The organism is Ruegeria sp. YTSA135 (assembly GCF_059610165.1).
The window spans coordinates 56,555-114,020 of record NZ_JBXWNC010000010.1 but is presented as its reverse complement, the minus strand read 5'-3'; the positions used below and the strand labels follow the sequence as shown (position 1 = coordinate 114,020).

Sequence of the window (57,466 nt, the reverse complement as noted above, 5' to 3'; positions counted from 1 at the left end):
CGGCATTTCTGCCAGCATTTCGGTGGTCATCATCTGTCCTGGTGTGCCCCCCATCATGCCTTGACCCGATCCCATCATACCCTGGCCGCCGCCCATCATGGTCTGACCGGTCCCCATCATGCCGCCGGGCATGTCTTCGGGACCGGCAAGGCCATTGTCTGCAGCCAGCTTCATGCCCTCTGCACTGGTGCGCAGGGCTTCAGCCAGAGAATCAAATTCTTCCCAATCCTCCCAGATCGCGTCGAGCGCCTCCGACGGGGCTCCATTTGACCCTTCCGGGAACAGCTCGGTCATCTGGGACCCCGCGTGACGGATCATTGTGTCAGCCGCGTTGCGCACGACGTCTGGGTCATATGCGGTTTGGCCACGCATCATGGGCGTGAGACGCTTCATGGCGTCGCCCATTTCGCCCATTGCATCCATCCGCTCCTTCATCACACCGGTCGCGCCCGAATGAGCAAAAGCGGCGAGGCCAAGTGTTGTTAGCGAAAACGCAGCCACTACAAGTCTAAGGCGCATCGGTTTCTCCTTGTTTCAAAAGGTTTTCTGGCTCCAACCTTGAATTATGTTTCTTCCCAACACGGATGGCTTCCGGCCCCCGGTCCAGGTGCGGCGTTTGGACCTCCGCCGCGGTGCCCAAAGTCACCTGAGTACTCCGCGCATTGCGAGCCATATCCATAGTGCGGCCCCCGGTCATGAGTGGGCCCGTATTGATGGTGTGGGCCTCGCCCCATCGGCGTGCACCCTGCGGCTACAAAAGCGACGACAGATGTTGTCAGCAGGAGTGATACGGAAGCCCAACTCATTCAATTGATCCCGTTCGCTCTCTGCAATTCGCGGACGTAGGCCACGATCATCTTCACATCGCCATCGGTCACGCCTTCGACAGGCGGCATGTTTCCAAAGCGCCAATGGTGCGCGCGGACGCCATTCTTGGCCGCAAGCAGAAAAGCCACGTCGCCGTGGTGGCTCGGTTCATAAATCTTGTGAACAAGGGGAGGTGCGACGCCATCCTGTCCGGCCGCATTCGCGCCATGACAGGCCGCGCATTTCGCCTCGAAAGCCATTCTGCCGATTTCTGCATTCGCCGAAAGCATCTCCGGCACTGCGACATCGACCATTGCCAGACCAGTTCTTTCCGTGTCAGCGGCAACATCCGGCACATCGCCTTGTCCCGACCACCAAAAGCCCAAGCCAAGCAATCCTGCCAGAGCAACTGCAATGAGAGTGTACCGTCCCATCAGATCAGTTTGACCTGCGTGCCGACCGGGACGCGATCGAACACCTCTTCGATGTGTTCATTGTAAAGACCGATGCAGCCATTCGATGAACGCCGACCGATCTTCCGCGTGTCTTGCGTGCCGTGAATCCGGTAAAACTGCCATGAAAGATAAAGGGCGCGCGTGCCAAGCGGATTGGCTGGGTCGCCGCCTGGAATGCGCAGTGGCCATTCAGGGTTGCGTTCGCGCATGGATGGCGTCGGAGCCCAACTCGGGTTCTCTCGCTTCTCGACAACTTCTGTGTAGCCGCGACGTGTCAATTCGTCCGAGATCGGAACGGACGTCGGGTAAAGACGCATCTCTCCCTCAGCGGTCCAATGCTGGATGACCATCGATGTCGTATCGGAGATGATCAACCCAACCCCGAGGGTGTCGAAGTGATCTTCCCAAGCGTGGGTACGAAAGGACGAGACGTTCCGTCGAACTGGCTCAGCGATCTCAGCGGTTACAACAGACGGCGCAAATAGGAGTGTTGTACCCAAACTGCCCGCGAACGCGCGTCTGGACATCAGGAATCGGTTTCTTGATTGCATGGTTCTGCCTCATTCCATGTCGATTGCCTTGTTTTCTATCGGATATGGAAGATTTCAGGAACGTTTGGCGCTTTGGTTTTTTGTAATGATATGTATCAACACCGCAGCTGGTAAGCTGGTCAGGTCCCGTGTCCTGGCACCTGCAGTGGGTCGTCAAATCCCCGATCCAAGCGTTCCCCGACGTCGGACGTGCCGGTCAGAGGCAGCACAACGCGAGCGCGCAACCCACCTTCATCGCGGTTAGACAAGTCTATGGTACCGCCATGCTCCAGGACGATACTTCGCGCGATAGAGAGCCCCAGTCCGTGGCCGCCTGTATCTAGCGATCGGGATTGTTCGATCCGCTGATAGGGCTGGAACACGTCTCTAATGCGGTTGTCAGGGATCCCAGGCCCGAAATCGTCGACCTGTATTTCGACGCCCGCATCAGACACATCCCAGGACAGAACAGGGTTGCGCCCGTAACGTTGGGCGTTGTCGATCAGATTGCGCAGCGCGCGCCGCATCGCCAAAGGCTTGATCTGGACCACCGCCTCGGGTCCCATTTGAAGATCGAGCTCGCCCTGAGTGGACTTGTGGATTCCAGACAGGTATGCCGCCACGTCGACACGCTGTAACTCTTCGCCCTGCCCCACGCCGCGTGCATAGGCGAGCGTGGCTTCGACCATCTCTTGCATCTCCTCGAGCGATGTCGCGATGCCATCTTTCGTCTCGGGATCGTCCACCATTTCGGCCCGGACCCGCAGCGCTGTCAGGGGTGTCCGCAGGTCATGTGCAAGTGCCGCAAGCATTTGGGTGCGGTCCGTGACGAAACGCGCAAGGCGCGCCTGCATGTCGTTGAAGGCAATCGTCAGATCCCGAACTTCTGTCGGCCCGACAGGCGCAATCGGCCCCTTCCCTCCCCCTCGACCGAATTCCTCCGCAGACGCCGCGAGTTCGTTCAGAGGGCGCGTCAAGCGAGTCAGAACAAACCAGAATACGGCCAAGAGCAGCACCACCGAAGTCAGCACAAATGACAGCGTGGACGCCCAGGACCACTGGATCGGTGGACGCTCGAACCTTGTTGCGACGTTCAACCAGCGGCCTCCCGAGATCGCGATCGATACCTCCATTTCGATCGCCGCCAAACGTCCTCGCATCATTTCAGCGTGCATCTCGGCCATTTCTGGCGACAGGTTCGGCAACGGGAGAAGACCCTGTTCGATTTCATGGACTTCAACGCGGATGTCCCGACTGTAACCATCGTTCAAAAGCGCGCGAATTCGGGCCTCCACAGCTCCGTTCTCGTCATGATGCGTATGCGTGACCGACGGTTCATCACCAAGTTCGAAGCGCACCAGCGGCGAGGTCGCCGCCGCAACGATTTCATCGCGCAAATCGGGTGGCGCGGTTTCGATGAGGCGGGCAACATTGGCCGCGCGCCCCGCCGCCTCGCTCCCGATGGCCGCCTGTACTGCCAGAGACCTTTCATCCACGAATAGCCAAAACCCGACGACTTGGGCGACGAACAGAACCGACACAACGAGGATGGCGATCTGCGTGCGAAACCCCATGCGCATCAGCTCTCCAGATCCACGTCGCAATTCAGACAATAGCCGCCATTGCGCACTGTCGTGATGATCCGCGGCCGCAAGACATCCGGTTCGATCTTCCTGCGCAGTCTGGAGACCTGATTGTCGATCGTCCGATCAAATGGGCCAGCGATCCGCCCGGCGCTCAACTCGAGCAGCTCATCCCGACTGATGACGGCGCGTGGACGTTCCAGAAAGACCGACAGCAGCTTCGCTTCTGCAGTTGTCAGCGTGTTTGCCGTGCCGTCCTGTTTGGTCACCTGGCCGGCGTCATGGTCAAACGTGATACCGGCAAATCTCGCGCGTTTTCCTGCAAGCGCGCCGCCGTGTGGCGAAGATGCTTCGCCCGCACGGCGCAGGATGGCATTGATCCTGGCCAGAAGCTCGCGGGGATTGAAAGGTTTTGCGAGATAGTCATCGGCCCCCGTATCGAGCCCACTGATGCGATCGTCATCTTCGCCGAGAGCGGTGAGCATGAGTATAGGGGTCATCCGATGCTCGCGGCGCAACCTCGCACAGGCAGCCAGCCCGTCTTCTCCGGGCATCATGATATCCAGAACGATCAGATCGATAGTTTCCTTGCCCAGATGATCATCCATTTCGGACGTGTTGCCCGCGCCGGTGGCCAGCATCCCGTTTTTCTGGAGATAGCGCGTAACCGATTGCCGGATCTCGGCATGGTCATCGACCACCAGGATATGTGGCGGGGCGGACATAATCAGTCGATCTCCGGCAGTCTGATCCGGCGCATGGCAATGAGGTCGCCGGTCCCGTCAGGTTGTGTCCAAGCGATGAAGATGTCGCGGCTCAGCCGAGCCATGGTTGGGAAGTTCACGGACGCACCAGCTGAATTCGTCGCCAGCACCTCCTGTGCAACACATCCGGTTTCCTTTTCCGCACGGCACAACATGAGCGCTTCATTCCCGTCGGTCCATTCGACCCAGGACACCAACGCGGTCCCGTCCTCGAGCAACTCGACATCGACCCGGCCGACTGGATTGCCGAGATCGACCCGGACAGGCGCGCCAAAGCTGCGGCCCGCGTCGTCAGAGAAGGCCACTTTGACAGCCGCGAGGTCGTTCGCGCCTGTAAACCATGCGACGGCCGCGTCATGGCCATCGGCAGCAATTGCCGGACCATTGACCGGGCATCCCGCCAACTCCCACCCATCATGGTGAACCGTCACGGGCCTTTGCCATCCATCAACCGTCAGCCGAGCGACAGAGATATCGCGGATCTCTTCATCCGTCCGGTCCCGATAGGCGGCGAGTATCGTGCCGTTCCCGGTGGCGGCGAGGCTTGTTTGGCAGCAGGAGCAAGTTTGCAGATCGACGGCAACGTCGTGGCCGAGAGAGCCGTCGCTTGTCAGCGTCGTTGCCCGCAACTGCATGGCGTCAGGCACTGTGGATGCTTCGTCGCGCCCGGCGCCGTAAGCCCGTCCATCGAGCCAGATGACAGCCAGAGTTTCCGCACCCGCAGGCAGAATCGATACGAACCCATGCTGCGCGAAAGACCTGTCCTCATGGGGGATCAGTGGTTTGCTCCAGGACGCGCCACCGTCGCGCGAAAGCGCGATCTCGACCTGATAGTCAAAACTCGACGGACCGATTTCACGAAGCCAGTGAACCGCGATCGTGCCATCGTCGAAGAGCGCGATGCCTGGAAAGTCGGCCCAGTTCACGAAAAGATCGGGCCCTTGATGCACAAGGCGCGGTTCGGACCAGCCTTGAGCGGAGCGGAGGCCCATAATGACTTTGGTTTGGTCCCCTTCGTGCTCGATCCAGCTCATGTAGAGTACGCCATTGTGGCTCGTAAGAGACGGCTCATGTGCTCCTGGCGGCGACGGCAGAACAATATCCTCTACTTGACTAACAAGCGTAGCACGCGTCTGAGCCGTAACAGGTTGCGGCAGCACGAAGCCAATCGCCGTGATCACCAAACCAAGGAGCCAGCACAAAACCTTCGCGCGTTGCAGGCTCTGCGAGCGTCTATGATCTAGGGTTTTCGTTCGGGGTGTCATAACCAGCAGAATAGATTGATCTTTCCCAAATGACCCGAACTTCCTTTGTCGCAAAATGTATCAACGTGATGTTGGCCCTTGACCTTACAGCGACTGGAAGCCCTATGTCACGCCTCATGATAGGCGCGAGACAACAAAACTCTGAACAGGACGTCAGGCAGCCGTGGGGTTGGCCATGATGTTTCGTCTTGCCCTTCTGCTCCTTCTGGTGCTCGCGATCTCCGTTCTAGCATTGCCGGATGTTCTGGGCTTCGACATCAGTCTTCCCGAGCGTGAGGACCTTGACCGCTGGATCGATGCCGCGGGACGTCTAGGTCCTGTTCTGGTGGTCGCGCTCATGACGGCGGCAATCGTGGCAAGCCCCTTGCCTTCTGCGCCGATCGCGCTTGCCGCCGGGGCCGCTTATGGCCACACGTTCGGGACGCTACTTGTCGTCCTCGGTGCGGAACTCGGGGCACTCGCCGCCTTTCTCCTCGCCCGTTGGCTCGGCCGACCCTTCGTCGAACGCCACTTCGGCCAAAAGACAGGCCCGCACTTTCTCGGGTCGCAGAACACCCTGACTTTTCTGGTTTTCGGAAGCCGGCTGTTGCCGTTTCTGTCCTTCGACATGATCAGCTACTCGGCCGGGCTGAGTAAACTGCATCTGTGGCGCTTCGCGCTTGCGACTCTGGCCGGAATCATTCCGGCGGGTTTTCTTCTCGCGCATCTCGGCAGCGAGGCCATGAACGGGGATGCCCGCACCGCCACGTGGACGGCAGTCGCGCTTGGCGGGTTTACCGCATTGTCCCTGCTTGTCGCGATTTGGCGCGAACGCCGCCCTACAAGGAAAGTAAGCTAACATGGCATCCCATTCTCACACCGGACACATGCCCACGTCAGGCAAGGCGCTGGTCATCTCCGCATGGCTGACGGGAATCTATTTCGTCATCGAACTGATGGTTGGCCTATGGACGGGTTCAATTGCTGTTCTGTCCGATGCCTTTCACACGCTTTCAGCGGTCGGCGGAGTTATCGTGGCGATTGTCGCGCAGCGTATCGCCCGCCGGCCTGCCGATCCGGAACGCAGTTTCGGCTGGTATCGCGCCGAGATCATCGGTGCGCTCGTCAATGGCGGCTTTCTGTTGGGCATGGCCCTTCTCGTGATCTGGATGGGCGTCATGCGGCTCGGCAATCCGATCCATCTGCCGACGGGTCCAATGCTCTGGGTGGCCTTCGGTGGATTGGTCACCGAGATCATCTCGCTCGGCCTTATGTGGCAATCAAGTAGAGACGATCTGAATGCCCGTGGCGCGCTCTGGCATATCATCCAGACCTTCGTCGGCAGCCTTCTGATCATCGTGACCGCCCTGGTCATCAAGTTCACCGGTTATTTAGCAATCGACCCGATCCTCGGTGCTGCGTTCGGCGTCGTGCTCCTCTGGGCCTCAATCGGCGTGATCCGCGAAGCGGTTCACATCCTCATGGAAGGTACGCCGGAAGACACGGACCTTCGGGCGGTCACTGCAGGTCTTCGCGAACAGGAGCACGTCCTCGACGTCCACCACGTACATGCCTGGACGCTGACAAGTGGCAAACACGCGTTTTCCGCCCACCTGCGCCATGCCGATCCCGCAGATGCTTCCGGTATCCTTGAAAACGCCTACAACCGTCTGACTTACAAACATGGCTTTCACATGGTCACCCTGCAACTGGAGACCAATTGTCTCGACGAGGCGCATGCCCAAGATCTCGACATATCCAATGCACACAAGGCACGCGAAGAAGAGGCAACGACGTCATCATCAAACCCGCATGCGAGCCACAATACCGGGTTGAAATCGCGGGAGGCTGGAAAGTGATCGAAACCATCCTTGTTGCGGAACCCGAAATTCGCCTGACGGCCTTTCTGGGCTTTTTGGCTGGCATGGCACTCTGGGAAATTGCGGCTCCGCGCCGGCGCCGGGACTTCCCGCGTGTGATCCGTTGGACCAATAATCTGGCGCTGGTCATCGTCGACACGGTGATCCTGCGTCTGACTTTTCCCATCCTTGCCGTTGGACTGGCTGTGATGGCCGAAGATCGCGGCTGGGGGTTGTTTAACAACCTCGACATCCCCGTCTGGGGAGCAGCACTCGTCTCGATGCTGCTGCTTGATCTCGCCATCTATCTGCAGCACGTAATGTTTCACGCTGTCCCTACCCTCTGGCGGCTGCACCGCATGCACCATGCCGACCTTGATTTTGATGCGACAACTGGGCTGCGCTTTCACCCGGTCGAGATCGTGGTCTCAATGGCGATCAAGCTTGCGGTCGTCGCGGCACTCGGCCCACCAGCGTTCGCGGTTCTGCTCTTCGAAGTGACCCTGAACGCCACTGCCCTCTTCAATCACGGCAACATCAATCTGCCAGTCTCGATCGACCGCTGGCTCAGATGGGCCGTGGTCACTCCGGATATGCATCGCGTGCACCACTCGATGGATCCTAGGGAGACCAATTCAAACTACGGCTTCAATCTGCCCTCGTGGGATCGATTGCTCGGCACCTATGTCGCTCAGCCAGCCAAGGGCCATACCGGAATGGAGATTGGCATCGAGCAATTTCGCACAAAGCGAGATCTATGGATCGACAGAATGCTGGTTCAGCCAATTCGGGGGCCAGCAAGCGGGCACGCACTCGACATACCCAAGCAAACGATGACGCATGAAGAGAACACTCTCGACGACAAGTCCGAAGAGGCTAATGTTTAGATCAACACTGAGAAGGATTGACGCATGAACAGACGAGCTTTTTTGATGTCTGGTGCCGCCGTGGTACTGGGCCGCCCCGTATTCGCTGATGCGGCCTCCATCATCAGGGTTTTGAAGACCCCGACATGTGGGTGCTGCACAGCCTGGGTTGAACATGTTCGCCAGGCAGGGTTCGCCGTCGAAGCGCAGGATGTCGATCAGGATGCGCTTTATGCGTTCAAAGACCGTCTGCAAATCGTACCGGAACTCGCTGGATGTCACACCGCGGTGGTAGGCGATTACTTCATTGAGGGCCACGTGCCCGCCTCGGACATCAAGCGGCTTCTGGCAGAACAACCGGTGGCGCGCGGTTTGACTGTCCCCGGCATGCCGATGAGTTCGCCCGGCATGGGCGGTCCCGGGGCCGGTGACGCTTTTGATACCTTGCTTGTGGGGTCCGACGGCGCGACCTCCGTCTTTGCCAGCCACAGCTGATCGGCTCAATGGCGCAGGTGATAGATCCCGCGGGACGGGTTTGCGACCCGCCCGTCCTGCACGAGCTTTCGCAAGCCTCTGTAGGTCGCTTCATGGCTCAGCTGTAACCGGGCGGCGAACTCGACCACGGAGCCTTCGAGCAGGCCCGCGACCAACCCCGCCATCACCCGGTCTTCTGCGCGCCGAATGCCGACGATCTCCAGCATCTGTCGCTGCGCCTGTATCTGTTGAGCTGCCTGGCGGCCATAGGTGCGTGCAAACTCCGGGTCCGCAAAGGCGGCCAAGACAGCGGCCTTGTCGATCCGGACCAACGCCCCGGCCTCTACGAAGACCGCATCACAATGATAGACATCTGAAAACACGGAAGCTTCGGCAAAGCTTGTTCCGGCTTGGGCACGGTGAATGATGAACCGCTCGCCATCTGGGCCGACCCGCTCGAGATGGACGCGCCCGGCTTGCACGACATAGAGACCGTGGGTGGGGCCGCCTTGGTGAAACACGATATCGCCAACCGCGCCGGAAAAAGGGCGCAGGGCTGAGCTCGGGATACGATCATAGGGTTCTGGCAACATATGATTGAAATCATATTGCGATGCGCACGCTCCTGCTAGCGTAAACATGACAGCACCCCACCGAAGGATCCGTCCATGCGTCTCATTCCCGTCCTCCTTGCCATACTGATGGCGGCACCCGTGGCCGCCCAGCACGCGCATTCCGCGACCGGTCAGGATACGGGAGGGCCCCAGGAAACCGGGCAATCGGCCTTTGCCGCCCTGGCGGAAATCGTTGCGATCTTGCAGACCGATCCCGAGACGGATTGGGAGCGGGTCGATATTGCCGGATTACGCCGCCACCTAGTCGATATGGATCTTCTGACCACGGACGCCGTTGTCACCCGCATGCTGCGCCCTGAAGGCGCGCGGTTCGAGATCCGGGGGACCCCACGTGTTCTAGAGGCCATCCGCGACATGGTGCCCGCCCATGCGCCCTTTCTCGCGGCCGAGACCGGCTGGGATGTTGAGACAGAGGACTTGGACGATGGAGTAGCGCTCATTGTCGATGGCAATGCCGCGCAGATACAGGGGCTTGGCTTTTTCGGTATGATGGCGATTGGTGCGCATCATCAGGAACATCATCTGATGTTGGCCAGGGGTGCGGCACCTCATCGCTAGTCGGACGAGATCGCTCGCCTGCGCGTCCACGAAAGCGGGTCTCGATTACGAAACATTACACGTGTGTCGTTGACCCTCCTGCGCAGTTGCCTTGTAGAATACGTGGCATGAGCATCACGTACGAGGACACAGCACGCCGGGATTTTCTTTACTACGCCACAGCAGGAGCGGGTATCGTGGCTGCTGGCGCCGCGGTCTGGCCGCTCGTGGACCAAATGAACCCCTCCGCTGATGTCCGTGCGCTCGCAACGATCTCCGTCGATATCTCCGACCTTCCTCCCGGGACACAACTGACCGTCAATTGGCGTGGGAAACCAGTATTCATCCGGCATCGGACAGAAGAGGAAGTTGCTCAGGCACGCTCAGAAACTGTGTCTGCACTTCCGGACACCGACGCTCGAAACCGCAATCTTCCGGCTGATACAACAGCGAATGACGATAACAGATCGATCCCCGGCCACGAAGCCTTCCTGGTCATGATTGGCGTCTGCACGCATCTGGGATGTGTGCCTCTGGGAGATGGTGCCGGGGACTTCGGCGGTTGGTTCTGTCCGTGCCATGGGTCGCATTACGACACCGCGGGAAGGATCCGCAAAGGTCCGGCACCCGAAAATCTCCACATTCCGCCGCTGTCGCTCTCAGGGGACATGGTGCTGACCCTCGGATAGTGGGCGCAGCGCGTTCCCGAAAACACTGCCGAACGAAGGTCATTTCAATGAAGCGAACTGCTCGTGGCGTAGCGCATCAAAGCCCGATCGAAACGGGACCACAGATCGCATCTGAATCACTACACATAAATCACTGTAATTGCGATAAAGTCTTGCAATCCATCCCGGGAAGGCATGACTTTCGGTGAGCACCTCGAATTGCTGTACTACCAATTTTTTCATACGACACATAAGCGCGCTTATGCGTGTTGGATCACCTTTGGCACCCTTTAAGTCGCTGCCCGCCACATCCGAAAACGCCCCTGCCTCGTAACTTCACGGATGAGGCCTCGCGCTTCCATCCACGCGAGGTTGCGCTGAACGGCCGCTCGGCTGGCACCCGTCAGAGTTTGGGCCATCGGAGCGGAAACCAAAGGCCATTCGGTTAGGGCTGCAAGCAAAGCGGGCGGGGTTTTACCCGAGAGTGGGGACATCTCGACTTCCGCCCGTGTTGACCATGCTTCGATATCGTCGAGGTGCCGCATTGCGGTCAGGCAGCCTGTTTCCATCCCATCCAGCCAGCGGGCCAATCGTTCGGCCAGCAGGCCGGAGGCACGTAAGCCCCCTGCCCCGCCCATGGCCAGCGGCGCAAAAATGGCACCATTCCCGTCGCTGATTGCGATCCTGCTGGCGGTGACAGTCGCCTCGATTCGGTCGCCATGTTGGCCGAGACCCGCGAGGCTCCAAAGATGAAACCCCATGCAAGCCCGAGTGATTGGGTGTAGATCGACTGCTGTTTTCATCACGTCCAGCCATCCGCCCGCTCGATCCTTAAGCCGTTCGGTGGCATCTTCGATGTTCTCGGGATCACGCCGATCCAGGAAGGCCGCCAAATCGACCATTGGATCCGGACCGCCTGTCAGACGTCGCACGGCCCATCCGACCCGGGCCAGCGCTTCCGGGTCATCCTGCACGCCTGACAAACGCATAGACATCCAAAGCGCCAACCGATCGGGGCTCACCCGATCGCCCGAGAACCAGCTGAGGTCTGCTGCTTCGATTAAAGCCAGCCGGTGCCGCCAGCCTTCAGGGCCGCGCAGCAGCCGGTCATCCAGAGCGCCCAAGCGTGCGGCCACTCTTGCCAGAAGCGCAGCGTGAGCCCCCTCTGCCTTCGCCCAATCGTCGATGACAGCAGTGTCGGGCGGTTCCGCCCGTGGCCCGGGAGGCAAATCATCCGGTTCTTCTTCGAGTGGCCCAGGTAGAAACCAGAGATCGTCTTCGTGAGCCTCTTCATCCCCCTCTGTAGTGATGAGGGGATCATCGAAATCAATTTTAAAAGTAGATGCTTGCGGCTTCATGTGTGCAAAATACTAATATTATGCATATTACCCAAGCGATTTTGTGACCATTGCCCATGCTCTTTATATATTATGCGCGGGCGACTGCCGGCGGAACCTCTCAGATCGCGTTCAGGGCAAGGAAACCAAGGGGTTCTGCACCAGCACGACGAGAGAGCACTCTCTTGCATCCGTTTATAAACGGTCGTTTAGTGGCGGTATCTGAAACTGCAAAAGGCCTGTTTTGATGCCATTGATAGGCTACGCGCGCGTTTCAACCGAGGATCAAACCCCCCTGCCCCAGTCGCAGGCCCTGAAATCCGCGGGTTGCGCCGAGATCCATGAAGAACAGGCCTCGGGCGGAAATCGTGCGCGGCCGGTCCTTGCGCGCGTGTTGGAGCGCGTGGCCAAGGGCGACACGCTGGTTGTCGTGCGCATTGATCGTCTGGCGCGGTCGCTGTCGCATCTGCTGGAGGTGATCGAGCGGCTGGAGGCCAAGGGTGCGTTCTTTCGTTCCATTCAGGACCCGATCGACACCGGATCCCCGCAAGGCAAGTTCACGCTGCAGGTCTTGGGCGCTGCGGCCGAGTTCGAGCGCGCCCTGATCCGGGAACGCACCAAGGCCGGCCTCGCCAGCGCGCGCACAAAGGGCCGCGTGGGCGGGAACCCTGGGCTGCGTGTCAAAGACCCTGCTGCTCTTCGCAAAGTGCGGCTGGCGCGACAGGACGGCTACATGGAGCGTTTGAACGAGACGGCACAAGATTGGGTGCCCCACGTGCGCCGGTTGCGACCCGACTTGGCTTGGGAGGACGTGCTGCGCATCATCAACGGCCCCTTGCCCGAGGCGCGTCGCTGGACCCAAAGCCGCCTGCTGCGCGCTGTGAAGGCCTATGTCCGCGACGGCTTCCTGCCTGCCGAGGTGCTGGCCCGCGCCGGGCGCCGCGAAACGGACGATCGCCTGCCCGCCATTATTGCTGGCATCAAGGGCGCAGATCCTGACATCACGCTTCAAGCGATCTGTGAACGGCTGGAATCTATGCGCGAACGCACGCCTCGTGGCCGAACAAGATGGCAGCCGTCTTCGGTGAAAATGCTGTTGGAGCGGGCGGAACGACTTGGCCTCATGCCGTACGAATCGAGCCAAAATCAGATGTAGCTTCTGACCCGAATCCAAAAAATTTCACCGGGAGAAAACTCCGCAGGAGGCAGAAAGTGCCATTAGTTGCTTGGGGTTAGCTGCTAATGTGCCAACTCAACAGAGTGGCGGCTCGATTTGGTTAGATCTGCATTTAATATACATATATCAATGACTTGCTGAGTTTTTTACACGACAACACCTATAGGTGTTGTGGATAACTTTCACACTACATTTAGATTCTTCTTGCCGGACTCACTGGATCGTGGCATTCCCATTCTGACGGCAAAACGCGTCAGACACGCTGTACACCGTCAGAATGACTAAGAGCCTCAACAGAGGCCGAGAGTGGGCGGCAGGACATGGATGATCGTAACATTGGATACACGCAAGGCATAGGCTCTTCCGATATTGGAGCATTTGCCGACAATCTGGCTGAGTCTTTGGATCGCCAGATGAAGATCGCTTTCGAACCCGAAGAACGAAAGTCCCTACGCCGCTTCAGTTCCACCGAAGTCGCCGGCCTCCTGCGCGTAAGCACATCTAACCTGCGCAACCGGCACAAGGACGGCAGCTTCCCGGAAGTGCATACAGACAACCGCGGACACCGGTTCTACACAGCCCAAGAGATTGATGAGTTGCGCGATGTTCTTGGACGCACTGGAAAGAACGCAGAAAGCTACCGCCCAGGTCGACGTGATGGCGATCGTCTCCAGGTGATATCCGTCGTCAATTTCAAAGGCGGTTCATCAAAGACTACTGCAACGATTCATCTTGCGCAAAGGTATGCCTTGCGCGGTTACCGCGTGCTGGTCCTAGACCTCGATCCGCAAGCAAGTTTGACCACGTTTTTCGGCTTTCGGCCCGAGCTTGAGTTCGCCGATGGCGGCACAATCTATGATGCTTTGAGATATGAGGACCAAGTTCCTCTCTCGAACGTCATCCAAAAGACCTATTTCCATAAGCTCGACATGGTGCCCGCCGGTTTGATGCTCTCTGAGTACGAAACCGAGACCGCAAACGCTCTCGCCCGTCGCGTACAGCCCATCTTTGCAGAGCGCCTCGCCTTGGCGCTTGAAGAGGTTGAGGCAAACTACGACATCGTCCTAATCGACTGCCCGCCTCAGCTTGGGTTTCTAACCCTGACTGCGCTGGCAGCCTCGACGGGGCTTTTGGTTACCGTGGTACCTGGCATGCTTGACATCGCATCCATGAGCCAATTCCTGAAGCTTGCTTCAGAAACGGTCAAGGCCGTGGAGGAAGCCATCGGTCGGCGTGTCACATGGGATTTTGTCAAGTTCCTGATTACCAGATATGAACCGTCGGACGGTCCGCAGACCCAAATGGCAGGCTACCTGAGATCAATTCTGGCAGGTCAGGTCATGACAGAGCCGATGCTGAAGTCTACGGCGATCTCCGACGCGGGGATGACCCAGCAGACCGTCTACGAAGTCGATCCAAGCCAATTCATCAGAAAGACAATTGATCGCGCCCTGACCAGCGTGAATGGCGTTGGCGATGAGCTAGAGCAGACGATCCAAATGGCATGGGGGCGTCGCTGATGGCCCGAAACATCTTCAACCAGCCTCCAAGGAATGAGACGGAGAGCGGAGCCCCCTCCCCTACCCCGCCAAAAGCGGCAAAGCTGCCGGGATCTGTTGGAGGATTGCGCGACTCTTTGCGCGAGATCACAGCAAACTCGATTCGCGATATTGAACCCGATCAGATTGACATGGATGGGCTGCGCGATCGGTTGGTGCTGGAAGATTCCAGTATCGATGAGTTGGCCGAGAGCATTCGCAAGCATGGCCAACAAGTGCCCATCATGGTCCGTCCATCAGCCCAACCGGACAGATACCGCATCATCTACGGCCGCCGCAGGCTTGCGGCGATCCGTAAGGTCGGTGGAACGGTCAAGGCAATTGTTCGAACCTTGGACGATGACGCATCTCTGATCGCTCAAGGCCAGGAGAACAACCTCAGGCTTGATCCGTCTTTTATAGAAAAGTCTCTTTTTATCAAAGAGATGCAAGAATCCGGGTACAAACCCGGTGTCATTCAAGATGCTCTAGGTCTGACCCGGCAAGGCGTATCCAACCACAGGGTCGTCATAGAACAACTGCCAGACGGTCTTGTTCAACTTATCGGGCCAGCACATGGGATCGGACGACGGCAGTGGGGTGATCTAGCTGCCTTGTCGGTGAAGGTAGATTTGGTGGACATCGCCAAAGAGGCGCTCGCCGCCCTGCCCGACGACACTCCTAGTTCCGAAAAGTTCCAAGCGGTCTATTCGGCTTGCTCGAGCAAAGCACGTAGCGACAAGAAGCCGCCCAATCGTGGGCTGACTTCGGTCATCAATGATGAGAACGGCAGGTCATTGGGCACGCTGACAATCGATGAGAAGGCGATCGCGCTCAAGGTCACCAAGAAGGACAATCCAGAATTCGGCCAATGGCTCGAAGAGCACGCGGAAGCTACGCTTTTGCAACTCTTCGTACAGTGGCGGAATGAGAGAGGCTCTGGGTCCTAACCCAGGCCACACAGAGCAACACGAGCAGAGGAGAAAAGCGAAGACCCGAAAGAAAAGAGCCCCCCAAAGTTTCCCCTGGAGAGCCCTCATCATCTGATTAGCATCTTTGATGTAGCAACCTCCAGCATACCGGTCAAGAGTCACCGATTCGGTGGACTGATATTTTTTGCCTTTTTCCGCGAAAATTCGAGGAAAGAGACGGGGAAGTTGCGGGCCGAACGGTCGTCGTGAACAAGCCATGGCATTTACAAAACTCTCGATCGAAGCCGCAGGTGCTGATGCAACCCGCGGCTCATTTCCCCCATCTGAAACCGACGTCTGGACCATCTTCAGAGCCCTGAGAGATGCACGCAGCGTGTTTGGTCTACGTCCTGGCCACATACAGACACTTCAAGCAATGCTCAGTTTTCTGAAACCTGGCCATGGCGAAACGGTTTTTGCGTCTAACAATTCACTTTGCCAGCGCGTTGGCGGAATCGACGAACGGACACTCCGGAGGCACATCAACCGCTTCGTTGAACTCGGATTCATCAAGCGCAATGACAGCTCGAACCGAAAGCGCTACCGCGTTCGCTCATCCGGCGGGGAGTGCATCAGTTATGGATTGTCTCTCACCCCCCTGCTCAAACGTGCGAGCGAGCTTATAGCCATCGCGCAAGAGATGGAGAATAACCGGCGAGATCGGATATTTGTCCGCAAACAGATCCTTACAAAGCTCGCCCATTTGGAAGAGCACGATCCTAGCAACGCATTCATCAACCACGCACGGAAAGCTCTACGCAGGAAGCTGAGCCTCCCCGAATACCACGCTCTGCTCGCCAATACAGATGCAGAATGCCAGAGTTTGTCTACCCCAGATGACCCGCCTGAAACTATGGAATTGCCCGCCAATGACGGACAAACTGTCCGGCATCAATCTAAGTCTGAAGAAGAAAAAAAAGATTTAGATAGCAACCTAGGCCTTGAGACCCTGAAACCAGACTTGCTGACCTCAGTCTGCGATCAGGCGACATCCTTCTCCACAGAAAGACTTAGAAACTGGTTGGACATTGAAAACCATGCTCGAACACTTGCACCCATGATGGGCATTCACCCAGAGACTTTCGAGAAAGCCAAGAATGCTGTAGGAGCTCAGAAAGCGTCATGCGCGATCTTCATCATGCTACAGCTTGGAAAACGCATCAGGGATTTTGGAGCGTATTTTCACAGTATCACCCTGGGTCAAAGGCAAAACCAATTTGAACCATTAGCTTTGCTCAAGCGACTGTCCGAAAACAATGAGCGAACTGTCTAATGTCCACCGCGGTGGACTTCGAACGAGAAGCGGCGCTTGTGGCAACCAAAACTGTCCAAACGCACCTAGCGGCGCGTGGTGGTTCTTCAGTTTATCTCAGACCAGCAGATGTCCACCGCGGTGGACAAGTGACACACGAGCAAGCCTTGATGAAAATCTGGCCGCCCATGGAAGAAATCGGCGGCCAGGCATTACACCCTAAATGCCTAAAGTTATTGTGGGAGGTCACCGTCTCCAAAGAGGTTTGGAAAGAGCCGCTCTCGATAATCCAACGGAAACGCCAACCGAACTGGCGTCTTCGGCGAGACGGAAGTCAGGTATCCGGCGGCGGTCAGTTTACTCAGCGTGTTGCGAGCAGTACGCTCGGACGTCTTGAGCACAATCTGCGCATCGCCTCGTTCCAGTGCCCCATGCCGAAGAACCGCCGAGATTAGTTCCGGCGCTCGCTTGTCATCGATGGTATCTGCAACAAGACGACGATACCGTTGGTCCAGTCCGCCGAGATCGAACAATCTTGCTGAGAAGGTGATCTGGTCGAGCGTCACCTTTAGGAACCATTCACTAAAAGTCTTCAGTGCCGCTTCTGACAGGTTCCCCCGTCCGTCGCGGTCTCCGCGACGTGGACTGTCGGCCAGATCCATCATCCGTTTGTACTCGCCCCGATCGGTTAGCCCGCGGGCCAGCCCACGTGATACGGACCAGAGCCCTTGGCCACCAATCCCTGCTGTGAGGGCCATGGCATGAGACATCAGTCTGCTGACACGGCCGTTACCATCCGGGAAAGGGTGGATGTAGTTGAGCCGGTGATGTGCAGAGGCGATCGCGATGATCCGTCCACTCGAAGACCGCGCCGCAATCTGAAATCGTTTGTCGAAATGGTCCATGAATGCCGCGACCCGCGACGATGAAGGAGGTAGGTGGCGCCCGACCGCAACTTCCCGATCGTCATCCTGGCGCATGCGTCCCGGAACGATGGGCTCTTGTGTGCCGTCGGGATGTTCGATGACCCGAAACTCATCCGGCATCTCGTCGTAAAAGCTCTTATGGACCCACGTCAGGAATTCGGCGGATGTGGGGCGGGGCAGGGTGCCTATGCGATGCATCTCATCGATGGCCCGTTGAACGATGACGTGCGCTCGGGCCTCAAGGGCGAGAGGACGGGCTTCTTCCTCAAGCTCGGCACCAGCCAGCGCCTTTTCAATATCGCGGGGGCGCGTGTTGTGTCCTTCGATCAGGTTGGAGTAATAGCAGTTCATCACACGGACGAGATCGGCAAGCTCAGCTGCGCTGTCAGGATGCAGCCCTTGTCCCAGCCCGGTGGCTTCCCTCTGGATGTCGACCGAAAGGTCTGCCAATTCTGTAGGAATATGCTCCTCGAAGAAGCAGGGTTCGATTCTGGCGGGTGTTTCCAGCATTTTTGCCGATCTTCTATGTTTGCAAAGTAATTGAAAAACATACACATTTCGGAGCCGCAGGCAAGGTTTTGCCGATATACGTTGCCGATCTTGGGTGCCGATCCGGAATTGCTGCATGAAATCAATGGCTTCGGCAGATGTGACGGGCTTTTCGGTTTTGTTGTGTGCCCAAAGGGGCCGGAAAAAGAGAAAGTGTCCTTCGGGTTTTGTGACTGACGGATTAGGGCCTCTGGGGTCCCTCAGATGGGTCCGGGCCGGGTTCCGGTCTGCCGTTCCTGATGAAGGGCATTCCCATGCAAACAGGTGTCTTGCGCGTGCTCCGCGCAACCGCAGCCTCTTGGTGGCGGCATAGAGAGCTGCGCCGAACTGGCCAGACGGCGCTGGCACATCGGCTCGAACGCCAGACCGTCCTGCGTGATCTCGGCTATCTGAAGCAGGCGGCGTCATTGCCAAACGCGCATGTGATCTGCGGAGAGGGCGGGACATTCATCCATCTTGGTTGGACTACCGTTTCGACTCTCGCGCCGATCGAGCGCTTTCCATTGGCCACTCTTGCGGTCGCACGAGGGACCCCGTTCATCGATATCCGACCCGTCACCGATGTGATTGCCTTCGCGAACCTGCCGCGGGTGACGTGGGACGGATCGGACGCCTCTGAACCCTGGGGCCCTGGAAGTTCCGTCTTGCTGACCACCTACATCGACATCGTCGAAGGGCTCGGCGCGAGGATCACCAACGATCCACGCCCCCGTCAGTCAACCTGATTGCCATTCCCTCTCACCACCACACGAAAGGAGGCCAGCCATGGCCCGATCGCGCACGCCCAAATTCGATGCCTCCGAGGTCATCACAAACGAAATCATCCGCATCATCGAGCGCGGCGTCCTGCCCTGGCGCAAGCCCTGGACCGCAGGCGGCAGCGCGCGCCCCCTGCGCGTGTGCGGAGAACCCTACCAGGGAGTGAACAACTTCCTGCTCACCATGCGCACTGTGATGGCGGGCCACAGTTCGCCTTTCTGGATGACCATTCCCCAGGCCAATGCTTTGGATGCAAAGGTCCGCAAGGGCGAAAAATCCTCTGTCGTTGTCTACTACGGTAAAAGCCGGAAAGACGCCGGCGATGAGGATGAGCACAGGGAGAACGATGATCGCTCTGAGGAGGCCCGCGTCTTTCGATTCCAGAAATCCTACCGCGTCTTCAACGCCTGCCAGATCGAGGGCTTGCCCGAGAGCTTCTTCCCCGATCCGGAGCCGGCACCCGAACATCCGCCGTCCGAGCCCATCCCGCATATGCAGGCGTTTTTTGATGCCATCGACATCACGACCGTTTTCACGGGGACGGAAGCATACTACCTGCCGCCCGTGGACAAGGTGTTCATGCCGTCGATCGCGCGTTTCGAGAACCCGCGGAAATTCTACGGGGTCTGGGCGCATGAGCTCGCCCATGCCACCAAGGCGCGCCATCGGCTGAACCGCGACTACGGTCTGTCACGCTTCGGCAACACGGCCTATGCCCGCGAAGAGATCGTCGCCGAGCTGACCTCGGTGTTCCTTGGCCAGACGCTCGGATTTACAGCCCATACGCTCGAAATGAACGCGGCGTATCTCTACAATTGGCTGCGCGTGCTGCGCTCGGACAAGAACGCGATCTTCAAGCACGCGGCCGATGCGCAGCGCGCCTGCGACTATCTGATCGCCAGATCGGAGGTGGGCAGGGCAGGGCGCAGTGCCGAGGCCGCCTGACCACACAGAGAACGGAGACTCGCATGTCACGCAAGGAACCCAAGACGCTGCGGGTGGCCTGCTTTGAAGATGGCCGCCGCAAGATCATCACCTTCAAACGCGGTGCCTATTGGTGGAGCCCATCCGAGGGCGCCTATCCACTCTCGGCAGCGCTCGAGACCATCAAGGAACGGGGTGGCTGGGTCGAGACCATCCCCAACCCGAATTACAGATCCAAGGGGCTGTTCGGGTAGGGCACCTTCTCCTTCGGTCCTGCCGCCAGGCGGAAAAGAAAAAGCAGGCTTTGAGATGGGTGTTTCAACTTCACAGAGGAATGCCCCATGACCATCACCGCACAACCCCAGACAGACCGCCCTGATCCGAGTGTGATCGCAGCGCAGAACGACGCGTTTCGCAAGCTCGCATGCCTCGGAGTGCCGCCCGCGCAGCCCCTCCAGGGCCGGATGCATGTCACCCGCTCGCTTATGGAGGCTGGTGACGGCTTAATGGCCGAGGCGGTGAAGGCCACGGGCATGTTCGAGACCTTCGAGCCCGAGAACGATCCCGAAGGATGGCATGATTTCGGGGCGGTCGAGATCCGAGGCGAGACCGTGTTCTGGAAACTGGATTTGTACGAAGCCGATTCCGACTTCCGCTACGGGGCTGAGGCGCCGGACAACCCCGCCACCACCGTGCGCGTTTTGACCATCATGATGGCGTGCGACTGGTAGGGGAGGGGACACCCCCTTCTGACACCCCAAGAAATTATGGCCCGCTGACCCTGCAAAGGGAGAGTGGGCCTTTTGTCGTTGTGATCCCCGCCCTTGGGGATTGACCGCGCATCTGAATGCGCGGGCCGCATCTAATCCATCGAGAAGGATATCCCATGACCGCAAGTTTCAATCCCGCTTCCGTCGCCATCGGCGATCTGACAGCTCACCCCGCCAATGTGCGCAGCAACTCCCCCGAAACCTATGACCCCGAGAACATCGCCCATCTGAAGGCCAGTATCGCTATTCTGGGCCTGCTCCAGCCTCTCCTGGTCCAGAAGCTCGACGGCAAATACGCTGTCCTCGCCGGTGGCCGGCGCCATGCCGCGCTGAAGGAGCTGATCGCCGACAAGGCCGCCAAGGGGTTCACCGCGAAAACCAAGGTCGACTGCCGCCTTGTCCCTGAGGAGAGCGACGTCACCACGGCGCTGTCGCTCGCCGAGAACATCACCCAGGCGCCCATGAACGCGATTGACGAATTCGAGGCTTTCGCCCGGATGATGGAAGTCGACGGCCAGACGCCCGAGATGATCGCCAAGACATTCGGCACCACGGTTGCCGCCGTCAAAGGCCGGTTGCGCTATGGCCTGATCCACCCCGACATCCGCGCGGCGGCCCGGGCCAAGACGATCACGCTCGATACGATGAAGGCCTTTGCCGAGCATCCCAGCCAGGAGGTTCAGCGCGAGGTTTATGAGGCGCTGACCAAGGAAGACAGCTACCTGCAGGCCTACACCGTCCGTCAGGCGCTCAAATCCCGCGGTGTGCAGGTCAGCGATGATATCGGGGCCTTTGTGCGCGAGGACTACGAAGCGCGGGGTGGGGCCATCGCGGCCGATCTCCTGGAAGAGCATTCCGTGCTGGAAGATGCGGCGCTGGTCGAGACCATCCTGCTCGAGAAACTCGGGGCTGCCGCTGAGCAAGCCCGCGCAAAACTGGGCTTTGCCTGGGCCGATGCGATGGTCCGCTATGATTATGCGACCATGGCTGACTACGGCCGCGTCTATCCCGGCCCGATCGAGCCCAATGAGGCCGCCCAGAAGCGCGTCGACGAGATCACCGCCGAGCTCGAGCAACTCCAGCTCGAGATGGAAGATGAGGGGCTCGAAGACGATGCCTACAATGGGCTCTACGACCGCGTGGACGCTCTGGAAGAAGAAGCCCGCGACCTGCAGGAAGCCTACAGCGCCGAGGACCTGGCCCGTGCAGGCGTGGTCGCGTCCTGGTCGAGTGGTAAGGTGACGCTCCATGTGGGCCTCGTGCGCCCCGAGGACACCGCCAAAGAGGAGGGCGCGCGCGGCTCCTCGGCCAACCCGACGGGGGAGGAGGCCCCGGACGCAGGCGAAATCAGCTACCCGGCCTCACTGGCCGAAGACCTCAAGACCGAGCGCGCCATGGCGCTCGGGGCCGCGATGGCGCTGCATCCGGAAGCCACGCTCGATCTCACGCTCTTCAAGCTGGTCAGTGACGTTCTGGCCAGCGGCATGAGCGTCACGCAGGCCATCAAGATCGATGCCCGCAAGGAATACCGCAACCACGCCAAAATGGACGAGATCGACGAGACCTCCCTCGAGCAGGTGGCCGCGGCGCATGATGTGCTGGACCTCTCGTGGCTCGATGATACCCGCCCGCCCGCCGATCAGTTCGCGGCGTTTCGCGCGCTCGATGCAGGGGAGAAGGCCAAGCTCTTGGCCTATGCGACGGCCAGCACCACGCAGTCCTGCTTCGCGCGGGATCCTCGGCGCGATAGCCTGATGCATGCGTTCGAGATCGAGATCATGCCCGACGTCCGCGCCCACTGGACGCCGAACGCGGCGCTCTTCAACCGCTTCAAGAAGGCCTGGCTCCTGAAAATCCTCGGCGAGGATCTCGGCCTCGCCCAGGAGGCGGTCACGCTGGCCTCGTCGAGCAAGAAGGAGATCGTCGCCTTCTGCGACAAGCTCTTCGCCGAGCCCTTCGCCACGCTCACGGACGTGCAGCGCGCTGCCGTGGCCGCCTGGTGCCCGCCCATGATGCAGACCGCCGGTGTCGCCTTTGATGAGGCGGAGCCCGCTGCGGAAACCCCGGAGCCTGACAACGAGATCGCGCAAGCGGCCTGAGCCGTCACGTGACCCGCGCAAGCCCTTCTGCCTGCGCGGGTCGCCCCTCCCACACCCAACGGAAAGACATCCCCATGGCTATTCTCAAGTTCTCTGCGTCCGCTGTTGCGGCACAGATCGCCCATGCGCGCGCCTGCAAAACCTTCCTGCCCAACTGGAACGGGCCCGTGGACAGGCCCGCCCTGATCCTGATCGTCGGCAATGGTGTGCATCTGCGCTCAAACGGCATCGATGGCACGACCACCCGAATCGTCACCACCGAACAGGCCGATCCCTCTTTCGCCTTCGCCGACGGCATGAACCCGTTTCGGGACACCGACTGGATGGCGCAGCGCCGCATGGCGTTTCGCGATCTGACCGGCCAGTTCTACACCGACATCCTGGATGACATGCAGGTGCTCATCGACCGGGGGCGAGGGGCCATCCGGCTCGCCACCGATGGCCACAGCATCCGCGTCTTCGTGCGCCGGGCCTCGGATTATCTCATCGGCGGGACCTACGAAGTGCCCTCGGGCCTCGGCGGCACCTTCCGGGTCATCCTCAAGGATGCCTGCGACACTTTCGCGATCGTGCAGAACTGCGGCAATTGCGAGGATTTCGACGCCATGCAGCCCTACCGCGTGCCGCTCGATGCGCTGATGGAAATCGATGACCGGAGGGCGGCGTAACGCGCCCTTTCTCAAACACGCATCGCCAATACCCTGCCGGGCCTGCGGCCCTCTCGGGACATTGGCGACAACAATTTTCCCCAACGAGAGAAAGGACTCTGAGATGGGATGGCTTTTCTACACCGACGGCCGCGTCCAGAACTACGCGGATGAGAAAGCGGAAATCGCCCGGCTCTGCACTTTCGAGGGCGACACGCGCAAAACCGAACTGGTCAAAGCCTGCAAGGTGGGTTCGACTTGGTACGCGGCGGCAAGGGTCACCAATCGCGACGGCACCGCTGTCGAGGACACGACCTACGCCACAGATGCGGACGGCTCGATCACCTTCGGGGCTGTCTTCCTCACCCGATACGATGACGGGTGCTGGGGCTACAAGGACATGGAGGAAAGCGCTGGCCCGAACGAGTCTCGTGCGCCGCTTGGGCTAATCGAGCTCCTCTCCGACCTGAAAGACCCGGACAGCTACGCCCAGGACTGGCGTCAGCGCTGCCGGGATTGGGCTGCGATCCCGGACTACGAGGAGGGCGACAAAATCAGGCTCGCCACCCCTGTGACGCTCACCGATGGCAGCACCTGCCAGATCGTCACTGCGACCCACTACAGGCGGGGGCGGCAAAACCGCCGCTGCTACCGGATCGAGGAAACCGGCGGGCTCGTGCGCCTGTCTCGAGCCTCGCTTGCGGGCTCGGAGCTGCTCAGCTCCGCGAAGGGGGCGGCCAGCCCGGTGCTGGCGGAGTTCTTGGCGGGGCAGGATGGCTGAGTTGCCCGCTGAGACAACACCACGGGACCACGCGCGCGCATGCTGCCGACTTGAAATTGTATCTCAAATGAGATACATCATTCCCATCAATTGGAGGACCATCCATGCCTGCCCAAACATCCATGCTTCATGTCCGTGTTGACGATCAGCTGAAAGCACAGGCTTCGGACGCACTTGCGGGCGTCGGTCTGACGCTCTCCGACGCGGTGCGTATTCTTCTGACCCGCGTGGCCGCAGAAGGCGGCTTGCCTGCCGGATTGACCGCTGATCCGGATGCCTATGACGCCTGGTTCAGGGCGAAGGTACAAGAAGCGCTGGACGATCCAAGGCCCACAACGCCCCATGCCAAGGCTATGCAAGACGCCCAGGCATTGATTGACGGGAAGCGCCTTGCCAAATCTTGATGGGCCAAATCTTGAATGGAAAGCCACGGCCATCGCCGACTTGATGGCAATCATTGACTACATCTCTGACGACAACCCGGATGCCGCCCAAGTTCTCAAAGACGAGATTGAACACAAGACGTCCCTCCTTCCAGAACGCCCTCAGATGTACCGCGCGGGCCGTGTGAACGGGACTAGGGAGATGGTTGTTCGGCCGAACTACATCGTGGTTTATGCTGAAAGCCCTGAGATGGTGACTATTTTGCGCGTTCTTCATGCTGCGCAGCAGTGGCCATGATCGGGGTGCAGGCCCCCCGCTAAGAAATTGCCCGCTCTACGCCTTCAAAGTGTAGAGCGGGCTTTTTTCCTTTGGAACTCAGACCCTGATCCAAAGGAATTCCCCATGACCAAGCCCAAACCGGCTCTCTCAGCCTCCCAAGCTGACCTCGCCTCTGCCCTCGCGCAGATCGGCGCGGAGATCGACCGTCAACCCCTGCGCAGCTCAGCGCTTGCGCGCATCATGCGCGAGACGTTCCAAGGCAGCGATGCCATGGGCGCCTGGGACTGGCGCATGGCCTATGACCTGATGCAGGCAGCCGCCATCCAGGTGCTGCTGCGTTGGGACGCCGCGGCTGGTGACATCGCCGCTGCAAAGCTGCTTGCCTCACGGCTCCTGACGGAAACGCGCCGGTCAGAGCAGCAGATCCGGCTGCAGCAGTTTTCCACGCCGCTGCCATTCGCGGCGCTGGTCTTGCGGGCCGCGGCGATCCGCAAGGGCGAGACCGTGCTGGAGCCGTCGGCGGGCACCGGTGCCCTGGCTGCTTTTGCCGCCCGGGCCGGTGGCACGCTTTTGCTCAACGAGATCGACCCCTTTCGCCAGCGTCTCCTGCGCGCGGTTTTCGGCGACGAGGTCACAGGCCATGACGGCGAACATATCGATGATCTACTGCAGACGCCGGTTCTACCCGACGTCGTGGTGATGAACCCGCCCTTCGCCTCCTCGGTCGATCGCTCCCGAGACAAGCACATCGCCGCCAAGCATCTCATCGCGGCTGCAAAGCGCCTGGCACCCGGCGGGCGGCTTGTGGCGATCATGCCGCCGGGATTCACGCCCGAACGCGATGCCGCGCATTGGTCCCGCGCCTGCGGTCTCCTCACGCCGCGCTTGGCACTCACGATGCCGGGGCAAGTCTACCGCAAGCTTGGCACCTCTGTCGAAACCCAGCTGATGGTCTTCGACAAGGTGCAGGAGGACGGCGAGATGATCCGCGTCCCTGTGCGGGATCTGGATGAAGCCTTGGCATATGTCGATGCCGTGGCCGCAACCCGGACCGAGATGCGCCCCGCCCAACGGGTTGAACCGATCCCTCATGCTCGACCGACCGTTGCATCCTCTGCCCCGCGCAAGACCGCCGCTGCGCCTGTCGCCCCCTCCAAATCCCGGGCCAATGCCGTTGTCCCGCTAGTTTTCACGAGACTTGAGACCCCGCGCGACAACACGCCCATCTCGGACATCTATGCGCGCTACCGTCCGCAGCGGATCGAGATCGCGGGTGCGCAGGAACATCCCACCCCGCTCGTCGAAAGCATCGCCATGGCCTCGGTCGCGCCACCCGTACCTTCAGGCGCGGCCAGTTCGGAATTACGCCTGCCCGCGCGATTGATTGAAGAGGGACATCTCTCCGAGGCGCAGCTCGAGACCATCATCATGGCCCATGATGCCCATGGGCGCGACCTGCCCGGTCGGTTTACCATCGATGACGACCAGACCAAGCTGACGCGCGCCGATGATGACCCTAATGCACGGGCCTATCGCCTCGGCTATTTCCTCGGCGACGGCACCGGTTGCGGCAAAGGCCGCGAATGCGCGGGGCTCATCCTTGTCAACTGGCTGGCCGGGCGCCGCAAGGCGATCTGGGTCTCCAAGTCCGCCACGCTTATCGAGGACGCGATCCGCGACTGGGCCGATCTGGGCGGCTCGCCCGCCGACATCCAGCCGCTCTCCAAATGGAAACCGGACCAGCCCATCCCGATGGGCGATGGTATCCTCTTCGTCACCTACGCCACGCTGCGGTCCGCGGGCAAATGCGGCACCACGCGGCTGAGCCAGATATTTGAGTGGATGGGCGGAGATTTCGACGGCGTCCTCGCTTTTGATGAAGCCCATGCCATGCAGAACGCGGCAGGGTCCGAGCAGGGCAGGGGGGTCAAACCCTCCCAGCAAGGCCTTGCTGGCCTGCGTCTGCAACTGGCAGCACCCCGCGCCCGCGTCTTCTACATCTCGGCCACGGGTGCCACGAGCGTGCACAACCTCGCGTATGCCGCGCGGCTGGGGCTCTGGGGGCAGGGCCCCGAATATCCCTTCCCGAGCCGCGAGAGCTTTGTGTCGGCGATGGAAGCCGGCGGCGTTGCCGCCATGGAGGTGGTCGCCCGCGATCTCAAGACGCTCGGCCTCTACACGGCCCGCGCCCTCAGCTTCGACGGCGTGGAGTATGACGTGCTCGAACACGCGCTCACCCTGGCCCAGATCGAGATTTACGACGCCTATGCGGGTGCGTTTCGCACCATCCACCACAATCTCGAAGCCGCGCTGACGGCGACCGGCGTCAACGACGCCTCGGGCGAGACCAATGCCTCGGCCGCTCGCGCCTCGGCCAAGTCCCGCTTCGAGAGCACGAAACAGCGCTTCTTCAACCATCTCCTGATGGGCATGAAGGCTCAAAGCATCATCCGCGCAATCAAGGACGATCTGGCGGCGAGCAAGGCTTGCGTCATCCAGGTGGTCTCGACGGGCGAGAGTCTGCTGAAACGCCGGCTTGAGACGATGGACCCCGAGGATGAACTTGTCGAGGGTGCCTTGACGCCGCGCGATTACGTACTGGCCTACCTCGAACAGGCTTTCCCGATCCATGCGCAAAAGCTGGTCGAGGTCGACGGCAATATGGTGGCGGAACCCATGCGGGATGAGACCGGCGCGCTCGTCGTCTCGCGCGAGGCGCTCACCCTGCGTGATGCGGCCATGATGGAGTTGATGACGCTGGCCCCGATCCCCTCGGCGCTCGATCAGATCCTCTGGGCTTTTGGCGACGAGGCCGTCGCAGAGGTCACGGGTCGGTCCATCCGCCCTTTGAAGGCCGAGGATGGTCATCTCTTCATCGAGAAGCGCGCCGCCAGCAGCAATTCGTCCGAAACCCAGGCCTTCATGGACGGCGAAAAGGATATCCTGATTTTCTCGGATGCGGGCGGCACGGGCCGCTCCTATCACGCAGCGCAAACGGCGAAGAACCAGAAGCGGCGGCGGCACTATCTCTTGGAGCCCGGCTGGCGCGCCGATGCGGCTATCCAGGGGCTCGGGCGCACCCATCGCTCGGCGCAGGTCAGCGCGCCGTTCTTCCGGGTCTGCACCTCTGATGTGCATGGCGAGAAACGCTTCACGTCGACTATAGCCAAACGCCTCGACCAGCTGGGGGCCCTGACCAAGGGTCAGCGCGAGACCGGCTCGCAAGGCATGTTCCGTGAGGGAGACAATCTGGAAAGCCCGCTCGCGCGCGCTGCGCTGCGTGGGTATTTCGCCGATCTTGCCGCCGGGCGGGCCGAGGCGATGAGTTATGAGAGCTTCGCCGACTGGACGGCCCTGCGGCTGATCGACAAGGACGGGGTCTTGCTCGAAGAGCTGCCCCCGATCCAGCGGTTTCTGAACCGGGTGCTTGCCCTTCCCATCCACATGCAGAACGCACTCTTTGCCGAGTTCATGCGCCGGATCGCTGATCAGTCTGAGCGGGCGCGCGCGGCGGGCACGCTCGATTTCGGCGTCGAAACCCTGCGTGGCCAAAAGATCGAACAGGTCTCCACAGAGGATCTCTGGACCTGCCCGAAATCTGGTGCTGTCACACGGATCATCGGGCTCGAGGTGACCGACCCGGTCCACGTCCTTGAGGCCGAAGAGGCCATGCCGCGCAATCCCGACAAGCTACCCATGGTCAACCGCGCCTCTGGCCGCGCGGCGCTCATCTCGGCGCGGCCCATGCAGATGTATGACGAGGACATCGTGACGCTGATGCGTAAGGCGGTGCGGCCCAACGGGTCGAGCTATCTCGAAGAGGCGCGGTTCGAGTCCTCCGCCTGGGAAGAGATCGACAGGCCCGAGTTCACCCGCCTTTGGGATGCCGAGGCTGCGTCCCTGCCCAAGACCACCACGACCAAGCTCTACCTGCTGACCGGGCTGCTGCTGCCGATTTGGAAGGACATTCCGACCACGAATGAACGCATCTACAGGGTCACGCCGGATGGGGCGACCGCGATGATCGGGCGCACGCTGAGCGACGAAGGTGCGGCCGCGCTGCGCGCCCGCTTCCTCGTCTCCAACCCGCAAACGCCGCAAGAAATGCTGACCGCTTCGCTCGGCACCACCGCGCCGGTCGACCTGGGCCGGGGTCTGACCCTGACCCGTCGCCGTGTCGCAGGTGAGATGCGCCTCGAGCTGTCCGGTGCGGATCGGGGCATGATCGATGGCCTCAAGGCAATGGGATGTTTCACAGAGATCATCGCCTTCCAGTTGCGGGTATTTCTGCCGCACGGGGACGGGATCGACACGGTGGATATTTTGGCCCGGATCGTGGGGCAGGCACCAGATGCCGCTTCAATGGCAGCAGAATAGGCAAGGTGGGGGGGGATCATGACACTCGATGAAATCAAGGCCGCCGTCGATGCCGGCCAGACCGTGCACTGGGCCAATACCGGCTACGTTGTCCACAAGGACCGGCTCGGTCAGTACCTCATCACCTATTTGCCGAATGGTAGCTGTATCGGTCTGACCGACCGGGGCGGGCACCGGTTGAACGGAAGAGAGGCGGAGTTCTTCGTCGCGCAATCGAAGGACGCCGCACAAAATCCGGGCAGCCAATCAAGACCAGACGGGCAGAGGAGGGGCGTAGCACCCGGAGGCGCGGGGGCATTCCCACTCGAACGGCAGCTCTGACCCGTGGGTGGGGCTGAAAGGAAAGCAGGCTTTCTGATTTGTGATCCCTCAAGGGGTCGAGAAAGCAATCTCGGATGCGCTGGCAAGGACGTCAGACACCGGCCAATCCAAAAGGAACCATTCCATGTTCGCAGGAACCCTCACCCGCAATGTCGAGACCGCAGCCGCTCAGTACACCGGCATGATCCACTCGACGCGTTTTGACATCGCCATCCAGCTTGAAACCCGCCCGAAGATGTCCGCGCGCAGCCCGGATTTTGACGTGACGGCAGTCAACAAGTCAGGCCGCAAGGTGCGCATCGGCACGGCCTGGAACGAGACCGGCAATACCAGCGGCAACCCCTACATCTCGATGCAGATCGATGTCGGCCTCGGCCCGTTCCGGGTCAACGCGGTGCAGACGAAAGAGGCGCGTGCGGCCCAAAGCGGCGCGTTCGAGATCATCCCACTGGTCTCGAACGGCCTGATGAGATCCGGCTCGATCTCGGGCGAGCTCACCGCCATGGACGCCGACAACGCCTTCACCGGCTACATCGCCAACATGATGTTCGATCTGGAGTTCATGCTGATCGAGAACAGCTACAAATCCGAGGAGACCCACCCCGATTACCGGATCGAGGTCAGCTCGCCCCGGGGCACACCGATCCGCGTCGGCTCGGCCTGGATGGCCAAAAGCAGCCGCACGGGCAATGACTACCTGTCGTTGCTGATCAACACGCCTGATGGCGACCTGCGCGTCAACGCCGTGCAGAACGAAGAACAGCGTGGCGGGCAGACCTTCTCGATCATCCCGTTCATCGACAGTGGCGAGCATCCGCGGGACGCAGGCGCGGGGCTGTCGCTGGTCGCGTGATCAGCGTTTGAGACTGAACAAGCTGAACCGAAAGGGGAGTCGTGGTGACACGGTTCCCCTTTTTCTGTGCTGGTATGCTTGAAGGAACCCAGCGTGCATTGGAGACGTTCGTTTCCTCCGCAGCGAATGCAACCGAAGAGCCCTTTGTGACCGATGCTGCGGCATGCACATTTCGACAGTAAGGGCGGACTCCGGACCTTCTCTGCAAGCGCGAACCAAATAGCCGTGATGTCAGGAGCAGACGTTGAGAAGACCGCGGAACCCTGATTTCTGAGGCACCACGGCCCCGTCTTTCTTGACGAGAATGGTCAGCAGTTACAGACTCTGGGCGCACACCGCGGCATCACGCCCGCAAGGCTGACCGGCGCCGCCGTTCGCCCCAAGACGAGCTTTCGGTCCGCCGGATCGGGCCGACCCAGCCAAGATTCAGCCCAGCTGGGGCCTTGGGCATCGCCACCACAATCCCGAGCCCAGCGCCTCGGTCAGGACACGCCTAACGATCATCATGGCTTATTCTCCAAGTTGAAGGCTTTGATCACCGCCGGCCCTTTCTTCCTGACCAGCAGCAGATGCCCCCGCCGAAAAACCCCACCCGGCGAATGATACTGGAATGGATGTCGCCGGTACGGTTTCAAGAACCAGGGCCGCCAATTCCCGGTTTCAGAGCTTCGTCGTCACCCGTTTCGTCCGACCGCAGGGCGGGTCCAGAACCCCGCGCGAACCGCTGGACTGACACATGATCGATTGCCAATCAGCGTTTGGTCCAACGGCCGCCTCCAAAAAAACAACGCCGGGGCCATTGCCCCGGCGATATCCAGTTTTCGGCTGTCGGCTTCGTCTTACTTGACCTCGACAACCTCGCCCGGCCGCCATTCGCCATCGTACCAGGCCTGTTCGGGGCCATAGATCCGCCACAGCATGTTCCAGCCCTTGCCGGGAATGGTCTGAACCCAGTTGTCCGCGCCCTCCGGTCGTTCCGGACCGAAGTACACATCCCAGGTCCCGTCGTCGTTCTGCACAACGGATTCGTCGATGCTTGTGACGGCCGGGTACGGGTCGTCGACCTGAAGCATAGACCGGGTCATGTTGTCATAGACCGTGATATCCCAGAACCGGCGGGCCGGGACATTGGCGGGCACATGCACGTGATAAGTCTTGGCCCCGTCCAGCGCATTGCCTTCCGAATCGCGCAGGCCAATCACGTATTGCGACCCGGCGCCGACCGGAGGTTTCACCATCGCCGGTGTGATGCCGGTTGCATAGAAGTGGAACCGAGCGCGCGAGTTGATCAGGCTGACGCTGTCATTCAGGAATTCGTAGCTGCCTCCGGCAAAGCCCTTTTCCCAGCTCTTGCTATCGGGCCAGATGATGCGGTTTTCGTCGCGGTTGGCCCAGATGATCGAGCGTTGCGCCGCGGTGCCGACCGCGGCTGCCTCGGCAAGAATTTTCTGCATCCGTTCATCCGGGGCAAAGGGTTTGCCTTTTTCGATGCCAATCGACCGCAGCAGGCCCAGCATCTCCGCGTCCTGCGCCGCATTCGGCTCTTCCTGAACAATCTCATTGACCTCTTCAAAGAAGGTCGCGTCCTGCGCGTGCAGGGTATTGAGTTCTTTCAGGGCCACATCGACCCAGTTCACCTCTTTGGGTTCCTCCCCCATGGGGTACAGGCGGAAATGGGATTTCATGTTGTCGACCACCGGGTCGGCTTCGAAATTCGTCATGAACCCCCGGATAGCAAGCCAGTGACCGTACGTGTCGGAGTGACGCACGATATACCCTTCGGGGAGGTCTCCCTGGTATCCTGGAGGCACCAGCAAGTACTTGCCGCCCTTTCCCTTGTCCGGGCCGGCGTTGCCGAAATCGGTCACATAGTGGAACCAGGCGTTGTCGATGATGCCGAGAACGTTGGGCGGCGTTTCCATGATCATTGGCCCGTCTTTCAGGTCGATCCACATGAATCCGTAGACCACGGTGGTGTTGCCGGTCAGCAGCAACCCCTTGGAGTCCAGTCGGCCATGCCAGTACATCATGGTTTCATTGTCAGGGCCGAATTCGCGGATGCCCCTGCGGAACCCGGCCAGAGATGCGGCGGGCGTGGTCATGATCATCGCCTCAACCGCGCGGCTGAAATCAAGGTGATCCCACAGCGCCTGCGACGTTTCCGGGGTTGGAACGCCGTCGACGAATTCCAGCGTCCCGATCCGGGTTTCGGATCTGTCAGGCGTGACGACATTGGCCGGAATATCGGTGGTGTTCGCATACGTAGGCGACTCTGCCAATGCGGATGTCGCCAGAAGGCCCAAGCCCGCTGTGGCCGACAGTAAAATTTTCATTTCAGTTCTCCTATGAGATGGCTTTTTTGGTATGTTCCCGGACCCACACGAGGCTTTTGCGCCCGGGAACTATGCGTTTTGCAGGCGTTGAGACTGCCGCACTGTGTTGAATGTCTGGGTTCGAGGTCACTCGACCGGCTCAATTCAGCTCCGTCACCAGACGTCGCAGTTTCTGACGGTTTCATTACCTTGATGGGTCGCCTTGCCATCACGATCTCCCCGGACATCCGATTTCGCACAGACCCGGATCGAATTGCTCTGTGCTTGGTTTGATCCTAGATTCGTCGTCGCGCGCAATTTGGTCCGATCGCGCCACTGCGGAACGCGGCGATGCGGATCAAAGTGGGAAACTCAGGGTAAACATCACGCCACCGCCTTCGACCCTGTTTTCGACACCGAATTCCTTGTAGCCGCGCAGGTTTGCGAATACCTCGGTTCCATTGGCCTCGAACCCCCAGCTGATTTGCGGCCCGATGCCATAGGTCTGCCCCTTGAAGTCATCCAAAATCGCGGGCTGACCGCGATCCGCTGTCAATTGGCGGTAGGCGAACCCAACCAACCCAACCGACACGGTGTCAGAGACGAATTTGGACACCCCAAAATCAAGATGCGCGTCGATGCCGTTCTGATAGCCTGTATCGGAGTTCTCGAAATTGTAAGTCAGCCCGGCGGTAACAGAGAATTCCCAACCGGTTTCCGGGTTGAAGTAGGTGTAAGCCCCCCCGACATCGATGGCCGCGTGGCCAAGCCCCAGATTGGAGAGGCGCGTCGGATCGTAGTTGCCAACCGGAATGTTGCCGGTGACATAGGCCATGTAGTTATGGACCCCTTGGTTCCAGAAAAGTTGTGCCGTCGGGTAAAGGTCGCTTATGCTGGTGACGTCATCTGACGCAGAAGTTGATATGCCTCCGACTGACACGTCTGCGGACACGCTATTGCGCGCCGGAATGAACGCGATCGAAAAACTTGGACGGCCGCCAAGAATTGTCGTGTCGGGTGTATAGGCGGGGACGAAAAACTGGCCGAAATAGTCGGCATCGACGCCAAGCTTCACATCGCCGCCGAATTCCAGAGGCTGATTGGCATTCGCCTGTGCGGAATACCAGTACGAAACCAAAGCCAGAGACATACCCGGGTCCGGTGCCACGGCGGCAAAGCTGCCGTATTGTCCGGGAAGCCAGAAACTTGTTCCACCCTCATCAGCCCGGGTCGGCGCTCCAACTGTTGTAGCGAGCAACAATGCTGCAGCTACGACGTTGCGGCCGGTAGACGATAGAAAAGTAAACTTAAAATCGGATTTCTTTCGGAGCATTTGCTTGGTGCCTGGGCTTGGAGTGGGTGTTGTGAAGCTGCAAGACACCTTTGTTGTGACCGATTTCGTCACTTGCGTTTGGTCCTATCGCGCCACGGTCTCAGCATTCAGGGTTCGCAGTGGGACCGCGCTCAACCTGATCTGAGGGGCCACGGGTCCAAATACGGAGCCGCGGCTCCGCCCCACTTCCTGTACCCTCTTCTGTGGGAAACCAATTGTTCAGTCGCTTGTGATTTCTCTGACTGCGTCCTCGTCAATCTCGGTCAGAACCCTGACACGCATACCCGGCCTGAGAATATGTTGGGGGTTGTCGAATTCAGCCCACAGTGTGACCGTTCCCTTATCTTCGTTCAGAATGCTGCTGGCATGGGTCGGCTTGGACGGGATCGGATAGATCAGAGTGTCCGTCAGCATCAGCCTGATATTCAGGAGACCGAGAAACTCATCCGGAGAGTTCAGCGCGGTGGAATGGAACAATTCAACCTGTTCTGCGTAGGGCTCTTCATAGGCCACCAGAACAGGGTCAAGCTGAACAATCCGCGCCAATGGAGCGCCGGTTTCGGCTTCGACATAGGCGCCAACGGATACATTCGGAGGGCCGACGATTCCCGAAATGGGTGCCCGGATCACTGTGCTTTCAAGGTCGATCCGTGCCCCGTCAAGGGCAACTTCTGCCAGAGCCAAGGCAGCTTGCGCGCCAGCCAGTTCGGCTTTCGCTTTTTGCAACTGTGGTTTTGTCACGGTACCACGCTCAAAAAGTGTCTGGGCACGGAGGTAGTTCTCATTGGCCAGTTCGGTGTCAGCCTGGGCCCCAAGAAGGCTCGCTTGAGCGGTTCTGACGCGCAGTTTGAATTCCGTGGGATCCAAAGTGAACAGCGGATCGCCCGCTTCCACGCTCTGCTCCGCTGAAAAATGGATCTGTGCAACCACGCTATCAAGCGTGCTTGCGATATCGGTCTGGTTGGCCGCGACGACGCGCCCGTCAAAACTCACATCCTTGGCCGCGCTTCGGAGCAGATCAATCAGATCTGACGCGTCCTGATTCGTAGTTTGCGCAACGACGCTACCACCAATGAGAACCTGCAAAAGCAGCGTAACCAGGGCCACATGCACTTGCGCCCTGGCTCTGGCCGCCGCCAGCACGCGCTGTATCGCGTATGACGCGTGTCCACGTGTGTTATCCGGTGTGGCGTTTCGGATTTCTGGTTCGGTCATCGCATCCATCCCGTGGCTGTTCTGCGGCCGGTTCTGCAACCGGCCGCAGATTTTCTACTCACTGCACCAGTTCAATCTCTCCGGGTTGCCAACTGCCATCCAGCCAGGGCTTGAGCGGGCCGTACATCCGCAGCGCGATGAACCACCCCTTGCCGGGAACGGTTTGAAGCCAGTTGCCCTTTTTGCCGGCGGGGGCCTCCGGCGAGAAGTAGATGTCATACGAGCCGTCTGCGTTGGCTTCGAACCCTTCGGTCTGACTGCCCAGCGTCGGAAACTGCTGGTCGGTCTGCAACTGGGACCGGGTCTGGGTGTCGTACATCGTAACCGCCCAGAAATCCTTGACCGGCACATTTGCGGGCATCGTCAGCTTGTAGGTCTTCGACCCATCGAGGGGGCGCTTTTCGCTGTCCAGCATCGCCATGGTGTAATCCGACCCCTTGCCGGCGGTCCGGATCGCCATGGCCGGCGAGACCACGATATAACCGTAGTGATAGGTCGTCCGCCCATCCAGGTTGCGGCCCTTACCCCGCATGAAGAACGTGTTGCGGTCGGGATAGGCCAGCACCCAGGCGCTGTCCGCTCCAAAGGCCTGCACGCCGGTATCGCGCGGGAAATAGGTGTAGTTGCGTGCGATGCCTTCGCCGATCTTCGCCGCATCCTGCAGGATCGCCTGCATCCGTTCATCGGGGGCGAAATCCTTGCCCTTCTCGATGCCGATCGCTGCGATCTGGCCGGTCCGCTCAACGCCCAGGAAGCCTTCGGGCTCTTGCTGGATCACCTCGTTCAGCCCGGAATAGAAACTGGCATCGGTGGCAACAACCGTGTTCATCTCCTCGCCGGACACGTTCACGAATTCCATTGCCGGCGGGGTGTCCGCCTGCGACAGCGGATACACCTTCAGGTTGTCGCGGATGTTCCTCGACGCGGTAAAGATCGCCTTGTCGATGGGCAGGCTGTTGTCGAGATAGCCGCGCATGAAGTTCCACACGCCAGAGGTATTGGACTTAACAACGAAATACCCGTCTGGAACATCGCCATCATAGCCCGGTGGCAGCACAAGGTATTTGCCGCCCTTACCCTTGTCAGGGCCAGCCGCGCCTAGGTCGGTCATGTACTCGAACGCCATGTCGTCAAGCACGCCAAGCATGCCTGGCGGAAGTTCGATCACAGTCGGACCGTCCCGTCCGAGATCGAGGAAACCGATGGCATACATCGTCGACGTGTTCCCCGTGAGAAACAGCGACGTTGAATCCATGAGCGTGTCAAAAATGCAGATCTGATGCGCCGCGTCGGCACAACCCGCAGCGCGTTGGCCTTCGCGCAGGGCATAGGCCGACATGGTCGGCATCGTGTTCAGCATCACGTCGACCGCGCGGGACCTGTCGAGATAATCATAGAGCGTCTCGACGGTTGCACCGGTTGGAACCCCGTCACGATAGGTCAGCTTCCCAAGGGATGTGTCCACGCTGTCCGGCGTGGTGATCGAGTCCGGCAGCTCGGTGGTCATCTGCATGTTCGGGGCGTCGGCAAGCGCCGAAGCAGCGCCCAGCGCAAGCAGACTGGTGCTCAGAATTGCCGATATGTGTGTGAATGGTCGCATTTCTTTCTCCCGCGGGTGTGCCGGCCCGAACGACTTGGGCCGCAATTGAACTGACCCAGATATCGTCGATTCGCTTCGGGCGTTTTGGTCATGTCGCGCCAGGGGAATGGCCGCGCGCTGTCACAAGGCGCAGCGATTTCGGGTCACGGCCCCGCATTGACGCAGGACATGGGCAGGACCGGGCCGGGTCTGCGACAATGCGGCCAGACCAGACGGGTACTCTGTTTCCTTTGCAGGCTTCGAAGAACCATCTCGTTGCAGTTACCCTGTTCCACCGATCTGTCGGACCGCTTTCACCGAGGAGAAGCCAACAATCGGCTTTTTTTCTGCCGCCTTGTGAATACGTAGGAATGCCGCCAATCGTTTTCTGGTCATTTCACGCCACCCTCAGAAAGTAATCCTCACCCGCAACCCGGCGACCCATTCACTGTCAACACCCGGTGCAAAGGCCGGATTGGCGAGATACTGGATATCTGGTGTGATCTGCACGTTGGGCAGTGGTTGATAGCGATAGAATGCCTCGGCAGTGTATTGATCGCGCGATTGCCCACTTGTTGTTCCTTGCGGCGCTTTGCTCCAATTCAGGCCGATGCCCAACTGATCCCGACCATTGAACAAGGAGTACCCCGTACCGATGCTGATACTGCGATCGACCAGCGCACCGCCTCCGTCGGCATAGCCAGCCCTGAAAAACGGTGTCCAGCGCTCTGCCACCGTCCGGCCGCCATGTACCGCGACGCCCCACCCGCTGCCGATTCCGGCCGCGCTGCGTGCATCTATTTGCCAGGCACTCAGGTGGAAATTGTCGCTGAAACGGTTGGCCCATGTGTCGTACCACCCGATTTCGACGTGCTTGAAGGTCTCACCTGTATCGAAAAGGTTCTTTATGCCCTGAACCGGATCATCGGGCTGGCCATTTGCGTCCGCAATCCCCGCCGTGAAGTAATAGTTAACGCCAAACCGCCACCGAATTGCTGCGCCGAGTCCCTGATTTGGGGCCGGGATGGTCGGGTTGGTCGAAAAGGCGAGATTGCTGAAGCCGGTCCACGGACTGCCCAAACCATATACATCCACATAGTCGGTGGTATCCACGATGCCGGCAACAAAGGCGACGCGGTTGTTGTCAAAGGACTGCTGCCAGAACAGGTTGGTCAGTATCTGGCCTGCATCGCTGAAGGTGATCGACGTCAGACCGGCGTATCCGATCGACGGCCCCAACCCCTGCGGCGCGATTGACGTGCCAAGCCGGTGCCGGCTTTCGACCTTGAAATGCACAGCGCCGGTGTCCGCCGTACCATTTCCGACCAGGGTCCAGGTCCCATAAAGGCGGAACACACCACCGACGGCATCCCGGGTGCCCACCCCGCTCCCGTTGGCGGATTGCGCCATCAGGTTGATATCGCCACCAAATGTCAGGCCCTGGGCCGATCCCAATGGTGCGTTGGATGCAGGCGCTTTCTGTTTCTTGTCAGACTTGAGCTGATACTCAACACTGGAAGGCCCCCCAAAAACGGAGGGATTGGATTTCACGGTATCCGCATTGGCTACCGACAGTTGGATGCTTATCAAGGCGGCCAAAACCATTGCCCAGATATTACGGCTTGGGTGCAGGCCTCTGTATGTCATCTTAATTTGAAGCTCGATCCATAAAGTTCAATTGCCCGCTCCTACAGACACTTCGTTGTATATCGTTAGCCCGCCAAACCCGGAGGCCGCGCTGGATACCGGTTCATCAGTCCCATTGCTGGGTTCCTGGGACGCTGCAGCCATCGACACCAGACTCAGAGCAATCAGGGGAATGTGTTGGCGCAGGTGTCGGAGTAAGGCGCAGATTCGGTCCATGAAAATGTCCCATCCGCTGCAGCCGCCGCAGGTCGGCGACAGCTGCAGCGTGCAGCGCTATCTACAGCGCGTTCTTGTAAACCTTGCCGTCCTTCATAATGAACGCGAGGTTATTTTCATAGTCCTCCACGATTGACACGTCCTCCAGAGGATTACGGGTATAGATCAGAATGTCCGCCATGGCGTCTTCTTCGATGACGCCTATTTTGCCGTACGGATTTCGTTGGCCAGTCATGCCGACGATCTTGCCGCCGTTACCGGTCGCCTGGACCATGATCTCGGCTGACGTAAACCACTCCTTTCTGAGCCCGAGGTCCTTCAGCTGGTCTTTGCGGCCCTCGTAGCTGAACAGGAGGTCGGTTCCGAAGCCGATAAGCAAACCGTATTTCTTTGCTAACTTCATAGCTTCGCTCGTGCCCTCCATCGCCTTCTGCAACTTCGCCTTGCGAATCGGGTCCGTATAAAGCGGTTTCAGCTGAGCCAGAACCTGTACCGACGGCACATAGACGACGTCATTCTTCGCCATGAGTTGTGCGGCTTCTTCATTGAGCAGTGATCCATGCTCGATGCTTCTTACACCGTTCTCCACGGCCCGGATGACACCATCAGGCGAGTGACTGTGCGCCATAACGTAGGTCCCGTAGTCTGCAGCTGCATCAACCGCAGCCCGAATTTCCTCGGGCCGGAATTCGACGACGTAGAGCGGGTCGGTGAAAGAAGACACGCCGCCTGCGACCGCAATCTTGATCTGGGTGGCACCGAGAAACAGTTGTTGACGCGTCGCCGCTGTCATTTCATCTACGCCATTGGCAAGCAAAACATGCCCGGAAACCTCGCCCGGCCCCAGAGGGCCGCCCCATTTCTTGGGCAGAGCATTCGGGTTCTGGGGTCGAAAGTCACCATGACCGGAGTATTGCGATATCATCGCGCCTGCCGGGTAGATGCGTGGTCCGGGTACCAAACCCTGGTCGATCATGCGCTTCAACCCGAACGCATTGCCTGCGGCATCCCGCATCGTGGTGACACCACGCAACAGCATCTCGCCCATCTCCATGGCCGAGTGAATCTGAACATAGGCCTGGTCACCTTCCATGTATTCATCTTCCTCGACACCCATCGTGGCGTGCGAATGCGTGTCGATCAGACCAGGTGTCAGGAAACCGCCCTTGCCGTCGATGACCTCCGCGTAACCCTGCTCAGAACCACCGGAATCGACGATAGCGGAGATTGTATTATCGGTTACAACGACGTCTTTTCCGGAAATCAGCGTGCTGTTCTCTCCGTCAAAAATCTGGACGTTCTTTATAAGGATGTCCTGAGCCATTGCTGCCGACACGCTGAACGAAAGGATCAGCAACATGGCCATGGACTGTCGAAGCATTATGCTCCAAACGCTGTGTTTCATTTCTAACCTCCCTAAGAGTTGCTATGCGAATTAATGAGGGCTGACCTAGTCAGGGTATAGTAAGTGTAAACACCCTCTTCCTTCTGATTCATATTCGTACGATACGCTCGGTCCGGGGCTGGTTTTGGTCATCTCGCGCCAGGGGAATGGCCGCGCGCTGTCACAAGGCGCAGCGATTTCGGGTCACGGCCCCGCATCGACGCAGGACATGGGCGGGACCGGGCCGGGTCTGCGACAATGCGCCAAATGCAGAGGGGCCGGGGAGACCCCCGGCCCGCCGATGCTTGTCCAATAGTTGGGTCTATTCGACCATCACCACATCATTGGGCACCCAGGTCTTGTCGTTGAAGGCCTTGAGCGGTCCGTAGTAGCGGATGTAGGCAAAGAACCCTTGGTCCGGCAGCGTTGGGACCCAGTTTTGCTCCGGGACGTCGGCAGGTTTCTCGGCGGCAAAGTACAGGTCCACCGACCCGTCCGCGTTGGCCTCGGGGGCAGGTGTCTGCTGGCTGCTGATGCTCGGGTACGGCCGGCTCTGCAACTCGGACCGCGTCCAGGGGTCGTAGAGCGTGACCGCCCAGAACAGCGCCACCGGCACGTTCGGCGGCATCGTCAGCTTGTAGGTCTTGGACCCGTCCAGATAATCCCCCGACGCATCCTTGTAGGTCGTCTGATACCGTGACCCCGTGCCTTCGGGCATCTGCATCGCCATGGCGGGGGTGATCCCGTCGGCGGTGAAGTGGAACGTGGTCCGGGCCTCGAGATTGAAGTAACCCTCAGGGTCGAAAGTCGAGCTGTCTCCGATGAAAGGGCTTTCCCATTTCAGGCCGGGGTAAACCACGGCGTCCGGCTGGCGGCTTTCGAACGCGATCACGCGGGACATGGCCACGCCCTCTTGCGCGGCTTGCTCAAGGATCTTCTGCATGCGCGCATCGGGCTCGAACGGCTCGTTTTGCTTGATGCCCAGAGACGCCAGTCTGCCGAGCAACTCCTTGCCGAAGGCGTCGGCCGGTTCGTAGCTAATGATCTCATGCATCCACTCGAACGCCGAGGCATCCTCGGGCACCAGCGAATTCCAGGCAACATTGGTGGCGTTCTCGACAACCGGCGGGCGGGGGCCGTCCTTCAGCGGATAGATCTTGGCCCCGTCCTGGAAATACGCGATGGCTTTGTCGCCCAAGCCGACCTTGGCCGCATTCGCCCGGATGAACGAGAAGTTCATGTAGGTTTTTGAGCGCACGACGAAATAGCCGTCGGGCACCTCACCATCATAACCCGGCGGCAAAATCAGGTACTTTCCGCCCTGACCCTTGTCCATCCCGGTCGGGCCGATGTCGGCGCCAAACAGGAAGCTGTGATCGTCCAGCGGCCCCATGACCCCCGCCGGCACTTCGAACACTGTCGGGCCGTCCCGTTTCAGGTCGAAAACGGCAAAGGCATACAGGCTCTCGGTGTTCCCGGTCAGGACCAGCGCACTGGAATCGAGCCGGTCCGCGGTCACCCGGATGTGAGAGCTGTCTTCCATCCCGAGGTCGCGAACCCATCCCTTCATCAGGCCATGCGCCGACAGTGCCGGGTACATGTCGAGGTAAAGTTGCGTGGCGCGTTGAAGGTCGAGTTCATCGAAGACCTTTTGTGCGGTCTCTTCGGTGGGATAGCCGCCGGGGAACTCAAGCTTTCCGAAGCGTGTGCTAATGGTCTCGGGGGCGGGCTTGAAATCCCCCGGAGCGTAAATCGGTTCCGACTTGGCCATGTCGAAAAATCCTGGTGCCTGTTCGGCCAGCATCGGGCCAGCCACCAGTGTGGCAATCAGCCCCGCGACCGTCGAGTTCAAAAGTGGTAACGTTTTCATTCGTGTGTTCCCTTCTTGCTGAGGAAAGGAGGACCCCCCCTTTCCTTCTGACCCGTACGATACGCCCGGTTCGGGGCCGGGTTTGGTCATCTCGCGCCAAATGAGAACGGGCCGGAACGCCTGTTCCAGCCCGTCCTTTCGATCACTCGATGCGTTTGACTTCAGCCCCGTCGTCTCGTCGATCCCGGCAACTGAACCGCAAAATAAATCCGACGACGATACCGCATTCCAACACTCCTTCTTTGCTTTCAAAGTGAAGTGTTACGTCGATCTATTGGGGCCGCCGCCCTAAGCAGACTTTTAAGCCGCTAGTTGTTCGCGGTTACAACGCGCACAGGCAGGTCTCCAATGACTTGCTCCAAAACAGTTTGCTGTCGCGATCCATAACCCGGAGCATTGTTCAGCCCACGCCCAATGAGCTGGACCACTTGAGGAGATCCGGAGAACTTCGAGTGACTTCCCGTTCTCGAGTCCTCGACCTGCGAGAGATCGATCGCCGTCACTCCAAGCTTGCTGAGCTCTTCTGCGTCAGAAGCCCCTACTCGAGGGACGCCGCCTGCGATCCGGCGCGAAGCAAGCAATGCAGAGTCATCTTTGGACAGTAGAACAAAGAAGCGATCAAAAGTTGTGTTGATCTCGCCCATTTGCGACCGGAACAAATCAATATCAATATCCGGCGACGCAAGCACCACATTTTGGAGCCGACCCGTTCGATTGAACTGACCCTTCTGTGCAACGTCAACAATTGCTTCCATAGTCAAAAATCCACCCATTGAATGGGCGAAAACGTGATATTTCGTAGCAATGCTTCGGCTTAAAATCTCGGCAGCGTCAATCAAAAGTGGTCGCGCTACAAGGGCGCTATTGAGGTCATAGACGTATCGGGAGAGGCGACCTGCCGAAGCCCATGTGAACAGAACTGGCACACCATTAAATCCACTATCCTCAACGAATTGGCCCACCTGCAGAATGGCATCGCTTGTCGTCATGTTGTACCCATGAACGAACAGCAGTAGTTCACGTTGTGATGCAGAGCGGGATCTGAGCTCCGTGTTTAGAGAAGATAGAAACGCGTTTTGTGAAGCGTATGTGGAAGGCTCAATTACGGCAAACTCGGTTCGAGGATCAGGTGGCAAAGATTTTGGACGCTTCAACTGACCTGCTACATGGGTTGGGGGTACTGACACTTCGACCGAAGCCATGCCCAATTCATCCGCTCTGAGTTCGGAAAAGAGAGCCCCAATGACCTCTGTGTCTTCGCGTGTTGTGACGATGAACACCTTGTGTTTTGTGGCTTCAACAACTGATCTGGTGGGTATTTCGGGATTGTCGATCCCGATGAGCTCTGGCGCACGGGCACAAGCGGTAACCGTCAGAATTAAAACGAGCGCCAAGAGACGTATTGAGATCATAGTGAAATCCTAATCCGGAGAGCATGAGTTACTGAAATGCAACGCTGCGAAACCAACCTGCTCCGCTCAAATAAAGTCATTCTGACAAGACCCATCCGATGAATAGATCGGCTCCGACTTGGCCATGTCGAAGAAACCCTGCGATTGCTGGGCCTGCACCGGGATTGCCAGCGCCGTGACAAGAAATCCTGCGGTCGTTGTGCCGAAGAGTGGAAACGCATTTATGTGGGTTTCCCTTGCAGTTGATGAGGCGCGTGCGGCCCCCTTGTGTCTGACATGAAGGTAGCATTGTGCAGGGCGCGAATTTGGTCATTTCGCGCCAAGTGGCGCGGGGCCGAAACATGTGCCGCGGCCCCGGTTCTTTCGGTTACTCGACCAGTTCGATTTCGCCTGGGCGCCAGCTCTTGTTGAGCCAAGGCTCAAGCGGGCCGTAGGCGCGGAAGATGATGAACCAGCTCTTGCCGGGGATCGTCTGTATCCAGTTTCGCTCGTCCACGCCTTCGGGTAGCTCAGGCGCAAAGATCACGTCATAGGAGCCGTCTGCATTTTGTTGCAGCCCCTCGCCAAGGCTGTTGACGCCAGCAAACTTTTGATCAGTCTGCAGCATGGACCGGGTCTGGGTATCGTAGATCGTCACCGACCAATTATTCTTGACCGGGACCTCTGGTGGCACATGCAGACTGTAAGTCTTCGCGCCATCCAGATCCTGGTGTTTCGAGTCGAGGCCGGCGATCAGGTAGTCCGAGCCTGCACCGGGTTTCGTAAGAGCCATGGCAGGGGTCACGACGACCGCGTTGTAATGCATCCACAAGCGGGAGTCGAAACGGCGTGCACCGTCCTTCAGGAAGTAGGTGTCCTTGTCCGCGAAAGCCATCACCCACTCACTGTCCGCCCCTTTGAAAACGCGATGACCGGGGTCGCGCGGGTACACAGTGTTGGCGCGCGCATAGGCGTTGGCGATGGCCACCGCATCGGTCAGGATATTTTTCATCCTGGCGTCGGGCTCGAATGGCTGGCCCTTGACGATGCCAATTGAGGCGACCAAGCCAGTCGTCACCGGATCAAGCCAGCCGACCGGTTCTTCCTGTATCAGTCTGTTCAGGTCTTCATAGAAGCTGTAGTCGTTTGGGGGGATTGTCTTGTATTCTGCCAGTCCCGACATATTGGTGAACGCCATCGGGGGTGGATTGTCCCGCTTGGCCAGCGGGTAGACCTTCAGGTTGGCCTTGATCCGGTCGGTCGCTTCCTCGACGCCTTTCTCCACATAGCCGCGCATGAAGTTCCACACGCCATAGGTCTTTGACCTGACGACGAAATAGCCTTTGGGTACGTCACCCTCGTAGTTCGGGGGCAACACCAGATACTTGCCGCCCTGGCCCTTGTCAGCGCCGGCGGCGCCGATGTCGGCGATGTAGCGGAAGTACATGTCGTTGAACACGCCCAGAACGCCTGGTGGTACCTCGACCACCGTTGGCCCGTCCGTTGCCAGATCGAGGAAGCCCCAAGTATAAAGTGAGGTGTTGTTCCAGGTCAGAACCAGTGGTTTTGAATCCCCCAGTTCCTCGGCGATCACAATCTGGTTGGAGCCGGTGAGGCCGATATCCCGCATGCCCTGACGCAGATGGTACATCGAGACCGCGGGGATCATGTTGATGAAGACCTCGACGGCCCGCGCGCGATCGACATAGTCGTAGACCGTCGAAACCGTGGCATTGTCCGGGACGCCGTCAAAGAAGTTCAGCGTTCCGATCGATGTCTCCACGCTGTCCGGCGTGGTGATCTGGGGTGGAATATCCGTGGTCATGCCGTAGGTCGGTGTTTCTGCTGACCCGACCGTGCATGTCAGCGCCAGCATGCCGGCGCCCAATATCGTGGTTCTGAGGTCGGTAGGTATCATGAGTGTTCTCCAGGACAATTTGAATGGAAACGATTGGCAATTGGGCCTTTGCGAGTCGTAGTCTAATGATCGGAGAGGCGGGTTTTGGTCATGATGCGCCAAAAACGGAAACGGGCCGGGGCATGTGCACCGGCCCGAGAATTTTGGGTCATGGGATTGGCGGCGATGTCAGCCGTCGAGCTTTTCAAAATCGTTCAGAACCCAGGTTTTCTCGATATAACCCTCGGTCGGGCCATAGAAGCGGAAGACCACAAAGAACCCTTTGCCGGGGTCCGTGGTGATCAGGTTCCGCTCGAACCCTTCCGGTGCCGATTGGCCAAAATAGAGATCGACGGAACCGTCTGCATTCACAACCGGGTCGGTATCGCTGCCCACCGTAATCTCGCCTTCGGAGCCGAGCAGACCACGGGTTGCCGGGTCATAGGCGGTCACGGCCCAGAAGCGTTTGACGGGCGGGGCCGCAGGCACGGTCAGCTTGTAGGACGCGTCGCCCATCAGCACGCTGTCATTGGCGTCGCGAAACGCGGTCAGGTAGGACGTGCCGACACCCGGCGTCGTGCTGAGCAGGTTGGGCGAGACGACGATGGCCGGGTAGTGCCAGAGCGTGCGGGCATCGATATCCGCCGCGCCGTTGGGCCAGACGAACTCGGTATTGCGGACGAACATCTTCTCCCATTTGCGGTCCGGCCAGTAGTGGATGTCCGGATCGCGCGAGGCATAAACGATTGTGCGCGCCATCGCCGTGCCCTGCTGTGCGGCCCTGTCGAAGATGCCCTGCATCCGTGCGTCGGGCGCGAACGGTTTGCCTTTCTCAATCCCGAGCGTGGCAAGTCGGCCCAGCAGTTCCGCATCGAAGAGCGATGTCGGCTCGTGCTGGATGATCTGGTCGAGCATCGCGAAGAACGACCCGTTTTCCGGCGGCAGCGGGTTCATGCCAACCGCACTGACATTGATGTATTTGCCGGTCCGGTCGGGGGTGTCGAGCGGATAGACCTTCAGGCGCTGGCTGAACCAGTCGACGGCCTGATCACCGGTACCGACATCAACGAAGGCGCGCATCATCGCCCAGATACGGTAGCTGTTTGAGCGCAGCACGAAATACCCGTCGGGCACATCGCCGTCATAGCCGGGCGGAAGGAACAGGTATTTGCCGCCTTTGCCCTTGTCGGGACCGGTCGCACCGAAATCCGTCAGATACTTGAAGGCCGCGTCGTTGGCCGTGCCGTACATGCCGGGTGGGATTTCGACCACCGTTGGCCCGTCTTCCTTCAGGTCGATCGAGGCGACGGCGTAGATGGTCGAATTGTTGCCGGTCAGGTAAGGCTGGTTGGTGTTCATGTAATCCGCCATCACGCCGATATCCGAGGCAGTCTTGAAGCCAAGATCCCGCGCCTGTGAGCGCAGGATGGCGTAAAGCGACATGTGCGGAAAGAAATCCATGAAGGCCTGCGTCGCCCGCTGCAGGTCCATTTCGTCATAGACACGTTGAGCGGTCTCGGGCGTCGGGAACCCGCCGCCATCGAATTGCAGCGCACCAAAGCGCGTTTCCATCGTGGCGGGGGCTGAGATGAAGTCAGCTTTGGTCTGTGCGCCGTCCGGATTGTCGAAGAGCGAGGTTGAGAGTCCTGCGTCTTGTGCGAAAGCGGGGGCTGCGAAGGCTACGGCAGCCGTAAGAGTAAGAAAGCCAGCGCGTGTCATCTCATGTCCATTTCATCAATTCAGGTTGTTAGGTTGCCTGTAAATGCATGCAAGCTTTGATTCGTCGCGTTATCTTTATGGTTTACGGCGGAGAGTCGGTTTGGTCAGATCGCGCCATCCAGACTGGTGTGGTTCTGACAGACAGAATTCTGTTCCACCTTGCGCCGGGCAAGTTTGACGCTGAGATTGAGTGCGGTGACCGGCGAATGATCTGCTGACTGGCGGACGGCTGTGGTCGTTCAGAAGGTGAAACTCAGGCCTGCCATCAGGCCCTTCATCTCCACATCGTAAACAAAGCTGCCGTTCTGGCGATCGACTGACATCCAGCGATACCCAATCACAGCGGAAGTCACAGGCGTGAACTGATACCCGACTGCCCCGAATAGATCGAACATGCTCTCGGACCCGGCTACAAACCCGCCTGTATAGGCCCAGCCGGTCAGGTAGACGGTATCTGACATATCCACGCGTCCGCGCAGGCCAATCACCGGATCAAACCAGCTGTCTTTGCCAGACGCGGACACAGCAGGAACGACTCCAGCAGCAAGGTTCAAGGAGGTATCAACGCTCCAGTATCTCAAGCCGGCACTGCCCCAGACCTCACTGTTTTCGTCGTTGGTCAACAAGTATTCTGCAGAGAGACTGTAGACCTTGTTTGTTGCTTTGACGGTTGCCGTCCCAAAGGCAGGTGCCAATGCGTCCGTTGCGTTCTCAAGCTTGATGTATTGCAAGTCGCCCGTGATGCCCCAACGACCCTTCCGTGCGTTTCCGACAATCATCCCAGCAGCTTCAAGGTTATCCAAGATATCGCTAAAGCTGGCATCCGCTTCGACCGGAGGTAACCCGGGTATGGTTGCGACTGTTCCAGCCAGGCTTGACCCCCATAAGTAAGGTGCAATCGTGAAGGTCCAGTCGTCTTGCGTCTGATCGTCAGTCGCCTGCGCGGGATTTGCCAGGCAGGTGGTCGAAAGGAGGATTGCGGCCAGTCGATACAAGCATCCCTTGTGGTCGCGATCTTTTTGTTTGTCATACATAGCGCGTGAGTTCCTTTTCTCGGCACCCATCAGTTTGACGCGCTCAGGAGAGTTGGTTTGGTCCGATCGCGCCAGATCAGGCGGCAAGATCCTGACAGAGCATCTCGCGGCGGTACTTGCCGGGGCTTATCCCCGCGATACGCCGAAAACTGCGCCCGAAATTGGACTGGTTTTCATAGCCAAGCGTCATTGCCACGTCGATCAGCTGAATCTCGGGATCCCTCAACATCTCGGTCGCCATTTCGAAACGGGTAGTTTCGACCAACTGTGAATAGCTGACGCCGGATTGCTTGAGTTTGCGTTGCAGCGTTCGTTGGCTGGTGCCGGCAATTTCGGCAAGGACATCAATCTTGGGCGCCGTCTGGCGCAGATAGGGACGCAACAGGCGTTTGAGATTGCCCACGGTATCGAGCGCGCAGGGCAGGATGAGCGCGGTCTCGGGCGATGATGACAGGGCATAAACCGGTTTGCTCATCGCCAGAACCGACGTGGGCACGACGATCGAGGTGTGGTTCGATTTCTTGATGAAGCGCGTTCTGGGATTGGCCTGTTGCGCGGCATCGCAAACGTCGAAATCTGATTTGAACCGAATCTCGTCCGGGACCCATGTTCTGCCAGTGATACTGCGCACTGTCTCGATCAGCACCATGACCTGGGTCCATTCCGAGATGGAGACGCCGCCCAACCCTTCGGGCGGGGCGCCGTCGCAGAAAATCTCGGTCGTGCCATTGGATTTGATCACGCCAACCCGCGTGTCGGTATCTTCCAGTCTGATCAGCTTGGCCAGACCATCGAGTCGCGCGTTGACGGTGGGCATTGGATGCAGTGCCTCGGTCAGTTCGTCACTGAAGGTCGACGCCGAAAAATGTTGCGCCCACAGCCAGCCAAGATCATCGATACCCTCGCGACGCGCATTTCGGTCAAGGAACTCCATGGCGAGGATATTGCCGATGAAATCCTGTGGAGTCTCCTCCACCTGAACGGGCAGTTTTCCCATCTCGAGTTCCCGTTCGACCGGTGCGCCGATGTCGCGCAAAACCTCGATGAACGGGATCAGATAGGCCGCTCTGCATACCGAGATGTTTTCCATCGTCCCCCCTTTGCCCCAAAGCCGATGATATCGCGATTATGGAATGGGTCCACATTTATCACTCTTTTTGACCGGCTTTGGTCATTTCGCGCCAACCCGGAACAGCACCCCGGATGGCGCAGACGGACCAAAAAACCATGTGTCATCGTGCGAGTCTGGCGGCATCAGTGACAGTTTCCCAAAGGCACCACTTTGATCCAGCGCAAGAACTCTCAAGAAAATATACAGGCGATTGAGCGCGCCATACGATGCGCGGCGCTCACCGGCTGTCCCAATCTGAACGATGTCGCCCGAACACTGCGCGTCAGCCCCAGATCGCTGCAGCGGTCTCTGATGGAAAACGACACAACATTTTCGCGGATCGTTGAACGATACAGGCGACAGATGGCGTTCCAGTTGCTGTTGCGCGAAGACATGAGCATTTCCGAAATCGCGGAGCGCGTCGGGTACACCGACACCAGCAATTTCGGTCGTGCCTTTCGGAAGTGGACCGGGCAGTCGCCTCGGAAGTGGCGGGAAAATCTGTCAGGGGACCTGAGCTGCGGCTCCGCGAACCGACGAACCCGCGACTAACCACCGCAAAAAGGCAATCAGGCGCAGAACGGGATTTCGGTTCGTTTCCTGTCGCACGCGCGGCCTGAACTGCCATGGTCAATGCAATCCGGCATGTTGGCGCCAAATGACCAAAACGGACGCTGTGCATCTTTATTCATGGTGGCGAAGGTCCGGCGCCGTCTGCGGGTATGTGCAAATCAAACTTCAACGCGGACGACTTGGGCCCGACAAATGCGTTTCTGATCCGACGGAGAAAACATGGCTATCTTCAGGTCCCTGCTCGTGGCTTTGGTTTCGTTGTTCTGCGCATCTCAGGTTTTGGCGCAAACGGCGAACCGTGAAATCGAGACCAGTGAGCCAGGGTTGGCGATCCACGCGACCGAAGCTGTGGGAATCGCCCCAATCCGGACGGAGAGCCCACGCAGCACTTTGCAATCATTGTACCGGTTGCGCGACGACCTGGAAACCGCCCTGGCGACATACTGGAAGCAACAGAACAGGGCGAACGCGGCTCAGATCACTTTTGTGATGGGACAGATCAGAGCCTTGATCGATCTGTCTCGATTGCCAGGGTCGTCGCGTCGCGAGGTCGGGACGGAAACGGCCTTGTATCTTCTTGACATCCTCGGGAGGGTCAAAACCATCGACGCTGCGGTCCTTCCCGGGACTGACGACCTTGATGATCAGCCCACCACCGGCTTTCGTCTGCCCGGCACACCACTTCGCATCATTGAAATCGTGGAAAGCGACCGCGCTGGCGAGTACCTGTTTTCCGCGGACACAGTCCGGAGCGCCCCCAGGTTCCTTGCTGGCTTGAGGTCGCTTCCACTTCGGTCATCCCTTCCCATTGACTCCTGGGACACCACGGGGCGGCAGATTGCCGGACCATGGATCCCGCTCGCCGTGATCGCGAAACTGCCAGACTTCACAAAACGTTCGCTTCTTGACACTCCGGTCTGGAAGACTCTTGTCGTCACCTTGTTGACGATTGCGACAGGCTTTGTCTTGCGCTTCTGGCACCGACTTTTGGTCAATCGGCTGACAAACGACCCGGTTTACATTGTCCGTCTCAGGATCCTGAGCCCAATCGCCATCATGATCAGCGCTCTCTGGCTTCAGCACGTGTTTTCCTTTCAGGTCAACACATACGGGCGGTTCTTCGATCTGACTGAATCCTTCTTGATCTTGGTGTTCTACGTTGCGGCGACATGGGCTTTCTGGGGAGTATCCAGAGCTTTTTTCGAAACCATCATGGTTGATCCCAGACTCGCGAACCAAAGCCTCGACCACAGCTTCGTCAGGCTGGTGGGGCAGATTATTGGCGTTATTGGCGGCGTCCTGATCCTGGGGCTTGGAGGACATGAACTGGGCTTGCCTGTCTTCAGCATGGTCGCAGGCCTTGGGATCGGTGGCGTTGCCGTGGCTCTTGCCGTCAGGCCGACGCTGGAGAACCTGATTGGCGGTTTCATTCTGTTCATCGACAAACCGGTCCGGGTCGGCGACTACTGCACGTTCGGAGGTCAGAGCGGAACCGTTGAAAGCATTGGCGTGCGTTCGACCCAACTGCGCGCGATAGATCGCACACAGATTTCAATTCCAAATGCTCAGTTTGCCGACATGCAGATCGTCAACTGGGCCAAATGCGATACGATGCTAATCCGGGAAACGCTGGGTCTGCGCTTTGAGACGGACGCAGAGCAATTGCGGTATGTTCTCGCCAAGATCCGCGAAATGCTACACTCCCACCCTCGGATTGAGCCGGAAACGATCCGTGTCCGATTTATCGGCTATGGGGACTCATCCTTGAATGTCGACCTGCGCATCTATGCCAAAACACGGGAGTGGAACGATTTCTACGCGATCCGCGAGGATGTTCTCCTGCGGATCGGCGACATCGTGGACGGGTCCGGAACTGGCTTTGCCTTCCCGTCGCAGACACTCTATTTGAGCCGCGATCCCGGCCTGAATGCCGAACGCACGGAAAAAGCGCATCAGGAAGTCGCGAGCTGGCGCAGGCGGCGGGAACTGCCATTTCCACGCTTTTCCAGCACGGCGCTTGAAGGTCTGTCCGGCAAGTTGAAATATCCGCCACCAGGGTCTCCGGACTATTTTGCCACCGATGAGGAACTCGCCGAAGGCGGCGAAACATTGTCTGCGGATGAGACTGAAGATCCCGTGACAGAAGGTGCCGGGGTCGAGAAGCCCGATAAATCCGGCACTTGAAGTGCCCGGACCCAGGCCCGCCACGCCAAAGAACGCCCTTCTTTTTCAGGTTCGTCCGCTTCCGTCTGCGGCATTTGCATCGCATCTGTTCCACCGAAAGAAACAGCCGGCCGACGAGAAGCACGATGCAAGTCCTCACCCCTGTGCTCCCCGCTCGACGGTTTAGATCAAGTGTACAATACCCCCATCCCGAGAATTCAATTTGCCGCGCTGTTAACGAATGGCCACAATGCGGAAGCGACACTGCAGCACAAGCTGCGGTCGCCAAGGTCGACACTGGGCCATTCGGCGCCGTTAGAGCTCAGGGAGCGCATGACCGGTCTGTCCGCAATTCGGTCATCGAATCCAAATATTGCATGGTCTGGTATCCCAATGAGCGGCCGTTGGCGCCTCAACGTTCGGAACCCGTTTTGAGATGACGGACGGCTGCTGCCGTCCGCCAAAACCGTCAGATGTCAATCTTCTCGGCAATGCTCAACGCGTCGTCGAGCTCGACCCCAAGGTATCTGACCGTGCTATCAACCTTGGTGTGTCCAAGCAGGAGTTGGACGGCCCGAAGATTGCCCGTCTTCCGGTAGATCAGCGCAGCCTTAGTACGTCGAAGAGAATGCGTCCCGTACCCGCAAGGATAAGGGCCTCTATTGTCTGCCCAGAGGCGCGGAGTTCATCGACGGTCTTTCCGGCACAGTCGCCCTCCACCCGAAGCTCGGTGCGTTCGATCATGCCGTTAGCGTCCACTCTCGCGACCAAGTTGCGTGAACTCTGGTAGGTGGCGCTTCCGTCGGGTTGAAATTCCACTAGATAGCCGACCTTGCTATTGCCCTTCGGACCCGTACAGATCAGCGCGACTGGCAAGCCCTGCAGCTCGGCCGCCACACCTGGCACGCCATTGAATGACAGCATTGCAGCGATGATTGCCGCGGATAGGGTTTGGTAGTTCATTGACGCCGTCTTTCGCCGCGCATTCCCAACACCAGATCCAAGATCAACCCGAGGGTCGGAGACAAGCGCGCCAACCGGCGCATTCTGGGATCGGTGTTCCATGCTCCCTTACCGCCTCGGAATGACGACCTGCGCCTGCAGGCGGAAGCGCCAGCCTTCCGGTCCGCCTGCGGGCGACTCGGCCCAGTAGCCAACGCCCGCCTGCCAATTCACCGGGACCTTCCCGACCGGGGCGAGCTTTGAGATGCCAAAATTGACCGGCACGGACCACTGCTCGGCGTTCCAGTCGTAAGAGCTCTCGGAGCTCAGAGAAAACGTCCACGCATTGGCCGTCGAATAGGAAACAAACGGTTGGAGGAACGTGGTGCTAGTCGGCGTGGTCGGATTATCCTCGATATCCCAAAGGTGGTTGGTAAGGGCGCCGACGGTCCAGGGACCGTTGACCTTCAAGGCAATCGCGGTAGGACCCACGGCCCAGGTGTCCGTCGAGACATCAGTGTAGGTCGGCACCCGAACGACCGGGCCGACCCCCCCAGGTCAGCCCACCCGCTGTCGTGTCCGAATACCAAGCCGTCAAAAGGATATCGCCCAAGCCACTTTGCGAAGTTCCGGGAACAACATCCTCCTGCCAGACGTAAGGTATGATGGTGCGCGTGACGATGTTCGCACCGTTGTCGAGCGAGAACGGAATGACCGGCTGAAAGTTGAGCGTGGTGCGGTGGCCGGTGTCGGCCAGGCCCAGATTGGCGTCGTAGTTTAGCTGGAACGGCACCGAGATGATCGCCGCGATCGGGTTGGCCAATTGCTGGGCCAGGTCCGCGCCGTCTTGGGCCATGGCAGTGCTTGCAGCGACAGCAGCCGTAATTGTCGCTATCGCAAGTATTTTCATGTCAGGTTCCTTATTCATGGCAAGCACCTACACTCGGGCGGTTGGACGCGCTCGACGCCCGGAAAACGCCTCGAACCATGCGTTTCAGCCCCTTCGTGTCTCCCTCCCGTGAGTGGTGACGAAGAAACATGGCGCTTACCGGCCCCTCATCGGGTGCCAAATCCACATGATACCGGCGAGGATGATGGTCAGCGGGACGTCTGACCAGAGATGGGCATGTTCGTTCGGGTATATGAAGGCCTGCGGAATCATCACGATGCAGTGCAGCAAATTGGCGAGAATACCCCAATCAAACAGGGCGACGTTCCTTTCGGGATCATCGGCCCCGCGGACCAGAAGAATAGCCCATCCCACATAGAGGGCGACCAGCATGAACACGTAGGGGTGCATTCCGTCATAGGGCGATTCCGGATGCGCCGGACCGATCTGGAGCACTTCGGGAAGCACCCCCCAGGCAAATCCCGGGGAGTATCCGACGAACCCCAGAAGCAGGACGGGCACCAGGCCCCAGCCGACAACTCGCATGGCCAGGGAGGATTTCCGAAGATGGGCGTCCTGTGGGCTGCTCATGTCCAGTCTCCTATCCAAGCCGGATCAAGGCGTGTACCAGATCGGCGAGGTATAGGCGCGGTCCTGGGTCGTCATCGGCACCTCGCTGGGCATCGTGACCCCAAACCGCTTCGCGTCATAGGCCGTCCAGCGCGGTGTTGGGATCTCGATAACACGCACGTAGTAGAAAGCTCTCTGGCTTGGGTCGAAATCCGGGTCCTCCCAGTGAGCCATCAACATGGCTTCCCCGATCGAGTTGGTGTAGCTCGCATCGGCGACGTCGACGGTGCTGCCGACGGCTCCATCGCAACGGCGATTCTCAATGGATCGATCGTCGGAACAGGCGACGTCGTAGATCCGTTCTTCGGTGCTGCCATCGGCATTGAGCCAGCCCTTGATGATCTGGATGCGGTCGAGATTAGCACCATCGGGATCGCGCAAGGCGCGGATCATGAACGTGGGCGCCTTGCCTTCAGGGGCGCTTGTCAAGTTACCGCCCATCGGCACGCCGCGTGCGTAGCCCTGCGCGGCAAAATCGGGTCGCTGGACTTCATCGGGCTGGAAATCCCAGCCGCCGAATAGCCGCACCGTCAGGCGGGTACCGGTGCTGGCATAAACTTCCTTGCGGGCCATGGCGTCGAAAATCTCTTCGCGCGTGTTCTCTCTCGCCCAGACTGCGACCAGCCCCGACGCGACCAGTTGCCAGTCGTAGACAAGCACGTCGCCGGTTTTGGAGTCTTTCAGGAACACACCTTTATACCTGTCTGGCGAGGGGTCCTCACTCGGAAGCTTGCCAAAGTAGTTCTCCTCGCGTGTAGTGGTCATGCTGACGTGGTTATCGGTGCTGCCGATCATCCCGGCTTTGAAGGGATTGACCCCCAGCTTGTCCTCCAGCCGGAGCCCATTCTTCAGTGTCGACCGGGCGTATTCGTATTGCAGCATCCAGTCTTCCTTGGGGTTCCCAAAGGAATCGCCAAAGTCCCAGGTCCCGTAGTCCGCGAACTCGTCGTTGGGCGACAGGAAAGGGTGCGCTTCGCCGTCGCCCTTCTCCTGGGTCACCTCCATCAGGGGTTCCCAGCGCGCGCGCCGCTCGGCGTAGTCAGCGGTCATATCGCTGCCCTTGATGACCTCCGCGTACATCTGGCCGTTGCTGAGGTTGCCGTTGTGAGGGATCGCAAGGACCTGGCCGCCGGTATCCTCCTCGTATGCGGCCATGAATTCCCAAAGCTTCTCGGGATCCCCGCTATCGAAGGCGCTGAAGGGAAGGATCTGCTTGACCCGATCGGGTCCGTCGCGAAAGATCACGACCCGGTGCAGGTTGGCACCTGGAGGGCCAGAGCCTTCTCTTCCATTGCTGACCGTTGACCATTCGTACCCGTTGAGTGCGGTGAAGGTGCCGGGCTGGTTGTACTTGGAGGCAATGTCAACGACTTCGTCCCAGACGGAACGGCTGACCTTGGGGTCATCGAACCGCGGTACGCCGGACGTGAAGTCATTCTGCATGGAAACAACGGCTTGCCATGCTTCCTGCGGGCTCCCGTTCATTTGTGCGTACCACTCCTGACCGACGTCGGTTGCCAGCAAAGCGGGGTCTGCCTCGTTGAGCAGCTTGGCAATGCCGAGGTATTCCGCGTGGTCCGTTACCACCAGAAAGTCCAGCGGCCGGACCAGTTTTACCCGCAGGCCGGAGTTGGACGTGACCTCCTCGCCGCGGGCCAACCGGAAGCTCGTATCCGGGGTGTTGCTGTTCCCGATCAGGCCGCTGTCCACCGACAACGACGTATGGTGGTGGGCGTCGCCCCATAGCACCCGCTGCGGGAAGTGTTGATCCACATATGGCGAATAGGGTTCCGGCTGTTCGACCACGCGTCCCGGATCAGGCGTTCCTGTATCTTGTGCGTTGGCGCTGATGCTCATCGCTGAGACAAGGGCGGTGCTGGCCGCGAGTGCAAGACTGATTGACTTCATGAGGTTTCTCCTCTCGAACAAAGGTTTCCCGTACCACCAGGTGGCCGCACCGTTTGTCCGAGCGGATTACCTGCCGTCTCGCTTAGGTTGACAAATGCGATAAGGGTTTGCTTAGCATTCTGGGCCAAGGTTTATTACATTAGCCAGGGGGTGGCTTTGAGCGACCGAACGGTGTCCGCCCTCTTGTTGAGAGGTCTCTTGGATGTTTGCGAGAGCGATGGCATCTCTTCAGAGGACGTTCTCGCCGCCTGCGGCACGGATTTGGCCCATTTCGACGTTCCGGACGTTCGAATACTCCGAAGCCAGGCCGTCGCCATCATCGCGACACTCGCAAAGTCGTCGCCCGAACCCGGTGCAGCGTTCCGCCTCGGCCTGGCGTGCCCCATCGAGGCGTCGGCGGAACTTTTGCGCCTGTTCACCGAGGCGCCTGACTTGGCCGCCTTGATCGCGCCACTGAATGCGTTGCTCGGCGGCGTCTGCGGCGGCGAGATGATATTGCGGGTGAATTCCGGCTACGCACAATTGTCGTTTGGGTTTCCGTCGTGGAATCTTGAATTGGAAGAGCCTTTCCAGGAAGCCGCCGCAGGCATTCTGACCGCCGCTCTGCGGTTGCGTTTCGGTCGGCAGTGGCGTCCGGTCCGTGTCTTGGTCGGGCATCGGCGAAAAATCCCGGAATCCATGGAAAGTGCTGGAATCCGGATTGTGCGCGGCGCGCCCGCAAATGCTCTGGTGTTGGATCTGAAAGATGTGCATGCGACGCCGCGTTTGCGCAGATCGAACGAGGGCATGGTCGGGGAGCAGGACGATGTCCTGCCATACCGGGCCGATTTGTCCCAGACGGACCAGGTTCGGCTGGTGGTTCATGGCCGATTGTCACTATCGATGGATACCGACCTCTCTGACGTGTCAAAGGTCTTCGGAATTTCCGCCCGTACGTTAAAGCGCCGTCTCGCCGCAGACGGCGATACGGTCAGTTCGATTGTCGAAGATGTCAAAACCGTCGAAGCGAAACGCCTGCTGGCAGACAGCGCGCTTTCTATAACGGAGATCGCTCTCGCACTGAACTATGAGCACCCGCCGAGCTTCACCAGAGCCTTCAAACGCTCCACAGGTGCCTCTCCGTCCGAATTCCGGCGATCGAGCGGGTGAGATCGGGGCGGTTGCACGGGCTTGCGACCGGAAGAAGTCGCCGGAAGGCAATGGTACCTTGGGCCGAGCGGAAACGGTCTCCGCCCGCCGTTAAAACGCCGATACCCGATCGATGAACCAATAGGCCGACGTGCCGCC

Annotated in this window: 53 protein-coding genes and 1 pseudogene (2 of these 54 cut by a window edge); 26 read left to right on the top strand and 28 right to left on the bottom strand. The window is 59.3% G+C overall.

Annotated features, from left to right (window positions below; translation table 11 throughout):
- The 6 genes from AC2FIT_RS14470 to AC2FIT_RS14445 all read right to left on the bottom strand — a co-directional run.
- Positions 1-519, bottom strand: partial view of a c-type cytochrome gene (locus AC2FIT_RS14470; RefSeq protein ID WP_496830583.1) — the 5' portion only. It extends 75 nt beyond the left edge of the window; 519 of the gene's 594 nt are visible here — the first part of the coding sequence; the start codon lies at positions 517-519; its stop codon lies off the left edge, out of view.
- Between the two features lie 287 nt (positions 520-806).
- Positions 807-1,241: a c-type cytochrome gene (locus AC2FIT_RS14465; RefSeq protein WP_496830581.1), complete on the bottom strand. Its 435-nt coding sequence runs from the start codon at positions 1,239-1,241 to the stop codon at positions 807-809.
- Entirely contained in the window at positions 1,241-1,789 is a 549-nt protein-coding gene (locus AC2FIT_RS14460; protein WP_496830653.1) for a L,D-transpeptidase, read from the bottom strand. Before AC2FIT_RS14460 ends, AC2FIT_RS14465 begins: the two co-directional genes overlap by 1 nt.
- Positions 1,790-1,932: 143 nt before the next feature.
- Complete coding sequence (locus AC2FIT_RS14455; RefSeq protein ID WP_496830579.1) at positions 1,933-3,366, bottom strand: ATP-binding protein; 1,434 nt, start codon at positions 3,364-3,366, stop codon at positions 1,933-1,935.
- Between the two features lie 5 nt (positions 3,367-3,371).
- Positions 3,372-4,100, bottom strand: coding sequence for a response regulator (locus AC2FIT_RS14450; protein ID WP_496830577.1), 729 nt, complete (start codon positions 4,098-4,100; stop codon positions 3,372-3,374).
- Positions 4,101-4,102: 2 nt separating this feature from the next.
- Complete coding sequence (locus AC2FIT_RS14445) at positions 4,103-5,173, bottom strand: exo-alpha-sialidase (RefSeq protein ID WP_496830575.1); 1,071 nt, start codon at positions 5,171-5,173, stop codon at positions 4,103-4,105.
- Between the two features lie 406 nt (positions 5,174-5,579).
- On the opposite strand from AC2FIT_RS14445, the gene AC2FIT_RS14440 reads away from it, so the two are divergent.
- Genes AC2FIT_RS14440 through AC2FIT_RS14425 form a run of 4 tightly spaced genes read left to right on the top strand, consistent with a single transcriptional unit; the run spans position 5,580 to position 8,603 of the window.
- A complete protein-coding gene (locus AC2FIT_RS14440) occupies positions 5,580-6,242 on the top strand; it encodes a TVP38/TMEM64 family protein (RefSeq protein WP_496830573.1) in 663 nt (220 codons plus the stop codon).
- A 1-nt stretch (position 6,243) separates the two neighbouring features.
- The gene (locus AC2FIT_RS14435; RefSeq protein WP_496830571.1) at positions 6,244-7,242 is read left to right on the top strand and encodes a cation diffusion facilitator family transporter; all 999 of its coding nucleotides are present in this window, start codon (positions 6,244-6,246) and stop codon (positions 7,240-7,242) included.
- Positions 7,239-8,129 carry a sterol desaturase family protein gene (locus tag AC2FIT_RS14430; RefSeq protein ID WP_496830569.1) on the top strand — a complete coding sequence of 297 codons (891 nt, stop codon included), beginning with the start codon at positions 7,239-7,241 and terminating at the stop codon, positions 8,127-8,129. The genes AC2FIT_RS14435 and AC2FIT_RS14430 overlap by 4 nt, the downstream gene beginning before the upstream one ends.
- A gap of 24 nt (positions 8,130-8,153) precedes the next feature.
- Positions 8,154-8,603 (top strand): DUF411 domain-containing protein, encoded by a 450-nt coding sequence (locus tag AC2FIT_RS14425; protein ID WP_496830567.1) that lies wholly within the window; start codon positions 8,154-8,156, stop codon positions 8,601-8,603.
- Positions 8,604-8,608: 5 nt separating this feature from the next.
- Here AC2FIT_RS14425 and AC2FIT_RS14420 read toward each other — a convergent pair whose 3' ends face one another.
- Positions 8,609-9,223: a Crp/Fnr family transcriptional regulator gene (locus AC2FIT_RS14420; RefSeq protein WP_496830565.1), complete on the bottom strand. Its 615-nt coding sequence runs from the start codon at positions 9,221-9,223 to the stop codon at positions 8,609-8,611.
- Between the two features lie 27 nt (positions 9,224-9,250).
- Here AC2FIT_RS14420 and AC2FIT_RS14415 point away from each other — a divergent pair, with 27 nt between their 5' ends.
- Complete coding sequence (locus tag AC2FIT_RS14415; RefSeq protein WP_496830563.1) at positions 9,251-9,775, top strand: hypothetical protein; 525 nt, start codon at positions 9,251-9,253, stop codon at positions 9,773-9,775.
- Positions 9,776-9,882: 107 nt separating this feature from the next.
- The gene (gene petA / locus AC2FIT_RS14410; RefSeq protein ID WP_496830561.1) at positions 9,883-10,443 is read left to right on the top strand and encodes a ubiquinol-cytochrome c reductase iron-sulfur subunit; all 561 of its coding nucleotides are present in this window, start codon (positions 9,883-9,885) and stop codon (positions 10,441-10,443) included.
- A 269-nt stretch (positions 10,444-10,712) separates the two neighbouring features.
- On the opposite strand, the gene AC2FIT_RS14405 is transcribed toward petA, so the two are convergent.
- Positions 10,713-11,780, bottom strand: coding sequence for a hypothetical protein (locus AC2FIT_RS14405; RefSeq protein ID WP_496830559.1), 1,068 nt, complete (start codon positions 11,778-11,780; stop codon positions 10,713-10,715).
- Between the two features lie 226 nt (positions 11,781-12,006).
- Here AC2FIT_RS14405 and AC2FIT_RS14400 point away from each other — a divergent pair, with 226 nt between their 5' ends.
- From AC2FIT_RS14400 to repC, 4 genes are all read left to right on the top strand, one after another.
- Positions 12,007-12,915 (top strand): recombinase family protein, encoded by a 909-nt coding sequence (locus tag AC2FIT_RS14400; protein ID WP_462661464.1) that lies wholly within the window; start codon positions 12,007-12,009, stop codon positions 12,913-12,915.
- 341 nt (positions 12,916-13,256) lie between these two features.
- A complete protein-coding gene (repA, locus tag AC2FIT_RS14395; protein ID WP_009807965.1) occupies positions 13,257-14,456 on the top strand; it encodes a plasmid partitioning protein RepA in 1,200 nt (399 codons plus the stop codon).
- Positions 14,457-14,572: 116 nt separating this feature from the next.
- On the top strand, positions 14,573-15,424 hold the full coding sequence (gene repB, locus AC2FIT_RS14390; RefSeq protein ID WP_496830555.1) for a plasmid partitioning protein RepB: 852 nt from the start codon (positions 14,573-14,575) through the stop codon (positions 15,422-15,424).
- Between the two features lie 238 nt (positions 15,425-15,662).
- Positions 15,663-16,718: a plasmid replication protein RepC gene (repC, locus tag AC2FIT_RS14385; RefSeq protein WP_496830553.1), complete on the top strand. Its 1,056-nt coding sequence runs from the start codon at positions 15,663-15,665 to the stop codon at positions 16,716-16,718.
- Between the two features lie 212 nt (positions 16,719-16,930).
- Here the strand turns inward: repC and AC2FIT_RS14380 are convergent, their stop codons facing one another.
- On the bottom strand, positions 16,931-18,133 hold the full coding sequence (locus tag AC2FIT_RS14380; protein WP_496830551.1) for a Fic family protein: 1,203 nt from the start codon (positions 18,131-18,133) through the stop codon (positions 16,931-16,933).
- Positions 18,134-18,411: 278 nt separating this feature from the next.
- On the opposite strand from AC2FIT_RS14380, the gene AC2FIT_RS14375 reads away from it, so the two are divergent.
- From AC2FIT_RS14375 to AC2FIT_RS14320, 12 genes are all read left to right on the top strand, one after another.
- The gene (locus tag AC2FIT_RS14375; protein WP_496830549.1) at positions 18,412-18,897 is read left to right on the top strand and encodes a hypothetical protein; all 486 of its coding nucleotides are present in this window, start codon (positions 18,412-18,414) and stop codon (positions 18,895-18,897) included.
- A gap of 40 nt (positions 18,898-18,937) precedes the next feature.
- A complete protein-coding gene (locus AC2FIT_RS14370) occupies positions 18,938-19,876 on the top strand; it encodes an ArdC family protein (protein WP_496830547.1) in 939 nt (312 codons plus the stop codon).
- Between the two features lie 23 nt (positions 19,877-19,899).
- Positions 19,900-20,109, top strand: coding sequence for a DUF6330 family protein (locus AC2FIT_RS14365; protein WP_496830545.1), 210 nt, complete (start codon positions 19,900-19,902; stop codon positions 20,107-20,109).
- An 87-nt stretch (positions 20,110-20,196) separates the two neighbouring features.
- Complete coding sequence (locus AC2FIT_RS14360) at positions 20,197-20,586, top strand: DUF3768 domain-containing protein (protein ID WP_496830543.1); 390 nt, start codon at positions 20,197-20,199, stop codon at positions 20,584-20,586.
- Between the two features lie 155 nt (positions 20,587-20,741).
- Positions 20,742-22,724: a ParB/RepB/Spo0J family partition protein gene (locus AC2FIT_RS14355; RefSeq protein ID WP_496830542.1), complete on the top strand. Its 1,983-nt coding sequence runs from the start codon at positions 20,742-20,744 to the stop codon at positions 22,722-22,724.
- Positions 22,725-22,798: 74 nt separating this feature from the next.
- Positions 22,799-23,392 (top strand): regulator, encoded by a 594-nt coding sequence (locus tag AC2FIT_RS14350; protein WP_496830540.1) that lies wholly within the window; start codon positions 22,799-22,801, stop codon positions 23,390-23,392.
- Positions 23,393-23,495: 103 nt separating this feature from the next.
- Positions 23,496-24,152 carry a DUF6927 domain-containing protein gene (locus AC2FIT_RS14345; RefSeq protein ID WP_496830538.1) on the top strand — a complete coding sequence of 219 codons (657 nt, stop codon included), beginning with the start codon at positions 23,496-23,498 and terminating at the stop codon, positions 24,150-24,152.
- A 104-nt stretch (positions 24,153-24,256) separates the two neighbouring features.
- The gene (locus tag AC2FIT_RS14340; RefSeq protein WP_044353023.1) at positions 24,257-24,556 is read left to right on the top strand and encodes a type II toxin-antitoxin system RelB/DinJ family antitoxin; all 300 of its coding nucleotides are present in this window, start codon (positions 24,257-24,259) and stop codon (positions 24,554-24,556) included.
- Positions 24,528-24,833, top strand: a complete 306-nt coding sequence (locus tag AC2FIT_RS14335; RefSeq protein WP_496830535.1) for a type II toxin-antitoxin system RelE/ParE family toxin — start codon at positions 24,528-24,530, stop codon at positions 24,831-24,833. The genes AC2FIT_RS14340 and AC2FIT_RS14335 overlap by 29 nt, the downstream gene beginning before the upstream one ends.
- Positions 24,834-24,938: 105 nt before the next feature.
- Positions 24,939-29,192: a strawberry notch-like NTP hydrolase domain-containing protein gene (locus AC2FIT_RS14330; protein WP_496830533.1), complete on the top strand. Its 4,254-nt coding sequence runs from the start codon at positions 24,939-24,941 to the stop codon at positions 29,190-29,192.
- Between the two features lie 18 nt (positions 29,193-29,210).
- Complete coding sequence (locus AC2FIT_RS14325) at positions 29,211-29,513, top strand: hypothetical protein (RefSeq protein ID WP_496830531.1); 303 nt, start codon at positions 29,211-29,213, stop codon at positions 29,511-29,513.
- Between the two features lie 124 nt (positions 29,514-29,637).
- The gene (locus AC2FIT_RS14320; RefSeq protein ID WP_496830529.1) at positions 29,638-30,366 is read left to right on the top strand and encodes a DUF736 family protein; all 729 of its coding nucleotides are present in this window, start codon (positions 29,638-29,640) and stop codon (positions 30,364-30,366) included.
- 839 nt (positions 30,367-31,205) lie between these two features.
- Here AC2FIT_RS14320 and AC2FIT_RS14315 read toward each other — a convergent pair.
- The 10 genes from AC2FIT_RS14315 to AC2FIT_RS14270 all read right to left on the bottom strand — a co-directional run bounded on the left by AC2FIT_RS14315 (position 31,206) and on the right by AC2FIT_RS14270 (position 46,929).
- Positions 31,206-32,699 carry a DUF1254 domain-containing protein gene (locus tag AC2FIT_RS14315; protein ID WP_496830527.1) on the bottom strand — a complete coding sequence of 498 codons (1,494 nt, stop codon included), beginning with the start codon at positions 32,697-32,699 and terminating at the stop codon, positions 31,206-31,208.
- Positions 32,700-33,036: 337 nt separating this feature from the next.
- A complete protein-coding gene (locus AC2FIT_RS14310) occupies positions 33,037-33,936 on the bottom strand; it encodes a SphA family protein (protein WP_496830525.1) in 900 nt (299 codons plus the stop codon).
- A gap of 294 nt (positions 33,937-34,230) precedes the next feature.
- Positions 34,231-35,226, bottom strand: a complete 996-nt coding sequence (locus AC2FIT_RS14305) for an efflux RND transporter periplasmic adaptor subunit (protein WP_496830523.1) — start codon at positions 35,224-35,226, stop codon at positions 34,231-34,233.
- A 58-nt stretch (positions 35,227-35,284) separates the two neighbouring features.
- Entirely contained in the window at positions 35,285-36,826 is a 1,542-nt protein-coding gene (locus AC2FIT_RS14300; protein ID WP_496830521.1) for a DUF1254 domain-containing protein, read from the bottom strand.
- A 387-nt stretch (positions 36,827-37,213) separates the two neighbouring features.
- Positions 37,214-38,452: a carbohydrate porin gene (locus AC2FIT_RS14295; RefSeq protein WP_496830519.1), complete on the bottom strand. Its 1,239-nt coding sequence runs from the start codon at positions 38,450-38,452 to the stop codon at positions 37,214-37,216.
- Positions 38,453-38,729: 277 nt separating this feature from the next.
- A complete protein-coding gene (locus tag AC2FIT_RS14290) occupies positions 38,730-40,073 on the bottom strand; it encodes a metal-dependent hydrolase family protein (protein ID WP_496830517.1) in 1,344 nt (447 codons plus the stop codon).
- Positions 40,074-40,374: 301 nt separating this feature from the next.
- Positions 40,375-41,922, bottom strand: a complete 1,548-nt coding sequence (locus AC2FIT_RS14285; RefSeq protein ID WP_496830515.1) for a DUF1254 domain-containing protein — start codon at positions 41,920-41,922, stop codon at positions 40,375-40,377.
- Positions 41,923-42,230: 308 nt separating this feature from the next.
- On the bottom strand, positions 42,231-43,334 hold the full coding sequence (locus tag AC2FIT_RS14280) for an alpha/beta hydrolase (RefSeq protein WP_496830513.1): 1,104 nt from the start codon (positions 43,332-43,334) through the stop codon (positions 42,231-42,233).
- Between the two features lie 367 nt (positions 43,335-43,701).
- Positions 43,702-45,231: a DUF1254 domain-containing protein gene (locus AC2FIT_RS14275; RefSeq protein ID WP_496830511.1), complete on the bottom strand. Its 1,530-nt coding sequence runs from the start codon at positions 45,229-45,231 to the stop codon at positions 43,702-43,704.
- Positions 45,232-45,399: 168 nt separating this feature from the next.
- Positions 45,400-46,929, bottom strand: coding sequence for a DUF1254 domain-containing protein (locus AC2FIT_RS14270; protein WP_496830509.1), 1,530 nt, complete (start codon positions 46,927-46,929; stop codon positions 45,400-45,402).
- Between the two features lie 47 nt (positions 46,930-46,976).
- Here AC2FIT_RS14270 and AC2FIT_RS14265 point away from each other — a divergent pair, with 47 nt between their 5' ends.
- A complete protein-coding gene (locus AC2FIT_RS14265; RefSeq protein ID WP_496830507.1) occupies positions 46,977-47,147 on the top strand; it encodes a hypothetical protein in 171 nt (56 codons plus the stop codon).
- A gap of 21 nt (positions 47,148-47,168) precedes the next feature.
- Here the strand turns inward: AC2FIT_RS14265 and AC2FIT_RS14260 are convergent, their stop codons facing one another.
- Positions 47,169-47,963 (bottom strand): hypothetical protein, encoded by a 795-nt coding sequence (locus AC2FIT_RS14260; protein WP_496830505.1) that lies wholly within the window; start codon positions 47,961-47,963, stop codon positions 47,169-47,171.
- A 76-nt stretch (positions 47,964-48,039) separates the two neighbouring features.
- Positions 48,040-49,053, bottom strand: a complete 1,014-nt coding sequence (locus AC2FIT_RS14255; protein ID WP_496830503.1) for a helix-turn-helix transcriptional regulator — start codon at positions 49,051-49,053, stop codon at positions 48,040-48,042.
- Between the two features lie 192 nt (positions 49,054-49,245).
- On the opposite strand from AC2FIT_RS14255, the gene AC2FIT_RS14250 reads away from it, so the two are divergent.
- Positions 49,246-49,626, top strand: a complete 381-nt coding sequence (locus AC2FIT_RS14250; protein ID WP_496830501.1) for a helix-turn-helix transcriptional regulator — start codon at positions 49,246-49,248, stop codon at positions 49,624-49,626.
- Between the two features lie 240 nt (positions 49,627-49,866).
- Positions 49,867-51,831: a mechanosensitive ion channel family protein gene (locus AC2FIT_RS14245; RefSeq protein WP_496830499.1), complete on the top strand. Its 1,965-nt coding sequence runs from the start codon at positions 49,867-49,869 to the stop codon at positions 51,829-51,831.
- A gap of 448 nt (positions 51,832-52,279) precedes the next feature.
- On the opposite strand, the pseudogene AC2FIT_RS14240 reads toward AC2FIT_RS14245, so the two are convergent.
- The 6 genes and pseudogenes from AC2FIT_RS14240 to AC2FIT_RS14215 form a co-directional block, all read right to left on the bottom strand.
- A pseudogene (locus tag AC2FIT_RS14240) lies at positions 52,280-52,462 on the bottom strand (tyrosine-type recombinase/integrase); the annotation flags it as partial.
- Positions 52,411-52,875, bottom strand: coding sequence for a hypothetical protein (locus tag AC2FIT_RS14235; protein ID WP_496830497.1), 465 nt, complete (start codon positions 52,873-52,875; stop codon positions 52,411-52,413). The gene AC2FIT_RS14235 and the pseudogene AC2FIT_RS14240, both read right to left, overlap by 52 nt.
- Before the next feature lie 6 nt (positions 52,876-52,881).
- The gene (locus AC2FIT_RS14230; protein ID WP_496830495.1) at positions 52,882-53,223 is read right to left on the bottom strand and encodes a hypothetical protein; all 342 of its coding nucleotides are present in this window, start codon (positions 53,221-53,223) and stop codon (positions 52,882-52,884) included.
- A gap of 43 nt (positions 53,224-53,266) precedes the next feature.
- Complete coding sequence (locus AC2FIT_RS14225) at positions 53,267-53,680, bottom strand: hypothetical protein (RefSeq protein WP_496830493.1); 414 nt, start codon at positions 53,678-53,680, stop codon at positions 53,267-53,269.
- A gap of 117 nt (positions 53,681-53,797) precedes the next feature.
- A complete protein-coding gene (locus AC2FIT_RS14220; RefSeq protein ID WP_496830491.1) occupies positions 53,798-54,232 on the bottom strand; it encodes a DUF6632 domain-containing protein in 435 nt (144 codons plus the stop codon).
- Between the two features lie 24 nt (positions 54,233-54,256).
- On the bottom strand, positions 54,257-56,179 hold the full coding sequence (locus AC2FIT_RS14215; RefSeq protein WP_496830489.1) for a DUF3604 domain-containing protein: 1,923 nt from the start codon (positions 56,177-56,179) through the stop codon (positions 54,257-54,259).
- A 156-nt stretch (positions 56,180-56,335) separates the two neighbouring features.
- On the opposite strand from AC2FIT_RS14215, the gene AC2FIT_RS14210 reads away from it, so the two are divergent.
- Entirely contained in the window at positions 56,336-57,328 is a 993-nt protein-coding gene (locus tag AC2FIT_RS14210; protein ID WP_496830487.1) for a helix-turn-helix domain-containing protein, read from the top strand.
- Positions 57,329-57,418: 90 nt separating this feature from the next.
- Here AC2FIT_RS14210 and AC2FIT_RS14205 read toward each other — a convergent pair whose 3' ends face one another.
- On the bottom strand, positions 57,419-57,466 hold the final stretch of the coding sequence (locus tag AC2FIT_RS14205) for a HupE/UreJ family protein (RefSeq protein WP_496830485.1). 963 nt of this gene lie beyond the right edge of the window; only the last 48 of its 1,011 coding nucleotides appear in the window; its start codon lies off the right edge, out of view; the stop codon is at positions 57,419-57,421.

Excerpts from the sequence above, each read along its gene's own strand:
- AC2FIT_RS14445 (WP_496830575.1), bottom strand. The coding sequence starts at position 5,173 with ATGAGCTGGATCGAGCACGAAGGGGACCAAACCAAAGTCATTATGGGC.
- AC2FIT_RS14305 (WP_496830523.1), bottom strand. The coding sequence starts at position 35,226 with ATGACCGAACCAGAAATCCGAAACGCCACACCGGATAACACACGTGGA.
- AC2FIT_RS14350 (WP_496830540.1), top strand. The coding sequence starts at position 22,799 with ATGGCTATTCTCAAGTTCTCTGCGTCCGCTGTTGCGGCACAGATCGCC.
- AC2FIT_RS14440 (WP_496830573.1), top strand. The coding sequence starts at position 5,580 with ATGATGTTTCGTCTTGCCCTTCTGCTCCTTCTGGTGCTCGCGATCTCC.
- AC2FIT_RS14355 (WP_496830542.1), top strand. The coding sequence starts at position 20,742 with ATGACCGCAAGTTTCAATCCCGCTTCCGTCGCCATCGGCGATCTGACA.
- AC2FIT_RS14285 (WP_496830515.1), bottom strand. The coding sequence starts at position 41,922 with ATGAAAACGTTACCACTTTTGAACTCGACGGTCGCGGGGCTGATTGCC.
- AC2FIT_RS14450 (WP_496830577.1), bottom strand. The coding sequence starts at position 4,100 with ATGTCCGCCCCGCCACATATCCTGGTGGTCGATGACCATGCCGAGATC.
- AC2FIT_RS14365 (WP_496830545.1), top strand. The coding sequence starts at position 19,900 with ATGTCACGCAAGGAACCCAAGACGCTGCGGGTGGCCTGCTTTGAAGAT.
- AC2FIT_RS14360 (WP_496830543.1), top strand. The coding sequence starts at position 20,197 with ATGACCATCACCGCACAACCCCAGACAGACCGCCCTGATCCGAGTGTG.
- AC2FIT_RS14290 (WP_496830517.1), bottom strand. The coding sequence starts at position 40,073 with ATGAAACACAGCGTTTGGAGCATAATGCTTCGACAGTCCATGGCCATG.
- AC2FIT_RS14330 (WP_496830533.1), top strand. The coding sequence starts at position 24,939 with ATGACCAAGCCCAAACCGGCTCTCTCAGCCTCCCAAGCTGACCTCGCC.
- AC2FIT_RS14300 (WP_496830521.1), bottom strand. The coding sequence starts at position 36,826 with ATGCGACCATTCACACACATATCGGCAATTCTGAGCACCAGTCTGCTT.
- petA (WP_496830561.1), top strand. The coding sequence starts at position 9,883 with ATGAGCATCACGTACGAGGACACAGCACGCCGGGATTTTCTTTACTAC.
- AC2FIT_RS14320 (WP_496830529.1), top strand. The coding sequence starts at position 29,638 with ATGTTCGCAGGAACCCTCACCCGCAATGTCGAGACCGCAGCCGCTCAG.
- AC2FIT_RS14255 (WP_496830503.1), bottom strand. The coding sequence starts at position 49,053 with ATGGAAAACATCTCGGTATGCAGAGCGGCCTATCTGATCCCGTTCATC.
- AC2FIT_RS14340 (WP_044353023.1), top strand. The coding sequence starts at position 24,257 with ATGCCTGCCCAAACATCCATGCTTCATGTCCGTGTTGACGATCAGCTG.
- AC2FIT_RS14400 (WP_462661464.1), top strand. The coding sequence starts at position 12,007 with ATGCCATTGATAGGCTACGCGCGCGTTTCAACCGAGGATCAAACCCCC.
- AC2FIT_RS14220 (WP_496830491.1), bottom strand. The coding sequence starts at position 54,232 with ATGAGCAGCCCACAGGACGCCCATCTTCGGAAATCCTCCCTGGCCATG.
- AC2FIT_RS14380 (WP_496830551.1), bottom strand. The coding sequence starts at position 18,133 with ATGCTGGAAACACCCGCCAGAATCGAACCCTGCTTCTTCGAGGAGCAT.
- AC2FIT_RS14345 (WP_496830538.1), top strand. The coding sequence starts at position 23,496 with ATGGGATGGCTTTTCTACACCGACGGCCGCGTCCAGAACTACGCGGAT.
- repC (WP_496830553.1), top strand. The coding sequence starts at position 15,663 with ATGGCATTTACAAAACTCTCGATCGAAGCCGCAGGTGCTGATGCAACC.
- AC2FIT_RS14315 (WP_496830527.1), bottom strand. The coding sequence starts at position 32,699 with ATGAAAATTTTACTGTCGGCCACAGCGGGCTTGGGCCTTCTGGCGACA.
- AC2FIT_RS14435 (WP_496830571.1), top strand. The coding sequence starts at position 6,244 with ATGGCATCCCATTCTCACACCGGACACATGCCCACGTCAGGCAAGGCG.
- AC2FIT_RS14425 (WP_496830567.1), top strand. The coding sequence starts at position 8,154 with ATGAACAGACGAGCTTTTTTGATGTCTGGTGCCGCCGTGGTACTGGGC.
- AC2FIT_RS14415 (WP_496830563.1), top strand. The coding sequence starts at position 9,251 with ATGCGTCTCATTCCCGTCCTCCTTGCCATACTGATGGCGGCACCCGTG.
- AC2FIT_RS14405 (WP_496830559.1), bottom strand. The coding sequence starts at position 11,780 with ATGAAGCCGCAAGCATCTACTTTTAAAATTGATTTCGATGATCCCCTC.
- AC2FIT_RS14325 (WP_496830531.1), top strand. The coding sequence starts at position 29,211 with ATGACACTCGATGAAATCAAGGCCGCCGTCGATGCCGGCCAGACCGTG.
- AC2FIT_RS14295 (WP_496830519.1), bottom strand. The coding sequence starts at position 38,452 with ATGACATACAGAGGCCTGCACCCAAGCCGTAATATCTGGGCAATGGTT.
- AC2FIT_RS14455 (WP_496830579.1), bottom strand. The coding sequence starts at position 3,366 with ATGGGGTTTCGCACGCAGATCGCCATCCTCGTTGTGTCGGTTCTGTTC.
- AC2FIT_RS14245 (WP_496830499.1), top strand. The coding sequence starts at position 49,867 with ATGGCTATCTTCAGGTCCCTGCTCGTGGCTTTGGTTTCGTTGTTCTGC.
- AC2FIT_RS14370 (WP_496830547.1), top strand. The coding sequence starts at position 18,938 with ATGGCCCGATCGCGCACGCCCAAATTCGATGCCTCCGAGGTCATCACA.
- AC2FIT_RS14280 (WP_496830513.1), bottom strand. The coding sequence starts at position 43,334 with ATGATCTCAATACGTCTCTTGGCGCTCGTTTTAATTCTGACGGTTACC.
- AC2FIT_RS14225 (WP_496830493.1), bottom strand. The coding sequence starts at position 53,680 with ATGAATAAGGAACCTGACATGAAAATACTTGCGATAGCGACAATTACG.
- repA (WP_009807965.1), top strand. The coding sequence starts at position 13,257 with ATGGATGATCGTAACATTGGATACACGCAAGGCATAGGCTCTTCCGAT.
- AC2FIT_RS14260 (WP_496830505.1), bottom strand. The coding sequence starts at position 47,963 with ATGTATGACAAACAAAAAGATCGCGACCACAAGGGATGCTTGTATCGA.
- AC2FIT_RS14235 (WP_496830497.1), bottom strand. The coding sequence starts at position 52,875 with ATGGAACACCGATCCCAGAATGCGCCGGTTGGCGCGCTTGTCTCCGAC.
- AC2FIT_RS14275 (WP_496830511.1), bottom strand. The coding sequence starts at position 45,231 with ATGATACCTACCGACCTCAGAACCACGATATTGGGCGCCGGCATGCTG.
- AC2FIT_RS14375 (WP_496830549.1), top strand. The coding sequence starts at position 18,412 with ATGAAGGGCATTCCCATGCAAACAGGTGTCTTGCGCGTGCTCCGCGCA.
- AC2FIT_RS14270 (WP_496830509.1), bottom strand. The coding sequence starts at position 46,929 with ATGACACGCGCTGGCTTTCTTACTCTTACGGCTGCCGTAGCCTTCGCA.
- AC2FIT_RS14215 (WP_496830489.1), bottom strand. The coding sequence starts at position 56,179 with ATGAAGTCAATCAGTCTTGCACTCGCGGCCAGCACCGCCCTTGTCTCA.
- AC2FIT_RS14420 (WP_496830565.1), bottom strand. The coding sequence starts at position 9,223 with ATGTTTACGCTAGCAGGAGCGTGCGCATCGCAATATGATTTCAATCAT.
- AC2FIT_RS14465 (WP_496830581.1), bottom strand. The coding sequence starts at position 1,241 with ATGGGACGGTACACTCTCATTGCAGTTGCTCTGGCAGGATTGCTTGGC.
- AC2FIT_RS14265 (WP_496830507.1), top strand. The coding sequence starts at position 46,977 with ATGCAAGCTTTGATTCGTCGCGTTATCTTTATGGTTTACGGCGGAGAG.
- AC2FIT_RS14460 (WP_496830653.1), bottom strand. The coding sequence starts at position 1,789 with ATGTCCAGACGCGCGTTCGCGGGCAGTTTGGGTACAACACTCCTATTT.